We start from the raw sequence: 57,119 nt of genomic DNA, 5'->3' as shown, positions 1-57,119 counted from the left end.
AAAAAGCCGACGGCGCCGGTGGACTGCTCGGACAGCACCATGCGGATCAGGATCACCGCCAGGGCCAGGCGAATCATCACCCCGCCGCCCAGCCAGCGGGTCATCAGCAACGGGTTGGCGCGGTTATGTTCGATGGCCAGGCCGGCCATGATCAGCACTAGCGAACAGGCAGAAGCGACGCCAATCCACGGCGCTTCCAGCCACCAGTCGATACGCCCCAGGGACAGTACCGCGCAGAGCAACGCCACCCCCGAGGCGAGCAAGGCGAAGGTCAGGAAGTCGAGCTTTTCAAAGGTCTTGAAGCGGTCGCCCGGTGGCAACTTGAGCAGGAATACACAGCCCAGGCAGGTCAGCGCCATGCCCAGTTCAAACAGGTAGAGGCCGCGCCACTCGGCAATTTGCAGCAAGTCCTCGGAAAACAGCCGTGCCATCGGCAGGGCCAGTTGCGCGGTGCCCAGGCCCAAGACCAGGGCCTTGAGCCGCCACTTTGCGGGGAACGCCTGGACCATGTAGTACAAACCCAGGGAACTGAGGGCCGCGCCCACCATGCCGTGGGCCGCACGCACGGCGATTGCCGAGCTGAGATCATTGACGAACAGATGGCCAAAGGTGACCAGGGCGTAAAGCACCAGGAACACTTCGGTAAACGCGCGCAAGCCGAACTGCTGGCGGAACTTCACCAGCAGCAGGTTCATCGACACGTTGGTCATCACGTAGGCCGCGGGCAGCCAGGCCATTTCGGCGGTGGTCGCGCCCAATGCCCCTTGCAGATACGGCAGGTTGGCGATCACCAGTGCATTGCCCAGGCCGCCGGTGATTGCCACCAGCACGCCAACCAGGGCAAAGGCCCAGCGTTTGAGCGTGGGGTGATGGGGCGTCGACGGCGACCCCGGCAAGCTCGGACGCTCGTGGGGTTGCCAGGTATGCGGGGTGTATTTATCCATTCGTGACCTTGATGACCGACGCACGAGGCCGGTAAAACCATGACTCAGAGCGTAGTAGACCTGAGCGGGGTTCATCTTGTCATCTTTGTGGGAGCTGGCTTGCCTGCTCCCATATTTGATTTGCGATGTGGCACAAACTATATGCCCAGCCCAGCCCCCCTGTGGGAGCGGGCTTGCCCGCGATAGCGGCGGTTCAGGCGATATTTCCAGTGGCTGACACACCGCCATCGCAGGCAAGCCAGCTCCCACATTTGATTTGCGATGTGGCACAAATTATGTGCACAGCCGAGCCCCCCCTGTGGGAGCGGGCTTGCCCGCGATGGCGGCGGTTCAGGCGATATTTCCAGTGGCTGACACACCGCCATCGCAGGCAAGCCAGCTCCCACATTTGATTTGCGATGTGGCACAAACTATATGCCCAACCCAGTCCCCCTGTGGGAGCGGGCTTGCCCGCGATGGCGGCGGTTCAGGCGATATTTCCAGTGGCAGACACACCGCCATCGCAGGCAAGCCAGCTCCCACATTTGATTTGCGATGTGGCACAAATTATGTGCACAGCCGAGCCCCCCTGTGGGAGCGGGCTTGCCCGCGATAGCGGCGGTTCAGGCGCTATTTCCAGTGGCTGACACACCGCCATCGCAGGCAAGCCAGCTCCCACATTTGATTTGCGATGTGGCACAAACTATATGCCCAGCCCAGCCCCCCCTTTGGGAGCGGGCTCACACTGGGGCTTTTAGATCCAGCCCAGCCAGCTCCAATAGGTGGCGGCAAACACCAGCATCAACAGGTAGCCAATCAAGGTCACCAACAAGCCCACCTTGGCAAACTGCCTCGCGGTAAAGGTGCCGGTGCCCAGGCACACCATGTTCTGCGGGGCGTTGATCGGCAGGATAAAGCCATAGCTGACCACAAACCCGAGCAACATGGTCATGCCCAGCCGGCTGAAGTCCCCCGGCAGGGTTTGCAGCACCGCGATCAGGATCGGCAGCAAGGCCGAGGTCAACGCAGTGGCGCTGGCAAAGCCCAGGTGGATCACAATCAGGAATGCCCCAAGGATCGCAAACACCCCCAGCGGACCCAGTTGATCCAGGCCGGTATGCCCCACCACCTGCGCGCCCAGCCATTGCCCGGCCTGGGTGGTCAGCAGCGCCGTACCGAGGCTGATGCCCACGCCAAACACAATCACCGTGCCCCAGGGGATGCGCGACTGCACGTCTTTCCAGGTCATCACCCCAATCCCCGGCAGCAGCAGGAACACCAGGCCGGCGTAGGTGGTGGAGGTGGTATCGAAGCTGTGCAGGCGCCCTTCCGTGGCCCAGGCCAGCAGCAGCAATAGCGAGACCGTCAGCAGGCGCTTCTGCGGCCCGGTCATCGGGCCGATATCGGCCAGAGATTGCGCCACGGCCTCCTTGCCACCGGGGATGCTGTTGGTTTCCGGAGGCAGCAACTTGAGCACCAGCAACAGCAATACCGCCGACATGATCAACGCCCACGGCGCCCCGGCGATCAGCCAGTCGATCCACGACACGCGCTGGCCGAGCATCTTGTCCATAAAGCCCACGGTCAACAGGTTCTGCGCCGCCGCGGTCTGGATCCCGACGTTCCAGATGCTGGTGCCCTGGGCGACGACGATCATGATCCCGGCGGCGATATTGGAGCGTTTGTCCACGCCAAACGCGGCGATCACCCCCATCATGATCGGCACTACGCAAGCACTGCGCGCCGTGGCGCTGGGCACTACCAGGCTGAGCAGGATGGTCACCGCAATCGCCCCCACCAGAATCCCGCGGGTGCTGGTGCCAACCCGGGTCAGGGTGACCAGGGCGATACGCCGGTCGAGGCCTGTGTGGGTCATGGCGGCGGCGATAAACAACGCACCGGCCACCAGGGCCAGGGCCGGGTTGGCAAACCCGGTAAGCGCCATGCTGATGGCGGGGCTGGAACCGATCAGGTGCGTCGGGTCCTGCAGGGACGGCGCGGTGCCCAGCAGAAAGGCCATCAACGAGGTGATCATGATCGCACTGGCTTCGTAGGACACCGCCTCGGTGATCCACACCACCACGGCAAAGGCCAGGATCGCCAGCATCCGATGCCCGGCTACCGGCAAGTCGGCGGGCAACGGCAACAACAGCACGCCGATCATCACCAGCACGGCGATCACCAGGCCCATGGGCAGCTTGAAAGAAACAGCAGGTGTTGCGGGGGCACTCATGGAAATCTCCGTCGGCCGTGACAATCAAGGCCCGCAGCATGAGGCAAAGCGTCGCGGCGGGTTTTGACAGGTATCAAGGCACACGCGATTTAAACCTGTGGGAGCAGGCTTGCCTGCTCCCACATTCAGGCCGTCGTGTCAGGCGCGGCACCCAGTAGCTGGCTCAACACCGCCCGCAGCTTGCCCGGCTTCACCGGTTTATTGAGCAACGGCGCCTCCAGGCGCTGCAACGAACGCCGGCACTGGTCCGTGCGGTCGGCCGTGATGATCACCGCAGGGATCCTGCGGTCGAAATGCTCGCGCAACTGCTTGACCACCTCGCAGCCGACCACACCATGATCGAGGTGGTAATCGGCCAGGATCAGCTCCGGCGCCCTACCCTGCAACGCCACCAACGCGCCCGCCTGATCAGTGGCGGTCACCACTTCGCAGCCCCACTGCCCAAGCAACGCGCGCATGCTCTCCAGGATGCTGGTTTCGTTATCCAGCACCAGCAGGCGCCGCCCCGGCAATGGGTTGCCGGCACCGGCCTGGGGTGGCGCGAGGCTGATGGGCAGCGGTATTTCCTCGGACAGCGGCACCTCGATACTGAACATCGAGCCGCGCCCCGGCCATGAGCGCACCCTCACCTGGCAGCCGAGGATCTTCGCGATACGCTCGACAATCGCCAGGCCCAGGCCTACGCCCTTGCGATCCGCCGCCCGGCCGACGTCCAGTTGGTTGAACTCGAGGAAAATCGACTCCAGGCTGTCGGCGGCAATCCCACGGCCGGTGTCCCACACCTCCAGGCGCAGGCGATCACCGCGCCGCCGCGCCCCCAGCAGGATGCAACCCTGCTCGGTATAGCGGCAGGCATTGCTGAGGAAATTGCGCAGGATGCGTGTCAACAGGCGCAGGTCGGTGCGCAGCGCATAGCGGCCCATGTGCACACGCAGGTTCAACCCGGCCGCCGCCGCCACCGACTGGAACTCCGAAACCAGCGGCGCCAGCAGTTCGTCGAGGCGATACAGGGCAATGTCCGGCTTGACCGCCGCCTGGTCGAGGCGGGAAATATCCAGCAAGTCCGCCAGCAGGTCTTCCGCCCCTTCCAGCGCCTGGTGCGTACGCTCCACCAGGACTTTTTCCACGCTGGGCAGCTCTCGCTCGCGCAAGGTAGAGATCAACAAGCGCGCGGCATTGAGCGGCTGCAACAGGTCGTGGCTGGCGGCGGCGAGGTATTTGTCCTTGCTGCGGTTGGCGGCCTGGGCAGCGTCGCGGGCGTCGCGCAGGTCCTGTTCGATGCGCTCGCGCCGGGCGATCTGCTGTTGCAGGTTGTGGTTGGCGTCGAGCAGTTCATCGGTGCGTGCCGCGACCCTTTGCTCCAGCTCATCGTTGAGGCGGATATAGCGTTTGCGCTCGGCCTCCAGCTCATCCAACCGCGCCGTCAGCTCGGGATAGTGGCTCTTGCGTGCCGAATGGTCGCCCAGCCCCAGCAGCCCGGCCAGGGCCCGCTGTTGATCGTCAGAGAGCTTCGCCATAGACGACCTCGACGTCACGCTGGCTCGACTCGCGCGGGTTGGTCAGGATGCACGGGTCGTGCATGGCGTGTTGCGACAAGAACGGAATATCCGCCACCCGCACCCCGTGCAGGCCCAGGGTTTCATGGAAGCCAATGGCATGCTTGAGCGCAATCAGGTGCTCCACCAACCGCCCGCAGATCTGCCGGTGGTTGAGCCCCCGGCAGTCGATGCCAAAAGTCTCGGCAATCACCTTGAAACGCTCCGGCGCCGAGTTGTAGTTGAACGCCACCACATGCTCGACCAGCACCGCGTTGCACAGGCCATGGGGCAAATCGAGAAAACCGCCCAGGCTGTGGGACATGGCATGCACCGCACCCAGGATCGCATTGGAAAACGCCAGGCCCGCCTGCATGCTACCGAGCATGATTTTCTCGCGCAGGGCGATATCGCTGGGGTTGGCGATCATCTGCACCAGGTTGCCATTGATCAGGCGCATAGCCTCCAGCGCATGGGGGTCGGTCAGCGGGCCGTGGCCGGTAGACACAAAGGCCTCGATGGCATGCACCAGCGCGTCGATCCCGGTACAGGCCGAGAGAAACGGGTCCATGCTGGCGGTGGTTTCCGGATCGATCAGCGACACATCCGGCACCACCGCCTTGCTGACGATGGAAAACTTCATGCGTTCCTGCTGATTGGAAATGATCACGAACTGCGACACGTCGGCGGAGGTGCCGGCGGTGGTCGGGATCAGGATCAGCGGCGGGCTGGGCACGCGGATGGTGTCCACCCCTTCGAACTCAAGGATGCTGCGCCCATGGGCAACCACAATGCCAATGGCCTTGCCGCAATCCATCGGGCTGCCGCCGCCGACGGCGACGATCACATCGCAATGGTGCTCGCGGTAGACCTCGGCGCCCTGCATCACTTCTTCCACACGCGGGTTGGGTGACACGGCGGTGTACAGGCAGTACTCGATACCCAGGGCCTGCAGGCTGGCCTCCACATCTGCGACCCAACCGGCAGCCACTACGCCGGGGTCGCTGACCACCAGGACCTTGCGCGCACCAAAGGTCTTGGCGTAATTGCCGACATTGTGCCGGGAACCGGCGCCGAAGATGATTTCTGGGGAAACGAATTTACGCAGTTGGCTGAGACTCTGGCTCATTGGTAAGCCTGTTTTTATTGTTTTTGGAAGATACGGGCCACACTAACGCATCCGCTGGCGAATGCAATCAGACCAATGGGTGGCCCACATCCCCGTTGAAATTTCAGCGATTGGCGAAATACATCGTCACTTCAAAGCCGATACGCAGGTCGGTGTAGGCGGGTTTGGTCCACATGGGGCGTTCCTCTTGTTATGCCGGGAAAGTCCGGTACAGGCATTAATGCATGGGTGGGCTGGCGGGCGAATGCTACTTTCGAACGAGCCGGCAGCCTGCAATGGTCGCGGGTGTACCCCCATCAAAAATGTGGGAGCGGGCTTACCTGCGACGGCCATCGTGGTTTAACGGGGCGCCCAAGATCAAAAGCCAGATCAAAAGCAGATCAACAGCAGAGCAAGAGCGCGAAGCTGCATTCCCCTGTAGGAGCTGGCTTGCCTGCGATGGCGGTGTATCAGCCAATACATTTATCGACTGATACACCGCTATCGCAGCGATCCGACAAGCCAGCTCCCACACTTGATTGCATTTCAAGCAGGGAGGCTGATGTCTGCCCATCAAAGGGTGGAAGCTGGCAGTTCAATCAGGCGATCAGAAGAACCCCAACGGGTTGATGTCATAGCTCACCAGCAGGTTCTTGGTCTGCTGGTAATGGTCGAGCATCATCTTGTGGTTCTCACGGCCCACGCCGGACTTTTTGTAGCCGCCAAATGCGGCGTGCGCCGGGTACAGGTGGTAGCAGTTGGTCCACACGCGCCCGGCCTTGATCGCCCGGCCCATGCGGTAGGCGCGGTTGATGTCGCGGGTCCACAGCCCGGCACCGAGGCCAAATTCGCTGTCGTTGGCAATCGCCAGGGCTTCGGCTTCGTCCTTGAAGGTGGTCACGCCCACCACCGGGCCGAAGATTTCTTCCTGGAACACGCGCATTTTATTGTGGCCCTTGAGCAGGGTCGGCTGGATGTAATAGCCGCTGGACAGGTCGCCCTCCAGGTGTTCGGCGGCGCCACCGGCCAGCAGTTCGGCGCCCTCTTCCTGGGCAATGGTCAGGTACGAGAGGATCTTGTCGTACTGCTGCTCGGACGCCTGGGCGCCGACCATGGTTTCGGTGTCCAGCGGGTTGCCGCGCTTGATCTTGACGATCTTCTTCATGACCTCGGCCATGAACGGCTCGTAGATCGACTCCTGCACCAGCGCCCGCGACGGGCAGGTGCAGACCTCGCCCTGGTTGAAGAACGCCAGCACCAGGCCCTCGGCGGCTTTCTCGATAAAGGCCGGTTCCGCCTGCATGATGTCTTCAAAGAAGATATTGGGCGACTTGCCGCCCAGCTCGACGGTAGACGGAATAATGTTCTCGGCCGCCGCGTGCATGATGTGCGCGCCCACCGGGGTGGAGCCGGTAAAGGCGATCTTGGCGATGCGCTTGCTGGTGGCCAGGGCTTCGCCGGCTTCGCGGCCAAAACCCTGGACGATGTTCAGCACGCCGGCCGGCAACAGGTCGGCGATCAGCTCGGCAAACACCATGATCGACAGCGGCGTCTGCTCGGCCGGCTTGAGCACGATGCAGTTGCCGGCGGCCAGGGCCGGGGCGAGTTTCCAGGCGGCCATCAACAACGGGAAGTTCCACGGGATGATCTGCCCGACCACGCCCAGGGGTTCGTGGAAGTGATAAGCGGTGGTCAGTTCGTTGATCTCGGCAGCGCCGCCCTCCTGGGCGCGGATACAGCCGGCGAAATAACGGAAGTGGTCGGCGGCCAATGGCACGTCGGCATTCAGGGTCTCGCGCACGGCCTTGCCGTTGTCCCAGGTTTCGGTCACGGCCAACACTTCCAGGTGCTGCTCGATGCGGTCGGCAATTTTCAGCAGCACCAGGGAACGATCCTGGGCCGAGGTCTTGCCCCAGGCATCGGCGGCGGCATGCGCGGCGTCCAGCGCCTTGTCGATATCGGCGGCGCTGGAGCGCGGGAATTGGGCAATCACTTCGCCGGTGACCGGCGAGGTGTTGGTGAAGTATTCACCGTTGACCGGGGCCACAAACTCGCCACCGATAAAGTTGCCGTAGCGTGGCTTGAAGGTGACGATGGCGCCGGGGGTGCCAGGTTGTGCGTAGATCATGATGAGGCCTCTTTCGGGGGGATGTTGTTATTGATCTATCCGTTGCATCTGGGCGCGTTCATAGCGCGGATACAGGTGGCTGACACTGCGGATCAGTTCGTAGCGGCTCAGGCTGATGGCCGCAAAACGTTCGGGGATGGGGCTGCGGATCATCTCGCCCATGGCACTGCCGTTGGCGGCACCGGTAGCCATGAGCTGGTCGAGCCAGCCCAGGTAGTCACGCATTTGTGCAAAGGGCTGCGCGTCGCTGGCCACGGGGCCGTGGCCGGGCACAATGAGCTTGCAGGGCAGGCCTTGCAGGGTGGCGATATCCGCCAGCCATACTGCAAGGCCGGGGGTATTGGGGGTGGTCAGGGCGCGCTGGTAAAACACCAGGTCGCCGGCAAACAGCACGCCGCTGGTCTCGTCGAAAATCGCCAGGTCGGCGCCGGTATGGCCGCTCAGGCTCAGCAGGCGCAAGGAGTGCCCACCAAAGGTCTGCACGCCGGGGCTCAGCGTCTGGCTGGGCAGCAGCACTTCAGTGCCACGCATCCAGTCGCCGACCATGCGGTACATATTTTCCGCCATGCCATCGCCCTGCTCGCGCAGCAGCGTGGTGGTGCCTGCCAGCGCGCCGATGGGCACATCCTTGAACGCCTGGTTGCCCAGTACATGGTCGGGGTGGTGATGGGTCAGCAAGACCTGGATCACCGGTTTGTCGGTGACCGTGGCAATTGCCTGGCGCATCGCCTCGCCGTAGCGCCGGGACGGCCCGGTGTCGATAACCACTACCCCGGCCTGGGTCACGATAAAGGCGGTATTGACGATATTGCCGCCGTTGGCCCTGGCGAAATTGTCGGTGCTGCCTTCCAGCAGCCAGGTGTCGGCAGCGATCTGCCGGGGGTTGAGGGCGTAGTCGAGGTCGGCCAGCGCGGGCAGGCTCAGGCCGAACAACAGCAGCCATAGCCACTTCATGGGATGGCTCCGGAAAATTCGCTGCCGCTGGTGTCGCGCAACAGTAGGCGCACCGGCCCCGCTCCTTGCAGGTCAAACGCCAGGTCGGGGTTCTCGCTGACCGCCGCGAACAGCTCCAGGCGCGCCAACACCCGGTCCTGGGCGTCGCGCAGCTCGGCGTGGTTGATGTAGAACTCAGGGATGCCGCTGACCATGCCATTGTCCATCGGGTGCGCCACTTGCAGGCGCAGCCGGCTGAAATCCGCGCGGGGGTAGCGACCGCCCAACACTTCTCCCAGGTGCTCTTCCCAACCCGGCTGGCTGCGCACCACGCTGGGCGCGGTGCAGCCACCGCCGGCGGCGTCGATCAGGGTCGAGCCCACATGCCACAGGCCATCTTTGGTCAACACGGCCGCGCGCAACGGCGTGGCCTGTTCGATGCGGATACGAATCGCCAGCCAGGGCAGCACGCCCTCGCCCGGCTGGAAGTCGACGATTTTCGGCAGTGGATTGAGTTCGGCCCAGGCGATGATCTTCACTACCTCGCCCTTGAAGGCGCGGGCATCGATTTCCAGCGGCACCTGCCGCGCATCTTCGGCAAAGGGCGGCGCCAGCAGTTGGACCCGCTCATCAAAGACAAACGGCGCATTGCCGAGCAACTGCTGGTGAAAATAGCTCCACATCACCGATGGCACCGGGTCTTTGCCGGGGTCCATCCCGTAGGCGGCCACTGGCAACCAACAAGCCAACAGCCAACGTGCGCGCCAGCCCATGGCTTACTCCTCGACGTGCACGCTATCAAGATAAGTGCGTACCGCCCATAAGGCTTCCTGGCTCAGGTAGTCGGCCATTTTAGGCATGTACACCCGGCCATCGCGCACGGCACCGTGGCGCACCCGTTCGACGAACCACTCGTCCCCGGCATCGCCCTCATCGAGCATGCGCAGGTCCGGCGCGATCCCGCCGGACTTGGCTTCCAGGCCATGGCACGCGGCGCAGTTCTGGTTATAGGCCGAGGCGCCGACTTCCACGGCCTTGTCATGTTCCGGCGACTGGCGATACGGGTTCACCGCCGCCCAGCCGTCCGCATCCAGCGTCACGCCGGCATCCTTGACCGGCGTCAGTCCCTTGGTTTCCACGGCAGTGGGTGTGACGTTGCCATGAGCCCAGGCGGAGCCTGCGCCGATCACCCCGGCCAACAGGCCGGCAACCAGCAAGGCGTTGCGTTTTGTTGTCATTATTGTCCCCTCAGGATTGCACGCAAAACCTCTCTACAGAGGCTATGGCAACCATCATAGGAACGCCTCGCCAGGGCCCGTATGCTGCTTTGGTGGCCGGGTTCTACTCCCTTCGTAGTAAGGCTTGCGGGCCCCTGCTAAATCAGATGCGGTTCGGGAAATTGTCCCGGCTACACCGGGATATTTTCCGTATCCCTGTGCCCCGTCCAGCCAGCAACCTGTGCAGGCCAAAACCTCCACTGGGAACTGCAACCATGACAATAAGATCGCTACCCGCCCTCTCGCCGCTGAGCCTTGCCGTGCAGGCTTTCCTGCTGGTCGGCAGCCTGTCCTTGAGTGCGGCGAGCTTCGCCGCTGCCGAACCTGCCAAGCAGACGCGCAACGTCACCTGGGAAGACATTGCCAACGACCACCTGACCACCAAGGACGTGCTGCAATACGGCATGGGCACCAACGCCCAGCGCTGGAGCCCCCTAGCCCAGGTCAACGACAAGAACGTTTTCAAGCTCACACCGGCCTGGTCCTACTCGTTCGGTGACGAGAAGCAACGCGGCCAGGAATCCCAGGCCATCGTCAACGACGGCGTGGTGTATGTCACCGGCTCCTACTCCCGGGTATTCGCCCTCGACGCCAAGACCGGCAAGCGCCTGTGGACCTACAACCACCGCCTGCCCGACAACATTCGCCCGTGCTGTGACGTGGTCAACCGCGGGGCGGCGATCTTTGGCGACAAGATCTACTTCGGCACCCTCGATGCGCGCCTGATCGCCCTCGACAAGAACACCGGCAAAGTGGTGTGGAACAAGAAATTCGGCGACCACGCCGCCGGCTACACCATGACCGGCGCCCCGGTGCTGATCAAAGACAAGGTCACCGGCAAGGTCCTGCTGATCCACGGCAGCTCCGGTGATGAATTCGGCGTGGTCGGCCAGCTGTTTGCCCGCGACCCGGACACCGGCGAAGAAGTGTGGATGCGCCCGTTTGTCGAAGGCCACATGGGCCGCCTCAATGGCAAGGACAGCACCACCACCGGCGATGTGAAAGCACCGTCCTGGCCGGACGATCCAACCACCGAAACCGGCAAGGTCGAGGCCTGGAGCCACGGCGGCGGCGCCCCTTGGCAGAGCGCCAGTTTCGATGCCGAAACCAACACCATCATCGTCGGTGCCGGCAACCCAGGGCCGTGGAACACCTGGGCGCGCACCTCCAAGGACGGCAACCCCCACGACTTCGACAGCCTCTACACCTCCGGCCAAGTGGGTGTCGATCCAAGCACCGGCGAAGTGAAGTGGTTCTACCAGCACACGCCAAACGATGCCTGGGACTTCTCCGGCAACAACGAGCTGGTGCTGTTCGACTACAAGGACAAGGACGGCAAAGTGGTCAAGGCCACCGGCCACGCCGACCGCAACGGCTTCTTCTACGTGGTCGACCGCAACAACGGCAAGCTGCAGAACGCCTTCCCGTTTGTCGACAACATCACCTGGGCCAGCCATATCGACCTGAAGACAGGCCGCCCCGTGGAAAACGAAGGCCAGCGTCCGGCCAAGCCGCTGCCGGGTGAAACCAAGGGCAAATCGGTGGAAGTCTCGCCGCCGTTCCTCGGTGGCAAGAACTGGAACCCCATGGCCTACAGCCAGGACACCGGCCTGTTCTACATTCCGGGCAACCAGTGGAAAGAGGAATACTGGACCGAAGAGGTCAACTACAAGAAGGGCTCGGCGTACCTGGGCATGGGGTTCCGCATCAAGCGCATGTATGACGACCACGTCGGCACCCTGCGCGCGATGAACCCGACCACCGGCAAGGTGGTATGGGAACACAAGGAAGCCCTGCCATTGTGGGCCGGCGTGCTGGCGACCAAGGGCAACCTGGTGTTCACCGGCACTGGCGATGGCTTCTTCAAGGCCTTCGACGCGAAAACCGGCAAGGAGCTGTGGAAGTTCCAGACCGGCAGCGGCATCGTCTCCCCGCCGATCACCTGGGAACAGGACGGCGAGCAGTACATCGGCGTGACGGTTGGCTACGGCGGCGCGGTGCCGTTGTGGGGCGGCGACATGGCCGAGCTGACCAAGCCGGTGGCGCAAGGCGGGTCATTCTGGGTGTTCAAGATCCCGAGCTGGGATAACAAGACCGCGCAAAAATAACCCCCGTTGATGATCGTTCCCACGCTCTGCGTGGGAATGCTTCCCAGGGCGCTCCGCGCCCCAACGGCCACCACGAGATCCCCGCCATGAACTACCTGCCCCTCTTACTTCTGCTGTCCCTCCCCCTGGCCTACGCCGACGATGGCGACGACCAACCCCTGGTCATCAACGGCTGCACCATCGCCCCCCACAGCCAATGCCCCGGCGCCAACCTCAAGGGCGCCAACTTGCGTAACGAGGATTTGAGCAAAATGAACCTGGCCGGTGCCGACCTGCGCGAGGCCGACCTGCGCCACGCCAACCTCGACCTGGCCAACCTGGAAAAAGCCCAACTGCAAGGCGCCAACCTGACCCGCGCCAGCCTGCAACAAGCCAACCTGCGCCTGGCGGATTTCAGCGGTGCCACCTTGATGGCCGTGCAAGGCTGGGGCATGTTCGCCCAGGGTGCACAGTTCGAAAACGCCAACCTCAGCGCCGCCTACCTGCAATTTGCGCGGCTGTCGGGGGCCAAGCTGCACAAGGCCAACCTGCGTGCCGCGGACCTGGAAATGACCTGGCTGAGCAAAGCCGACCTGCAAGGTGCGGACCTCAGCGATGCCAACCTGCAAGAAGCCAAGTTCGGTGAAAGCAATCTGGAACAGGCCACCCTCACCGGCACCCGCCAGCACTATGCAAACTTCCAGGATGCGAATATGGAGGGCTGCAAGGACTGCCCCACCACTTGGGACCGTTAACCTCTGTAGGCGCCGGCTTGTCGGCGCCTACAGAGGTGCGATTTATCCCGCCGCCCGCACCACGCCCATATCAATCCCCACATGCACTAACTCCGCATGGGAGCTGACCTGCAATTTGCTCTTGAGCAAGGTCAGGTGATTGGACACGGTCTTGCTGCTGATGCTCAGTTGATCAGCAATGGCCCGGGTGGGCGTGCCCTTGGCGAGCATCAGGAAGATCTCCAACTCGCGGGCGGTCATGCCCTGCAGGCGATGATCGACCGGGTGATAGGCCAGCTCGGTGGCCAGGGCCTGTTCGATATAGGTGTGGCCGTCGAGAATGCGCTGCACCGCCTCGTTCATCACCGCAGGCGTCGCGCCCTTGGTGATGTAACCCGCAGCGCCGACCTCCAGGGCCTGGCGTACCAGGGGCAGTTCCTGATGCTGGCTGAAAAACAGCACGCGCAATTGCGGCAGGCGCTGGCGCAGGCGGCGGGTGGTCTCCAGGCCACTGATGCCCGGCAGGCCAAAACCGGTGATCACCAGGTTCGGCACCGCCTCCTGCACCCGCGCCAGCGCCTCTTCGCCACTGCCCGCCTCGCGCAGCTCCACGCCCGGTAGCAGCGCCCGCAACAGGCTGCTGTAGCCCAGGCGCACCACGGCGTGTTTGTCGACCAACAGGATATTCATGAGGCATGCGCCGGCATCACCAAAACTGGCGCCGGTCGCGGGCCGTGGAGCTTGTCCACGCCGATCAGGCTGACAATCAGCAAAAACGGCAAGAGCAGCGCCTTGAGGATTCGCATGATCGTACAACTCCCGGGGATGATCGTTGCCTTGCATGCTAGAGCCCCCGGGCACGCGGTGAATTACTACTTTGGTACTGGTTTTGCTGTCTATCGTCGCATTCCCAAGGCAGCGCGACTGGCATGTAATGGGCGCATAACTATAAGGATCGTACCTGCCATGCTGCCCGCCCGACTGACCCTGGTTGCCGTGCTGTCGCTGACCCCGCTGCTGGCGGCTGCCCAGCCGCCCACTGCGCTGTTTTCCAGCGATGGCTACCGCATCAACCTCTATCGCAGCCCCACGCCTGCGCACCTGCCGGGCGCGACCATCGTCGACACCCCTGCCCTGCAAGCGCTGCTGGCGCAACAACCGCGCCCGGTGCTGATCGACGTCTACCGCCGACAATGGCTGCACGGCCAGTTCATCGAAGACCAGCCCCACGCCAACCTGCCCGGCAGCCATTGGCTGGCCAATACCGGCGATGGGGAGCTGACGCCAGAATGGCAAAGCTACTTTGCCCGCCACCTGTATACCTACAGCGGCGGTAACCTTGCACACCCGTTGGTGTTCTACTGCCGCTCAGATTGCTGGTTGAGTTGGAACGCGGTAAAACGGGCCAATGCCTTGGGCTATAGCGCTGTGTATTGGTATCGCGATGGCCTGGACGCGTGGGAGGCAGCCAAGCTGCCAGTCGCCGCAGCACACCCTGAGCCCTTTGAGCTTGCCCCCTGAAAAACCACAATAAAAAGGTGAACGGCCATGTATAAAATTCTGATTGCCGACGATCACCCGCTGTTTCGCGAAGCGATCCATAACGTCATCAGCGACGGTTTTGCCGGTAGCGAAGTGATGGAAACCGCCGACCTGGACAGCGCCCTGGCCCTGACCCAGGAGCATGACGACCTCGACCTGATCCTGCTGGACCTGAACATGCCCGGCATGCACGGCCTCAACGGCCTGATCAACCTGCGCAACGAAGCACCGACGATTCCAGTGGTGATCGTCTCGGCCGAGCAGGACAAGCAGATCGTGCTGCAGGCCATTACCTACGGGGCGGTCGGCTTTATCACCAAGTCCTCGCCACGGGCGCAGATGACCGAGGCGATCCAGCAGATCCTCAATGGCAACGTGTACCTGCCGCCGGACATCATCCGCACCCAGAAAAACCCCGGCCAGCGGCGCATGCACGACAACCCGGCCTTCGCCCCGGAACTGCTCCAGGCCCTCACGCGCAAACAGCTGCTGGTGCTGGAACGCATGACCAAGGGTGAGTCGAACAAGCAGATTGCCTACACCCTGGAAATTGCCGAGACCACGGTGAAGGCCCATGTGTCGGCGATCCTGCGCAAGTTGAATGTGCACAATCGGGTGCAGGCGATCTTGAGCGCCGGGGACATCGACTTCGGTTCCTATCTGCGACGCTGATTATCCTGACGACTGAGATCAAAATGTGGGAGCGGGCTTGCTCGCGAATGCGTTGGATCAGTAATGAATGTATTGACTGACCCACCGCATTCGCGAGCAAGCCCGCTCCCACAGGGGATCTGCGCTTAACTGACTGACATTAGGGCAAGCCCGCTCCCACATTTTTGATCGAGATTGTGTCAGGGGCGACCCAAGAGGTGGCTCATGGCAGTCTTGAGTTTCATCGGCCGCACCGGCTTGTGCATCAAGGTGTGCCCCAGCTCGCGGATCTGCAGTTTCAGCTCGTTGCTGTAGTTGGCGGTGATCATCATCGCCGGAATCGCACTGGCCCGCCGCGCATTGATCCTGGCCACCGCGTCCACGCCGTTCTGTTCGTCATCCAGGTGATAGTCGGCAATCAGCAGATCCGCCTGGGCATGGTAGTTGTCCACCTGGCGTGCCAGGTCCTGCTCGGACAAGGCCGTCACCACCTGGCAGCCCCAACCCTCCAGCAAAGTGCGCATGCCGGCGCAGATCGCCGCGTCGTTATCCAGCACCCACACCCGCGCGCCCTGCAAGCGCTCGAGCATCGGCTCGCTCATCACCGGCATAGGCAAGACCCTGGGTGCGGTGCTGCTCAACGGCACCTCCACACTGAACATCGAACCCCGGCCCGGCCATGAGCGCACGCTGATCCGGTGCCCGAGAATCCTGGCGATTTTCTCCACAATCGCCAGGCCCAGGCCCAGCCCGCGATCCTGGTCGGGACGTTGCACATCGCCGCGCTTGAACTCCTGGAAAATCTCCTCCAGACGCTCCTCCGCGATGCCCATACCAGTGTCCCAGACCTGGATCGACAAACGCTGATGCTCGCGCCGGCAACCCAGCACCACGCGCCCGCCGTAGGTGTAGCGAATGGCATTGCTCAACAGGTTGCGCAAGATCCGCGCAAGCAACTGGATATCGCTGCGCACCAGGGCCGAGCAGCCAATAAAGTGCAGCTGCAAGCCTTCGCTGCGCGCCACTTGGGTGTATTCGGCGGCGAGGTTGTCCAGCAGTTCGCTCAAGGCAAATGGCGCGATATCGGCCTTGATCACCCCGGCATCGAGCTTGGAAATATCCACCAGGGTGCCCAGCAGGTTTTCCACATCTTCCAGGGAATTGCTGACGTTGCGCACCAACGTTTCGTTGGCCACCGGGTCACGGCGTTCCAGCAAGGCCCCGGTAAACAGGCGGGCGGCATTCAGCGGTTGCAGCAGATCATGGCTGACCGCCGCCAGAAACTTGGTTTTCGACAGGTTGGCCTGCTCGGCTTCCAGCTTGGCTTCGCGCAGGCGCGACTCCACGCGGCGGCGCTCGTCGATTTCCTGCAACAGCTGGTCGTTGAGCGAGGTCAGCTCGGCCGTGCGCTCGCGCACTCGCAGCTCCAGGTTCTGATACGCCTGGTGCAGGGCCTCGGCGGTGCGCCGGCGTTCGGTGATGTCGCGGATCAGCACAAAGATCCCCACCACCTCGCCACTGGCCAGGCGATTGGGCACATAGGAGCGCAGCATGTAGCGCTCCTGGTGGTTGATGTTGGTTTCGGCGAACTCAAAGGTCACGCTCTCCCCCGCCAACGCCTGCGCCACGTAGGCTTCCAGGCGCTGGTAATGCTGTTCGCTGTGGGCCTGGCGCAGGCTTTTGCCGAGCATCGCGCCCTGCGCCCAGCAATACCATTGCTCGTAGACCTTGTTGGTGAACTCGTAGACCAGGTCGGCATTGAGGTAGGCAATCAACGCCGGCACATGGTCGGTGATCAGGCGGATCCAGCGTTCGCTTTCCTGGGATTTCTGCGCGACGGCCTGTTCACGGCGCAGGGTTTCCGCCAGTTTGACGTCGGTGATATCGGTAAACAGAATCACCCGCCCGCCGTCCTGGGTCGGCCTTTCGCTAACTTGCAGCCAACGGCCGTTATCCAGGCGGTAAAACAGGGTTTCATCGGCATGCCCATGGGCTTCTTCGGTGAACAGGCCGTTGACCGTCATCAACCGCTTGACCTCGCGCAGGCCCATGCCCGCGACAATCTGCACCGGGCTATTGCTCCAAAATCCCTGGAAGCGGCTGTTGAACAACACGATGTGCTGGTGTTGGTCGAACAGCACAAAGGCATCGGAAATGCTCTCGATGGCATCGATCAAATGCTGGTGCGCGGTTTCCGCCCGCAGCCGCGCCTCGCGCAGCAGATGGTTGCTGGCCTTGAGTTCGGCCATCGCCTGGTTGAGCGCATCGGTACGTTCGCGCACCTGCTCGGCCAGCACCACCGAATGCTGGAACGCCGCATAGGGGTCGTTGCCACGGGTCGCGCCGGACTCGACGCGCTCGATCAGCGCGGCGTTGATCCGCGCCAGCTTGCGATTGTCCTGCTGCAGGGCGCGGATCTGCGCGTGCAGTTCAGCGCTGTCCAGGGGTTCGACCACGGGCAATGGCGACCCCGGTAAAGGTCTGGTTGATGTGCATGCCATTGAACTGTTCTCCGTAGGTGTTGAACCCCATCACCCGTTGCTCGCGCAAAAAGGCGCCGATCGGCTCCAGGGCGCCGTGCTCTTCGAGCTCCAGGCGCCGCAGGAAACAGTCGCAGCCAATGGTCAGCAGCAAGTCGCCAAGGCGCGCTTGCAGGCCGTCGAACAGGGTCTGCAGGTTGGGCAGGATCGGCCCCGGGGTCATGGCGGTGAGGACGATGCCGTTTTCCACCGCGCAGTAGAAACTCAAGCTCAAGTCGTCGTGGACCTGCTGGATCGCCCGCACGTAGTACTGATCATTGACGCGCACCGCCAACGGGTGGGCGGCGAAGATCCGGTGATCAAGTTGCGCCACGGCCACGCCGATATGCCGCGCGTATTCCTCGGCGGCAGGTTCGGCGTTCAATTCAAAGACCCGTCGCGAGGCGCTGTCCGCCCCTGTCACCACCAGCTTCTGTGCCAAGGGCAGGATGTGGTGGGTGGTGAACACCTCGAAATCCAGCCAGGTATTGACCAGTACCACCACCGCCGCGCCGCTGTGAAAGGCGCCGTCGAAATACACGTGGGTGTGGGTCAGGTGGTTGTCATCGCCGGCCGAACCGCCGAAATGGGGGATATCACCAAGCGCCGCGCTCAGGGCGGCGAGGACCATTTCTTCACGGCTGGACAGGCCATCGAGCAGGGTCAAGGCAAAGCTGTTGCCCTTGATCGGCGCCAGGGTGTTGCTGCGACAGCCGCCCACCAGGCGTTCGACCATTTGTTGCGCGTCGATCAGGCTGAAGTGCTCGACCTGGTCGATCAGCTCGGTGGCGATGGAAAAGTGCGCGTGGTCAAACCCCACCGCCGTCACGCAATTGCGCCCGTACCCCTGGGGTGTGATCTCGCCGGCACTGGTGCAACCCACCACACGAACACCACCGAAACTGTGTTGCAGGGCCTGGCCGAGGGCCTGCAGGTCGTAGGTGGCAGAGCAGAAGAACAGCACGAAACCCAGGTACGGGTGCAACAACTGGCGCGCCAGCTCATCGGCCACCTGCCGCGCCTCGCTGGCCTGGGACATGGCTGTGACTACGCCTTCGCTGTGCACCTGCTGCATGGTCATCTCCCCGTTGAAGCTCAAGTGTACGAACGCGCGGGGTGGCGACCTATGCTACTTGGGTACTGGGTCGGGGCTTCGATGGGATGAGAGCCACCGAGCAACAGATGAATCTCTGTGGGAACAGGCTTTGTGTGGGAGCTGGCTTGCCTGCGATTGCATCACCGCGGTGTAACTGATCCACCGAGTCGCAAGCATCGCAGGCAAGCCAGCTCCCACATAAGCCAGCTCCCACACGTTTGACCGTGTTCCAGGTCATTACCAGGTCAGCACCGCCCCCACCGCAAAGGTATCGGTATCTTCATTCTGCGCACTGGTGTCGTGGCCGGTGATTTCGAACTGGTTGTACTCGGCCACCAGCTTCAGGTTGTCGTTGATGTCATGGAACAGGGCAATGCCACGGGTTTGGTAGTCGGCACCGCTGCCGACCACGCCGTTGCCGTCGTCCTTGGTCTTGCCGTAGGACAGCGCCAGGCGGTTCTTACCCAGTTTGTAGGAGCCCTGCAACAGGTAGCCGTTGCTGTCGACATTGCGCAAGGTGGCTTCCCCGGCGTTGTTGGTAAAGAAGGGGTTGATGCCCTTGGCCTGGAAGCCGGAACCGGTGAGCGACAAGCCGCCCATCTTCGCCTGCACGCCATAGCCCAGGCCCTTGGAGGTCACCGACTCGACGCTGGAGTCGGTGTTGTCCGAGGTCTGGTAGCTGCCGTTGAGCCAGCTGTAGATCTTCGCCCCGCCCACGTCGAACTGGTAGGTGATCTCGCTCTCGGTGCGCGGGTTCTTCTGGTAGGCCTTGCCCAGCGCGCTGCTGTCGTTGGTGTCAACCGGGTCCATGATGCCCACGGCCACCCGCAGGCCTTCCATTACCGGGGTGCGGTAGGTGATCTGCGAGGTGGGGAACGGGTACGGGTAGCCGCTACCGATGTTGCCGAACGAGACCCCGCCGCCGTCCACCAGGCCCAGGCTGTCGCTGACTTGGCCGTAACCTGCGAGCAGTTCGTCGAGCAGGATGTTGGAGCGGGCGAACAGACCGAAGTCCTTGCCGATCAGCACTTCGCCCCACTCGGGGTTGGCCACGGTGCCGTAGAACTGGCGCACGTCGATGGCGGTGTCGGTGCCATTGGTTTCACTGTCGTTGATGGTCACCCAGAACGAAGCACGGGCGCCGAGCTTGAGGTCATCGACCTGCTTGCCCATGTTGAAGCCCAGGTAGTTGGGCAAAAAGCCCATCTTCACCCGCGACTGGCGCCGGTCGTACTGCTCGCCGGCACGGTCCACGTCGCTGTTGACGTAGAAGGCGTTGATATAGCCGTCGGTGGAGAAGGTGGTCTCGTCCTTGTCGTACAGCACGATTTCGGCCTGGGCCAGCGAGCTCAAGCCGAGGCTGGCGATAAAGGCTGGCAACAAACGACGGGGGAAGTTCTTATTGTTATGCATGGCGCGCTCCGCGACGGGGGTCTGGGTGTCGGAGGCGATTATCGAAAGTCGGGCAGCGCGGTTAAACGCTGCCTTGGAGGGGGATGCGCGGTGCTTTGGAGGGCGCCGAGGGCCCGCCACTTAAGGCTTACACCGGTAGGAGCGAGCTTGCTCGCGAAGGTCGTTAACGATGACGTTGGGTATCTGACACCCCGAGGTGTTCTTGCTGGCGTAATCGCAGGCAAGCCAGCTCCCACAGGGGAATGCAGCTGCGCGCTCTGGCGGTGCTGTTGCTGTTGCTGTTGCTGTTGCTGTTGCTCTGTTTTTGATCTGGTTTTTGATCTTAGGCGCCCCGTCAAACCACGATGGCCGCAGGCAGGTATTGCGCAGTGGGCACCCCGGCAGGATGCCGGGGTAGCTGCTGTAAGAGCGGCACCTTAAGTGGCCGTGATCGCAGCAACGGATATGTACACACACCAAGAAGATAGTTGTGTAGATACCTATGCCCCGCGTGATCGTTTACGACCTTCGCGAGCAAGCTCGCTCCTACAGGTTGGGTGGTGTGCAGGTTAGAGGGCGTTGAACAGCATCCCGCCGGCTACCACCACACACAGGCTGGCAAAGCCGATCTGCAAGGCCCTCGCCGGGACCCGCGACCCCAGGCGCCGGCCAGCGAGCATGCCGACGATGCTGGCAGCAATAAACACCCAGCCCATGGTGTCGATCACTACCCCAGCATGGAACGCGCCGACCACGCCGATCAGCGAGATCAGGCTGATCACCATCAACGACGTAGCAACGATCCCGCGCATCTGCACATCGGTCAGTTGCTTGAACGCCGGCACAATCAGAAAGCCGCCGCCCACGCCGAGCAGGCCCGATACCGCCCCCGTCACCGCACCCAATGCCGCCAGGGTCGCGGTGCATTTGGCGGTCCAGGAAAAGCGCCCGGTCTGTTGATCAAGCATGCAGTTCTTTTGCCCCCAGGAGGCTGCGCCATGGTCGCTGGGGCCGGCCTCGACTTTCTCGCGCCGCAGCATGCGCCATGCCACCAGCACCATCAGCGCGCTGAACAGGCCCATCAGGATCTTGTCCGGCAACTGATGGGCAAAAAACACCCCCAAAGGCGAAAACAGCGCGCCGAGCAACGCGATCAACAGCGCCGCGCGGTAACGCACCAGGCCATGGCGCAAGCCATCAAGCGCTCCAACTGCCGCTGCCGCGCCGACCGCAAACAACGACACCGGCGCCGCTTCGGTCATGGTCAAGCCCAGCCCCAGGACCAACGCCGGCACACCGAGAATCCCGCCCCCGGCCCCGGTCAACCCCATGACCAGGCCCATCAACACACCCAAAAAACTTGCCAGCAGCATAGGGTTCTCTCACTCCACCTTGGCCAGACGGGTCAGCCATTCGCGGCCCTTGAGCATGCCGTTCCAGTAGAACCACGGCAGCAGCGTCGCCTTCAAGAACCACGCCGAACGCCGCGCCACGGTAGGGTCGAGGGCAAAGGTCGGCAGCAATCGGCCGCCATAACCGAACTCGGCCAGCACCACCTTGCCCTTCTCCACCGTCAGTGGGCAGGAGCCATAACCGTCGTACTTGAGCGGCAACGGCGCCTGTTTGCGCAGGGCCAGCAGGTTCTCGGCCACCACCACGATTTGCTTGCGCACCGCGGCGGCCGTCTTGGCATTGCTGGTGGAGCACACGTCGCCCAGGGCGAAGATGTGCGGGTAACGCACCTGTTGCAGGCTGTGGGGGTCGACCTCGCACCAGCCAGCGGCGTCGGCCAGTGGGCTGTGGCGGATAAAATCCGGGGCCACTTGTGGCGGCACGACGTGCAGCATGTCGAAGGATTTCTCCTCGATGCTGATGTTGCCTGCGCCGTCCTTGACCTCGAACCAGGCCTTGCGCGCCGGGCCATCAACCTTGATCAGGTTGGAGTTGAAGGCCAACTGCGCGCCGTATTTCTCGACATAGTTCATCAACGGCGGCACAAAGGTCGCCACACCAAACAGCGCGGCACCGGCCAGGTTGAATTCGACGTCGATGTTGTTCAGATCACCCTGCTTGAGCCAATGATCGCAAGACAGGTACATGGCCTTTTGCGGCGCGCCGGCGCATTTGATCGGCATGGCCGGCTGGGTAAAGATCGCCTTGCCACCCTTGAGCTGCTGCACCAGTTGCCAGGTGTAGGGCGCGTGCTGGTAGCTGTAGTTGGAGGTGACGCCGTTCTGGCCCAGGGTCTGCTCCAGGCCTTCGATTTTCTCCCAGGCCAGGCGCAGGCCGGGGCAGACGATGAGGTTGTTCCACGTCACGCGCTGGCCGCTGTCGAGCACCAGGGCCTGTTCGTCGGGCAGCAACTGGCTGACCGCCGCCTGCACCCAGGTCACGCCATCGGGCAATACCCGGGCCATGGGGCGCATGGTCTTGCGGATGTCATGGGCGCCGCCGCCCACCAGGGTCCAGGCGGGCTGGTAGTAATGTTCGGCGCTGGGTTCGATCAGGATGATATTGAGTTGCGGGTCGCGCTTGAGCAGGCTGGCCAGCAGGCCGATGCCTGCCGAGCCGCCGCCGATGACCACGATGTCGCCACTGATGGTCGGTCCCCAGTGTTGGTCGTTCATAGTCCTGGCCTTTCTTATTTCAACAATGCACACAAGGGTCGTTGCCGTTTGGCGTCACGCCCCGTTCAGAATCGATCCTTTGCTTCGGGTCGTTTGTTTCACTAAGCTCGCAAGCCTATGTGGAAATCACCTCGAATGTAAGCTGCTATCAGCTACCCAGGACACCGTCATGCCCGCGTTGATTCAATCCTTTCTGGACGAGGCATCGTCAACCTACACCTACGTCGTCTATGAAACGCCCGGCAGCCCCTGTGCCATCGTCGATTCAGTGCTCAACTACGACCCGGCCTCGGGGCGTACCGACACGACCCAGGCCGACAAAGTGATTGCCTTCGTCCGTGAACGAGGCCTAAAGGTGCAATGGCTGCTGGAAACCCACGCCCACGCCGATCACCTGTCCGCCGCGCCCTACCTGCGCCGGCAATTGGGCGGCAAGATTGCAATTGGCCAGTCCATCAGCAAAGTCCAGGATGTGTTCAAGAACCTGTTCAACCTGGAGCCGGAGTTCCGGGCCGACGGGTCGCAGTTCGACCATCTGTTTGCTCCCGACGAGATCTTCCACATCGGCAACCTCAAGGCCCAGGCCCTGCACGTGCCTGGGCACACTCCGGCGGACATGGCCTACCTGATCGACGACCAGATGATCCTGGTGGGCGACACCCTGTTCATGCCTGACGTCGGCACCGCCCGCTGCGACTTCCCCGGCGGCGATGCACGCCAGTTATATGCCTCGATGCGCACGTTGCTGGCCTTTCCCGGCGAGACGCGCCTGTATGTGTGCCACGACTATCCGCCTGAAGGCCGCGCGGCCAAATGCCTGACCACCGTGGCCGAACAGCGCGCGGGCAATATTCATGTGCATGACGGGGTGGACGAGGCGGCGTTTGTGCAGATGCGCACCCAGCGCGACGCCGGGCTTGGAATGCCGACCCTGTTGCTGCCGGCGATCCAGGTGAATGTGCGGGCGGGCAATATGCCGCCGGCGGAAGACAATGGCGTGACCTACCTGAAGATCCCCCTCAACCAGCTTTGATGCAGGAGCTGGCTTGCCGGCGATGGTGGCCTGCCTGATCCACCGTCATCGCCGGCAAGCCGGCTCCTACAACGGTTTGCGTCAGGAGCCCAGGTTGATGCCATTGGCCGGCAGAGGCAGCGCCGTCTTGTAGCGCACCTGCTTGAGCGCAAAGCTGGAGCGGATGTTCGCCACCCCCGGCACCTTGGTCAGGAAATCCATCATAAAGCGCTCCAGCGACTGGATGGTCGGCACCAGCACCCGGATCAGGTAGTCCGGGTCGCCGGCCATCAGGTAGCACTCCATCACCTCCGGCCGGTCGGAAATCGCGCCCTCGAACTGCTGCAGGGCTTCCTCGTTCTGTTTCTCGAGGCTGACGTGGATAAACACGTTGACGTGCAGCCCCAGCAAATCGGCATCCAGCAGCGTGACCTGGTCACGGATCAAGCCCAATTCCTCCATCGCCTTGACCCGGTTGAAACACGGCGTGGGCGACAGGTTGACCGAGCGTGCGAGGTCGGCGTTGGTGATGCGGGCATTCTCCTGGAGGCTGTTGAGAATCCCGATATCGATACGGTCCAGCTTGCGCATGAGACAAAACCACCTGTTTATTATGTTTATGCAGATTTTTTATCCTCAAATGATCTCAGGCGCAACCAAACAGAGATAAATATTCTCCGCGGCCCGGCCTATGATTGTTGTAGGACAAGATTTCTCCTACCCGGGGAATGACTGTCAGCTAAGCGCGCCCACTACAAGAAATTCACAAGATCGAGCGTAGAAAGCCATGACCCAGCATTACGAACCGCTGCGCCTGCACGTTCCCGAACCCTCGGGCCGTCCTGGTTGCAAGACCGACTTTACCTACCTGCGCCTGACCGACGCCGGTACGGTGCGCAAACCCGCCGTAGACGTGGAACCCGCCGACACCGCCGACCTGGCCAAGGGCCTGATCCGCGTGCTCGACGACCAGGGCCAGGCCCTGGGCCCATGGGCTGAAGGTGTGCCGGTAGAGATTTTGCGCCGTGGCATGCGTGCCATGCTCAAGACGCGGATCTTCGACAACCGCATGGTGGTCGCCCAGCGTCAGAAAAAGATGTCGTTCTACATGCAAAGCCTTGGCGAAGAAGCCATCGGCAGCGCCCAGGCCCTGGCCTTGAACATCGACGACATGTGCTTCCCCACCTACCGCCAGCAAAGCATCCTGATGGCCCGCGAAGTGCCGCTGGTCGACCTGATCTGCCAACTGCTGTCCAACGAGCGCGACCCGCTCAAGGGCCGCCAGTTGCCGATCATGTATTCGGTCAAGGACTATGGCTTCTTCACCATTTCCGGCAACCTCGCCACCCAATTCGTACAGGGCGTGGGCTGGGGCATGGCCTCGGCGATCAAGGGCGATACCAAGATCGCCTCGGCGTGGATTGGCGATGGCGCCACCGCTGAATCAGACTTCCACACCGCCCTGACCTTCGCCCACGTATACCGCGCGCCGGTGATCCTCAACGTGGTCAACAACCAGTGGGCGATCTCCACCTTCCAGGCCATCGCCGGTGGTGAAGCCACCACCTTCGCCGGACGCGGCGTGGGCTGCGGCATCGCCTCCCTGCGGGTCGACGGCAACGACTTCATCGCGGTGTACGCCGCCTCTGCCTGGGCTGCCGAACGCGCTCGCCGCAACCTCGGCCCGACCCTGATCGAATGGGTCACCTACCGCGCCGGCCCGCACTCCACCTCCGATGACCCGTCCAAATACCGGCCTGCCGATGACTGGAGCCACTTCCCCCTGGGCGACCCGATTGCCCGCCTCAAGCAGCACCTGATCAAGATTGGCCAGTGGTCCGAAGAGGAACACGCCACGGTCAGTGCACAGCTGGAGGCCGAAGTGCTCAGCGCGCAGAAAGAAGCCGAACAGTACGGCACCCTGGCCGGTGGCCAGATTCCAAGCGCCGCGAGCATGTTCGAAGACGTTTATAAAGAGATGCCGGAGCACTTGAAGCGCCAGCGTCAAGAGTTGGGGATCTGACATGAACGATCACAACAATAAAATCGAGCTGGAAACCGCCATGACCACGACCACCATGACCATGATCCAGGCCCTGCGCTCGGCCATGGATGTGATGCTTGAGCGCGACGACAATGTGGTGGTGTTCGGCCAGGACGTCGGTTACTTCGGCGGCGTGTTCCGTTGCACCGAAGGCTTGCAGACCAAGTACGGCACCTCGCGGGTGTTTGACGCACCGATCTCCGAAAGCGGCATCGTCGGCGTGGCCGTGGGCATGGGCGCCTATGGCCTGCGCCCGGTGGCCGAGATTCAGTTCGCCGACTACGTGTACCCGGCCACCGACCAGATCATCTCGGAAGCGGCGCGCCTGCGTTACCGCTCGGCTGGCCAGTTCACCGCGCCGTTGACCATGCGCATGCCTTGCGGCGGCGGCATCTACGGTGGGCAGACTCACAGCCAGAGTATCGAAGCGGTGTTCACCCAGGTCTGCGGTCTGCGCACGGTGATGCCGTCCAACCCCTATGACGCCAAGGGCCTGCTGATCGCCTCCATCGAAAACGATGACCCGGTGATCTTCCTCGAGCCCAAGCGCCTGTACAACGGCCCGTTCGACGGCCACCACGACCGCCCGGTGACCCCGTGGTCCAAGCACCCGCAAGCCCAGGTGCCGGACGGTTACTACACCGTACCGCTGGATGTAGCCGCCATCGTGCGCCCAGGCTCGGCCGTCACGGTGCTGACCTACGGCACCACTGTTTATGTGTCACAGGTGGCCGCCGAAGAAACCGGGATCGATGCCGAAGTCATCGACCTGCGCAGCCTGTGGCCGCTGGACCTGGAAACCATCGTCAAGTCGGTGAAAAAGACCGGCCGTTGCGTGGTGGTGCATGAAGCCACCCGTACCTGCGGTTTTGGTGCCGAGCTGGTGTCTTTGGTGCAAGAGCACTGCTTCCATTACCTGGAAGCGCCTATCGAGCGTGTGACCGGTTGGGACACCCCCTACCCCCACGCACAAGAGTGGGCGTATTTCCCTGGCCCGACCCGTGTGGGCGCGGCTTTGCAACGGGTCATGGAGGTCTGAATGGGCACGCACGTTATCAAGATGCCGGACATTGGCGAAGGCATCGCAGAAGTGGAATTGTCGGTCTGGCACGTCAAGGTCGGCGACATGGTCGTGGAAGACCAGGTGCTGGCGGATGTGATGACCGACAAGGCGATGGTGGATATTCCCTCGCCGGTCCACGGCAAGGTGATCTCACTGGGCGGTGAGCCGGGTGAAGTCATGGCGGTGGGCAGTATCCTGATCAGAATTGAAGTCGAAGGCGCGGGCAATACCCGGGAGTCGGCATTGTCGGCCGTGGTTGAAGAAGCCGCGCCGGCCCCGAAAGCCGAAATCAAGGCGCCGGTGGCTGAAAGCAAACCGGCCGCCAAGCCGGTGGTAGCGGCCCAGGCTCCGGTGGCCCGGGAAGCCAATGAGCGCCCGCTGGCCTCCCCCGCCGTGCGCAAGCACGCGCTGGACGCCGGGATCCAGCTGCGTCTGGTGCAGGGCTCGGGCCCGGCCGGGCGCATTCTGCATGAAGACCTCGATGCCTATCTGCAACAGGGCAACACCCGCGCCTCGGTCGGCGCCAACCCGTATGCCGAGCGCAATGACGAAGAGCAGATCCCGGTGATCGGCATGCGCCGCAAGATCGCCCAGCGCATGCAGGATGCCACGCGCCGCGCTGCGCATTTCAGCTACGTCGAAGAGATCGACGTGACGGCCCTGGACGACTTGCGCGTACACCTCAATGAAAAACACGGCGCCAGCCGCGGCAAGCTGACGTTGCTGCCGTTCCTGGTGCGCGCGATGGTCGTGGCGTTGCGCGATTTCCCGCAGATCAACGCGCGCTATGACGACGAAGCCCAAGTCATCACCCGCCTTGGCGCGGTACATGTGGGCGTTGCCACCCAGAGCGATGTCGGCCTGATGGTGCCGGTAGTGCGTCACGCCGAGGCCCGCAGCCTGTGGGGCACCGCCGAAGAAATCACTCGCCTGGCCACTGCCGCGCGCAATGGCAAGGCCAGTCGTGACGAACTGTCGGGCTCGACCATCACCCTGACCAGCCTTGGCGCGTTGGGCGGGATTGTCAGCACCCCGGTGCTGAACCTGCCGGAAGTGGCGATTGTGGGTGTCAACCGCATCGTCGAGCGGCCAATGGTGATCAAGGGGCAGATCGTGATCCGCAAGATGATGAACCTCTCCAGCTCCTTCGATCACCGGGTGGTCGATGGCATGGACGCGGCGCAATTCATCCAGGCCATCCGTGGCCTGCTCGAACAACCCGCCAGCCTGTTCCTGGAGTAAGGGCATGACTCAGACATTACAGACCACCCTGCTGATTATCGGCGGCGGCCCCGGCGGTTATGTGGCGGCGATTCGCGCCGGCCAACTGGGCATCCCGACCATCCTGGTAGAAGGCCAGGCGTTGGGCGGCACCTGCCTGAATATCGGCTGCATTCCGTCCAAGGCGCTGATCCACGTCGCCGAACAGTTCCAGCAAACCGTGCACCTGAGCCAGGGTTCGGCCCTGGGTATCGACGTGGATGTGCCAACCCTGGACATCCGCAAGAGCGTCGAGTGGAAAGACGGGATCGTCGACCGCCTGACCACCGGGGTTGCCGCACTGCTGAAAAAGCACAAAGTGCAGGTGATCCACGGCTGGGCCAAGATCGTCGACGGCAAGACCGTGGACGTGGGCGACCAACGTATCCAGTGCGAGCACCTGCTGCTGGCCACTGGCTCGAAAAGCGTCAATCTGCCGATGCTACCGATTGGCGGGCCGATCATCTCGTCCACCGAAGCCTTGGCGCCGAGCCGTGTGCCAAAACGCTTGATCGTGGTCGGTGGCGGTTACATCGGCCTGGAACTGGGGATTGCCTATCGCAAGCTCGGTGCCGAGGTCAGCGTGGTCGAAGCCCAGGACCGCATCCTGCCAGCCTACGACGCCGAGCTGACGCAACCGGTGGCCGAATCCCTCAAGCAATTGGGGGTCAAGTTGTACCTCAAGCACAGCGTGACTGGCTTTGAAGGCGGCAGCCTGCAAGTACGCGATCCGGAGGGCGGCACCCTGGCCCTGGAGACCGATCAGGTACTGGTCGCCGTTGGTCGCAAACCCAACACCCAGGGCTGGAACCTGGAAGCCTTGAACCTGGCGATGAACGGCGCGGCGATCAAGATCGACAACCGCTGCCAGACCAGCATGCGCAATGTGTGGGCCATCGGCGACCTGAGCGGCGAGCCGATGCTGGCACACCGGGCCATGGCCCAGGGCGAGATGGTGGCCGAGCTGATCAGCGGTAAGTCCCGCGAATTCAACCCGGCGGCGATCCCGGCGGTGTGCTTTACCGACCCGGAACTGGTGGTGGTCGGCAAGACCCCGGACGAAGCCAAGGCCGCAGGCCTGGACTGTATCGTCTCGAGCTTTCCGTTTGCGGCCAATGGCCGGGCCATGACCCTGGAGTCCAAGACCGGCTTCGTGCGGGTGGTGGCACGTCGCGACAATCACCTGATTGTCGGCTGGCAGGCGGTGGGGGTCGGCGTGTCCGAGCTGTCCACGGCCTTTGGTCTGAGCCTGGAAATGGGTGCACGCCTGGAGGATGTGGCGGGCACCATTCATGCCCACCCGACCCTGGGTGAAGCGGTGCAGGAAGCGGCGCTGCGGGCGTTGGGGCATGCCCTGCACCTGTAAAACCGTGGTGATGCTATCGCCGGCAAGCCGGCTCCTACAATCGAGCGCGTTACGCCGACCAAATGTAGGAGCCGGCTTGCCGGCGATAGCGGTGGATCAGCCAAAACAGATGCTCAATGGTCCCCCCACCCGCTCCCACACAGGCCAAGAATGAAGTATTGTTGCGCCCATCCAGAAATAAACCGAAAGCCTGCCTTCGACCAGGCGGTTGAAAAAAGATAGAGGGTGTCATGGGTAACGAAAGCATCAATTGGGACAAATTGGGTTTTGACTACATCAAGACCGACAAGCGTTTCCTCCAGACCTGGAAAGACGGCGCCTGGCAAGAAGGCACCCTGACCGAAGACAACGTGCTGCACATCAGCGAGGGCTCCACCGCCCTGCACTATGGCCAGCAGTGTTTTGAAGGCCTGAAGGCCTATCGCTGCAAGGACGGTTCGATCAACCTGTTCCGCCCGGACCAGAACGCCGCCCGCATGCAACGCAGCTGCGCCCGCCTGCTGATGCCGCAAGTGCCGACCGAAGCCTTCATCGAGGCGTGCAAGGAAGTGGTCCACGCCAACGAGCGTTTCATCCCGCCGTACGGCACCGGCGGCGCGCTGTACCTGCGCCCGTTCGTGATCGGCACCGGTGACAACATCGGCGTGCGCACCGCGCCCGAGTTCATCTTCTCGATCTTCTGCATCCCGGTCGGCGCCTACTTCAAGGGCGGCCTGACCCCGCACAACTTCCTGATCTCCGGCTATGACCGCGCCGCGCCGAACGGCACCGGTGCCGCCAAGGTCGGTGGCAACTACGCGGCCAGCCTGATGCCCGGCTCCCTGGCGAAAAAAGCCAACTTTGCCGACTGCATCTACCTGGACCCGGCCACCCACTCGAAAATCGAAGAAGTCGGTTCGGCCAACTTCTTCGGGATCACCCACGACAACAAGTTCGTCACCCCGAACTCGCCATCGGTGCTGCCGGGCATCACCCGCCTGTCGCTGATCGAACTGGCCAAGACCCGCCTGGGCCTGGAAGTGGTCGAAGGCGACGTGCTGATCGACAAACTGGCAGACTTCAAGGAAGCCGGCGCCTGCGGTACCGCAGCGGTGATCACGCCGATCGGCGGGATCGAGTACAAAGACAAGCTGCACGTGTTCTACAGCGAAAAAGACGTCGGCCCGGTGACCCAGAAGCTCTACAAAGAGCTGACTGGCGTGCAGTCCGGCGACGTTGAAGCGCCGGCCGGCTGGATCGTCAAGGTCTAAGCCGACTCTGATTGTAGGCGCTGGCTTGTGTGGGAGCTGGCTTGCCTGCGATAGCGGACTATCAGTCAACGCATTGGTGACTGACATATCGCTATCGCAGGCAAGCCAGCTCCCACATTTGTTTCGCGGTGGTTTCAGGATTTTGGCAGGTTCTGCGCAATCTTCTTGCCCATGCTGATCCTCGGCTCCACGCCATACCCCAGCGCCTCGTAGAACCCCACCACTGTCTCGTTGCCCAGATTGATCTGCAGGTTGATCTTCAGGCAGCCCAGGGCGATCAACGCCTGTTCCCCATGGCGCACCAGCGACGCGCCCAGGCCTTGCCGGCGATAGTCCGGATGCACGGCCACCGAATACAACCAACCACGATGCCCGTCGTAGCCTGCCATCAAGGTGCCGATCACGGTCTTGCCGTGGGTGGCGACAAAAAACAGCCCGTCCTCCACCGCAAGCTTTCTATCAATCGCCAGTTCCGGCCGGTTATGCGGGGTGTCGTAGCCAAACGCCAACTGCCAAAGCGCCGCTACCTGGGCACGATGCAGGCGGTCGCGGTAAATCCCGATGGGGTGGCGGGACGACAATACCTTCTCCATCACCAGGGTGCGCTCGTTGCCGTGGTACACATCGCGCACGGTCTGGAACCCCAGCTTGGTATAAAACGGCTCGGCGGTGAGGGACGACGGTACGCTCAATACCGTGACCCCAGCCTCACGGGCCCGCTGTTCGATAACGACCATCAGTTGGCGGCCGATGCCCTGCCCTTGCAGCGCCGGGTTGACGAACACCGAACGCACCACATTGGCGTCCAAGGCGGCGGTAGCGACGATTGCCTGATCCTGGAGTGCAACCAGCACGGTACGCCGCGTGAGCAATTGCAGCACCGCCTCTGGCGTGAAGTTGCTCGCCACCCGCGCAATCACGTCCGCCGGGTAGTCGCCGGCGTTGCTGCTGTGCAGGGCCGCCAGGATGACTTGGCTGATGCCTTCGGCATCGGTGGGTTGGGCGAGGCGGACGGCGGTAGACATGACTCCTCCTGACGGGCAGCGTTATGACAGCCACCACAATACCCATGTGTGGGCTTGTGTGGGAGCCGGGCTTGCCCGCGATGCAGGCACCTCGGTGTGTCCGCCACACCGCGGTGATGCTATCGCAGGCAAGCCAGCTCCCACACAAGCCAGCTCCTACAGGTTTGAGCGCCCCTGACAGCCGATTCGGCTGCCACACCGCTCTTTTCAGCTTTCCCGGCTGGGCCGCTCCCCTGTTTCAGCCGGGATTCTGCGGCCAGAGCGCACAAAATAGCCGCAATGCCCAACCCCATGGACCCGTGCCCCCATGCAAACCACCAATACCGTCCTGATGATCCGCCCGGCGCACTTTGCCTTTAACCCGGACACCGCGATCAACAACCGCTTCCAGCGCGCGCCCGTCGACCCGGTGGCCGCACAGCACAAAGCGCTGCAAGAGTTCGACGGTTACGTCGCCACCCTGCGCGAGCATGGCGTGGAAGTGTTGGTGGTGCAGGACACGCCCGCACCCCATACCCCGGATTCGATCTTCCCCAACAACTGGTGGAGCAGCCACGCCGACGGCAGCCTGGTGCTGTACCCGATGGAAGGCCAGAACCGTCGCCTGGAACGCAACAAAGGTGTGCTGCAAGTACTGGAGCAGCGCTTCGCGATCAAGCACACCATCGATTTCAGCCACCTGGAACAACAGAACATGTTCCTCGAAGGCACCGGCAGCATGGTCCTCGACCGCCAGCACCGCATCAGCTACGCCTGTCACTCTGGGCGCACCCATCGCGATGCGCTGCGCCAGTTCGCCGAGCGCCTGGACTATCAGGTCTGCGCCTTCCACGCCGTCGACCGCCATCACGCACCGATCTACCACAGCAACGTGATGATGAGCGTCGGCCGCGACCTGTCGGTGGTGTGCCTGGACGCGCTGCCCGAAGCCCACGAACGCCAAGGCCTGGAACGCTCCCTGCGCGACACCGGCAAAGACATCCTGGCCCTGGACTTCGACCAGTTGGAAGCCTTCGCCGGCAACATGCTGGAACTCCACGACCGCGACGGCCAGCCGCTGCTGGTGATGTCCGCCAGCGCCTGGCGCTCGCTCAAGCCGGCGCAGCGCCAGCATGTGGAGCGCCACACCCACCCAGTCGTGGTGAATATCGACAACATCGAACGCATCGGTGGCGGCAGTGCCCGCTGCATGTTGGCCGAAGTGCATCTTCCGGCCCGCGCCTCATTCCAATAAGGAGTTTTTCCATGACCCGTTACATCGACGTCAACGACCTCAGCTACCTGGTATCGCAAAAAGGCCTGCAAACCTGCATCACGGAGATGGCCGAGTACATCCGCGCCGACTACCTGCGCTGGAATGACTTCGAAAAATGCGCGCGCCTGGCCAACCACTCGCCCGAGGGCGTGATCGAGCTGATGCCGGTCTCGGATGCTTCGCTGTATGCCTTCAAATACGTCAACGGCCACCCGAAGAATACCCAGAGCGGCATGCTCACGGTCATGGCGTTCGGCGCCCTGGGAGATGTGGACACCGGCAAGCCGGTGCTGCTCAGCGAGATGACCCTGACTACCGCGATCCGCACTGCCGCCACTTCGGCCCTGGTCGCGCGCTACCTGGCACGGGACAACAGCCGCAGCATGGCGTTGATCGGCAATGGCTCGCAAAGTGAATTCCAGGCCCTGGCGTTCCATGCCTTGCTGGGCATCAATGAGATCCGCCTGTTCGATATCGATTCCAAGGCCATGCACAAGCTGGCGAACAACCTCAAGGCTTTCCCGGCGATCAAAGTGACCCTGGCCGCAAGCGTTGCCGAGGCGGTGAAAGGCGCCGATATCGTCACCACCGTCACTGCCGACAAGGCCTACGCCACCATCCTTACCGACGACATGATCGAGCCCGGCATGCACCTCAATGCCGTCGGCGGCGACTGCCCCGGCAAGACCGAGCTGGACCGGCGCATTGTCGAGCGCGCGCGGGTGATCGTCGAGTACGAACCGCAAAGCCGTATCGAAGGCGAAATCCAGCATATGCCCGAGGACTCGCCGGTCACCGAGCTGTGGCAAGTGATCAACGGCCAGAAGCCGGGCCGGGAAAACGCGCGCCAGGTCACCCTGTTCGACTCGGTGGGTTTTGCCCTCGAAGACTACTCGGCCCTGCGTTATGTGCTGGATGTGGCCAAGGCCCTGGACGTGGGCAGCGAGCTGGAACTGGTGCCGGACCTGGCCGACCCCAAGGACCTGTTCGCACGCCTGGCCCAGCAACCGGTCGCACAGCACAAAAAGCGCGCCTGAAACCGCTCTGGCCTGCCGCTTTGCGCGAGCGGCGGGCCGTAAATCCTGATTTGAAAAGCCGATATACAGGGTGTTGCAGCCGATTCTGCTGCAACCGGTGTTTTAACAGCGTATTCCGCGTGCCAACGCCTAGGTAAACGACACAAAAAACGCACCATCATGAAGCATTCTGAGCGCGACCAAAGAGTCAGCAAATGAATGCATGCCGCACCCTTTCTACTGCCCTGACATCAATTACAAAATATAGGGAAAACACCATGACTCCGCTCCGATCACTCGTCGCCGCGCTGCTCCTGCCTTTGTGCGCCACCGCCGTCCAGGCCCAGGAATGGAAAGAAATCCGTTTCGGCGTGTTCCCCGAGTACCCACCCTTTGAATCCGTGGCCGCCGACGGCAGCCTGCAAGGTTTCGACATTGAGTTGGGCAACGCCATCTGCGCCAAGCTTGAAGTCAAATGCACCTGGGTCCACAACGAATTCGACGGCATGATCCCGGCACTGCGTGCGCGCAAGTTCGACGCCATTATGTCCTCGATGGCCGTGACCCCGGCCCGGCAAAAACAGATCGACTTCAGTGACCGCCTGTTCCTCAGCCCCACCTCAGTGATCACCCGCAAGGGTGCAGGCTTCGGCGACACCCCAGAATCCCTCAAGGGCAAACAGGTGGGTGTGCTCCAGGGCTCGCTGCAAGAAGCCTACGCCCGTGCTCACCTGGCCAAGCTCGGTGCCCAGGTCAAGGCGTATCAGTCCCAGGACCAGAACTACGCCGACCTGCAAAACGGCCGCCTCGACGCGACGCTGACCGACAAGCTCGAAGCCCAGCTCAACTTCTTGTCCAAGCCTGAAGGCGCCGACTACCAGTCCGGCCCGGCCTTCAAGGACCCGACCTTGCCGCTGGACATCGCCATGGGCCTGCGCAAGAACGACCAGGAGTTGCTGGCGCTGATCAACAAGGGCATCGCGGCCATCCAGGCTGATGGCACTTACTCGCTGATCCAGAAGAAATACTTCGGTGACGAAGATATCTATCACGAATAACGTCAGCAGATAGCCTCTCCCCCTGTAGGAGCGAGCTTGCTCGCGAAAAAATCAAGATCTCCACCGGGTACCCGTTTTACCCGGTCATCGTTGACGATTTTCGCGAACAAGCTTGCTCCTACAAAGGGAAACCGTGCCCATCGAGATCTCCCTTCATGAATGAACTCCTCAACCTGCAAGGCTTCGGCCCGCTGTTGGCCCAGGGTGCCTGGATGACCATCAAGCTGGCGTTCCTCGCGCTGGTCCTGAGCCTGACCCTGGGCTTGATCGCCGCAGGTGCCAAGCTGTCCAGCCACAAGCTGTTGCGCATCCCGGCCACGCTCTACACCACCTTGATCCGCAGCGTGCCGGACCTGGTGCTGATCCTGCTGATCTTCTACAGCCTGCAGCTGTGGCTCAACGACCTGACCGAGATGCTCGGTTGGAATTACTTCGAAATCGATCCCTTCACCGCAGGCGTGATCACCCTGGGCTTTATCTACGGTGCGTATTTCACCGAGAATTTTCGCGGTGCCATGCTCAGTGTGCCGGTGGGCCAACTGGAGGCGGCAACCGCCTACGGCTTGAGCCGCTGGCAGCGCTTTCGGCTGGTAATGTTCCCGCAGTTGATGCGGTTTGCGTTACCGGGGCTGGGCAATAACTGGCTGGTGCTGCTCAAGTCCACGGCGCTGGTGTCGATCATCGGCCTGGCAGACCTGGTCAAGGCCGCGCAGAACGCCGGCAAGACCACCAATGACCCGCTGTACTTCCTGATCCTCGCGGGCCTGGTGTACCTGGTGATCACCACCCTTTCCAACCGCATCTTCAAGCGCCTGGAACGGCGCTACAACGTTGGCATCAAAGGGGTGGCGCGATGATTGAACTGATCCAGCAATACGGCCTGGCGTATCTGTGGACCGATGGCTCGGGGTTTTCCGGGGTGGCCATGACCTTGTGGCTGTTTATTGTGTCGGTGATCCTAGGGTTTTTCCTGTCGATCCCGTTGGCAATTGCCCGCGTCAGCGAGCACTTCTGGCTACGCTGGCCGGTGGAGGTCTACACCTACCTGTTTCGCGGCACGCCGCTATATATCCAGTTGCTGATTTGCTACACCGGCCTGTACAGCCTGGAGGTGGTGCAGGACAACGCCCTGCTCAACCAGTTTTTCCGCAATGCGTTGAACTGCACCCTGCTGGCATTTGTGCTCAACACCTGCGCCTACACCGTGGAGATCTTCGCCGGGGCCATTCGCAATATTCCCCACGGCGAGATTGAAGCAGCACGGGCCTACGGCTTGCACGGCTGGCGGATGAACCTGTTCGTGGTAATTCCCGCCGCGCTGCGCCGCGCGTTGCCGGCCTACAGCAACGAAATGATCCTGATGCTGCACGCCACGTCCCTGGCGTTTACCGCAACCATCGCCGACATCCTCAAGGTAGCCCGCGACGCCAACGCCGAAACGTTCCTCACGTTCCAGGCCTTCGGCATTGCCGCGCTGCTGTACATGCTGCTGTCCTTTGCATTGGTGGGCCTGTTCCGACTGGCCGAACGACGCTGGATGCGCTTTCTTGTCCCGACCCGAGGCTAACCCATGAATCAGTCCGCACAGGCCCTGGCCGCTCATCCCACCCACGTTGCCGCGCCCCGCCCGAGCGTGGTGGCGGCCGGCGCCAACGTCAAACTCAAGGTCGAAGACCTGCATAAAAGCTATGGCGACCATGAAGTGCTCAAGGGTGTTTCGCTCAACGCCAGCAAGGGCGATGTGATCAGCCTGATCGGCGCCAGCGGCTCTGGCAAAAGCACCATGCTGCGCTGCATCAACTTCCTCGAACAACCCGACGCCGGGGTGATCACCCTGGACGGCATCAGCATTGAAATGCGCCCGGGCCGCGCAGGCGTGCAGGCGCCGCACCAGGCGCAACTGCAGAACCTGCGCACGCGCCTGGCCATGGTGTTCCAGCACTTCAACCTGTGGAGCCACATGACCGTGCTGGAAAACATCTGCATGGCGCCGCGCCGGGTGTTGGGCGTGAGTGGCGCCGAGGCAGAAAAACGCGCGCGGATGTACCTGGATAAAGTGGGCCTGCCGGGCCGGGTCGCCGACCAATACCCGGCATTTCTCTCCGGTGGCCAGCAACAGCGCGTGGCCATCGCCCGGGCCCTGGCCATGGAGCCGGAGATTATCCTGTTCGACGAACCGACCTCGGCACTCGACCCAGAGCTTGTAGGGGAAGTCCTAAAAGTCATACAGACGTTGGCAGAGGAAGGTCGTACCATGCTCATGGTCACCCACGAAATGGGCTTTGCCCGGCAAGTGTCCAGCCAGGTGCTGTTCCTGCATCAGGGCCGCGTCGAAGAACAAGGCAGCGCCGAGATCCTCGACCATCCCAACAGCGAACGCTTGCAGCAATTTCTCTCCAACCGCTTGAAGTGAACACAGAATCGACCATGGATACCAAGGCCAACGGACCCCATTCCTCCCCTGCGCTGGATCGCATCGATGAAGCCATCATCGATGTACTGCGCCATCAGGGGCGCATCACCTACGAGAAGCTGTCTTCGCTGGTGCACCTGACGCCCAGGCCCTGCCTGGAACGGGTGCGCAAGCTGGAACGGCGCGGGGTGATCCGCGGCTATGGCGCGATCATCGATGTGCAGATGGTCTCGCCGGGGTTGTCGTTGCTGGTGCTGGTGGCCCTGTCCAACCAAAGTGGGCGCTCGGCGCAAAAAGCCTTCGAAGCTTGCGTCAAGGCCTGCCCGCAGGTGTTCGAATGCCAACTGATCAGCGGCCCCTTCGACTACAGCCTGCGCATGCGCTGCCGGGACATGGAGCACTACCGCGTGCTGACGGAAACCTGGTTGAACAACGACGAGCTGCACATCGACAAACTGGTGGCCCATCCAGAGCTGGCGGTGGTGAAAAACACCGCGACTGAGCTGGCCTGAACCCCATCGCCTCACACGATGCAGATCAGATGTGGGGGGTGGGCTGGTGTGGGGGCTGGCCTGTGTGGGAGCTGGCTTGCCTGCGATGCAGACGCCTCGGTCTATCAGCTATACCGAGGTGATGCTATCGCAGGCAAGCCAGCTCCCACACAAGCCAGCCCGCCATATGCTTCCCATATGTTTCCCACACGTTTTAACCCTGCCCGCTTGAAATCCGCTTGCCAGGGCGCTCACCAATCAGCTTCGCCTGCCCATCCCGCTGCTTGCCCGTCCGCGCCTCGCTGATCAACCCCGGTATCAACTTGCCCTCCGGCAAATTTTTCCAGAACCGGCTCGGCAGGTGCCCTTCCATGACCTTGGGATTCAACCGCGCCGGGTTGAAGATATGGCTGTAATAGGTCAGCCACATGGCACTGTGCGGGTCTTCGACATTCTGCGCCAACTGCTGCCATTGCTCCGGGCACTGGCGTTGATGGATCAACTGCTCACCGTCGTAATACACCCCATCCAGGGGCGTCGCGATCATCCAGCGATGGCGGCCCATGCGCCCGACAAAGTGCTGGCTGGCACTGTGCAGAATGTCGTGGGCCGGCTCGTGCCACGCCACATACTCCGGCAGTTGCGGTCCCGCGGCTTGCGGCAGGGCAATAAAACGTACAAACGCATGCAGGTGATGGGCCTCACGCCGTACCTGCTTGATCCGCCGCTGCAGCTCGCTGCCCAGTTGATCCCCCGCCATCATCGCCGTGCGGTCACCATGGCTGACGCGCCACAGCACTTCATACAACAGGCTCCAGCGCTGTTCGCCGTGGTAACAGGCGGCGCTTTCCAGCAGCTCCAGCAGGGCCTTGGGAATGCGCGCCTGGAACGGGCCATTGTGCGGGGGGTAGTGCTCATCGGTGGCGAACAGGTCCGCCACTTCCGCTTCGCCCCAACACACATGGCTGGGGTCGATCTGATGACTGAGCAGCCAGCGCGCCTGCTCGCGCCAGGTGCTGAACAGGTTGTCGCATTCCAGGCTGATCATCCCCACAACCCCATCTGTTGCGGTTGCGGGCGGTCGCGCAGTTGCTCGCGCAGCAGCACGCTGGTGCTTTCTGCTTGCTGGGGGTGGTAGTCGCTGGTGATGAAAAACGGCTTGGCCTTGCTCAACACACAGCGCATGCGTGCCAGGTCTTCAAAACGGATCTTGCGTTGCCGGCGCAGCTCCACCAGGCGCTCGGTGGTGCGCAGGCCAATCCCTGGGATACGCGCGATCAACGTCGCCTCGGCGCGGTTCAGGTCCAGCGGGAACACCTCGCGATGTTCCAGGGCCCAGGCCAGCTTGGGATCGATGTCCAGCGCCAGATCCCCCGGCCCCGCGAACAACTCATTGGCGCGAAACCCGTAACTGCGCAGCAGGAAATCCGCCTGGTACAACCGGTGCTCGCGCATCAATGGCGGCGCCGCCAGAGGCACGCTTTTCGGGCTATTGGGAATCGGGCTGAAGGCCGAGTAATACACCCGGCGCAGCTTGAAGTTGCCATACAACGCCTCGGCCCCGTGGAGGATGGTGCTGTCGTCCGTGTCATCGGCGCCGACAATCATTTGGGTGCTTTGCCCGGCCGGGGCGAAACGCGGTGCCCGTGGCTCGTTGAGCACGGTTTGCTCACCGGTGAAAATCGTCTGCATCGCCTGCTTGATCGAACCGATCTGCTTCTCCGGCGCGAGAATCTGCAGGCTTTTATCAGTGGGCAACTCGATGTTCACGCTCAAGCGATCGGCATACCGCCCGGCCTCGGCAATTAACGCAGGATCGGCTTCGGGGATGGTCTTGAGGTGGATATATCCGCGAAAGTCATGCTCCTCACGCAGCAATTTGGCGACCCGCACCAATTGCTCCATGGTGTAGTCCGCCGAACGGATGATCCCCGAGCTGAGAAACAGCCCGCTGACGCAATTGCGCCGGTAGAAGTCCAGGGTCAGGCTCACCACCTCCTCCGGGCTGAACCGCGCACGGGGCACGTCGCTGGAGCGGCGGTTGACACAGTATTGGCAGTCGTAGAGGCAGAAATTGGTCAGCAGCACCTTGAGCAACGACACACAGCGCCCGTCGGGCGTGTAGCTGTGGCAGATGCCCATGCCATCGCTCGACCCTAGCCCGGCCTTGCCCTCGGAGGTGCGCTTGGGCGCCCCGCTGCTGGCGCAGGACGCGTCGTACTTGGCGGCATCGGCGAGGATGCTGAGTTTTTCGATCAACTGCATGGCGGGCCACCCGATACTGTATTTTTGTACAGTATCAGCAGCAGCACCCGCCATTCAAGGGGAGACAGGCGAACGGTAGAACAAATCACCGTAGGAGCAAGCAAGCCGGCTCCTACGATTGCATGGTGTCAGGCCGTCAATCGTCGCGCGTCAGCACTTCCAGCAACTCAATCTCGAAATGCAGATTGCTATGGGGCTTTATATGCGCGCCCATCGTCCGCTCGCCATAAGCCAGATGCGCCGGCACAAACAGCTTGCGCACGCCACCGACCTTCATCCCCATCAGGCCCTGGTCCCAGCCTTTAATAACGCGACCGCTACCGATCACACACTGAAACGGTTTGCCCCGCTCCCAGGACGAATCAAACACCGTGCCGTCTTCCAGGGTGCCGGTGTATTGGGTGGTGATCAGCGCACCCTTGACCACGGTTTTGCCGTCGCCTTGGCGGATGTCGGTGATTTGCAGTTCTTCGGTGCTCATTCATTACTCTCATTGTTTCTGTATGGGATCGCCCAGACAGGTCTTTTCTCAGAACATGGAAGGATTGGCAAGCAGAATCCCAGTCTTCACTATTAGTTTCTCATAGAGCTACAAGAGACGCTCTTACAAGTAGTCGCGAATATACTTTTTAAAAAACACCACAACACTCATATTAAATCTTCAAGAAAAAACGGACGATAAATCCCTAAAAACCTAACTAGCACTTATGGAGTCTCCACATGACTATCGGATCAGACTTTAACTACCCTGCGGATATCGCAGCGCGGCGCATGCGCTCAAAGAGATCTCCAAACAATAAATGGCGTGGACGTTTCCCCAACCCCCCTGACTTATGTTTCGACTATAGGGCGCTGGTAGAACTTCACGGGGGAATAGCAAACGCCACTGATCACAATCATAAAATCTGCATAATTGGTGCTGGAGTAACAGGACTGACGACCGCACGGGAATTGTATCGCTGCGGCTTTACCCATATTACGTTGCTGGAGAAGTCAAAACGGATAGGTGGCAGACATCTTACCGTTTTGGGAAACCAAAACTCCAGCAATATAGGTCGCCCACCATTTGAGATGGGAGCTATGCGCATGCCTTTCTTTAACAGGTCAGACGAAACTCCTAACGAAGGTCGATCCCTTATGGCTTACTACGCCAACAAATTTGACCTGCTCTCCACCAACTTCCCTAACCCCGGAAGCCCATGGGTTAAATCAACTGGCATTTATTTGCGCGAAGGAAGGGTTGACAACGCGACTCAGCCGACCATGCTAATTTGGAAGAATGAAAATGGTACGACCTCACCCCCTGGAGAAGAGATAGGAAAAGTTTATGCCAAGTGGAAAGTATTCGTCGAACGCTTCACACAAAAAATTGAGCAGCTTTATGGTGATGACCAATGGGAAAATTTTTGGAACTCTATAGTTAATAGATATGAGAGCATTTCATTTCGAGATTTGGTGAAAATGCCAACAATTGCAGATTGGAGCATGAATAACCCAGGAGACTTTGGAGGGATGGGAATGACCGCGCAAGAATCTGCCGTTTTCTATGCAATCGGCATCGGCGATGGTAGCTGGGGGGCATTTTACGACATTTGCTCACTTTACCCCTTACGTACCGCAGTCTTCGGCTTTAGCAGCCATCTACAGTTGATACACGGCCGCGTAAGGCCAGACAATAGTGTTCTAGATTCGCCTTACCTGCACAGCGCGGCTGTTTTCGACTCAAAAGGACTGCGATTTAACAAGCCAAACTATATAGGGCTCGCAGCACTTGCAGAGTGCCTCCTATTTATGAAAGACGCCGAAAATGATAGATCATTGTATGAGCACCTAAGAGAATCCGAAAATGGCTTGCTTACCGACTCAACGGTCACAAAACTGACCAAACTACACAACAAAAAAATACGAGTAAGCTATGACTGGAAGTCAAGCTCAGGATCCGATACAGAAAAACACACGAAGGACTTCGACTCCGTAATAATTACACTTCCATCATGGATCATAGAAACCCAGATAAGACTTGAAAACTTTGACCAAAATATGCTTCCGTTCGAAACAGTAAACGCCTACAAAACCGCTCACTGGGAAACCAGCTGCAAAATATACGCACCATTAAAGAAATCCCTACTTTCAAAAAATAGCAAAATCCCTCAAGTGATAATTTCCGATAGCTTTATTCATGACACATACATGTACCGTTACAACGAAAACACCACCTATGACTGCATCCTCCTTAGCTACACCTGGGAAGACGACGCTACAAAGCTATCACTTTTCGACGACAAAGAACTGGTTAGGCGCTGCATTGACGAGCTGGATAGAATACTTATGAACTCCGAAAACATAAAAGAAAAAATTTCACCTTACATAGGTCATGAACAGGCAGTCGTCCAGCGATGGATGGCTGATAAAAACTCATTCGGCTGCGCCAAACTGTATCGCCCTGGCACCTACTACGATGCGGTAAGCCTAATGAAATACAACAGAGACTTCTCACACAAATCCGGCCTTTATCTTTGCGGTGAGTCATTTTCAGTTGATGCAGGCTGGACAGAGCCCTGTTTCAGGGGAGCCGTAGATGCAGTCATCAACATCTGCAATAAAACCAAGGCAAATTTCAATGGAGGTTTCACTATGCAAGATTATCCAGAATATTCAACCGCTCATTAAGCCCTTAACACCTTAACAAAGTTCACCTTCAGAAAAAAACCACACTTCAACAGGATCTATCTGACTTTCATTTAAACATGTAGTTGACTCTTATAAACACTCAACCACCCCGGTTGTATAAAAATAAGAGGTCACCCCCAATGAACGAATCAACAAGCCCCGTCCGTGTCGCTGTGGTGCAGTTCGATCCCCAGGTCGGTCTGGACAACCGCGAAGACAATCTTCAGCGCAGCCTGGCCTTGGCCGCGGAGGCGGTCGGTGGTGGGGCTAATCTGATCGTGCTGCCGGAGTTGTCGAACTGTGGTTACTTCTTCCGCAGCCGCCAGGACGCATTCGAGCATGCCGAGGCCATTCCCGGCGGGAGCAGTGTGCAGGCCTGGATGGCGTTTGCCGCCACCCATCAGGTGTATCTGGTGGCGGGCCTGAATGAGATCGATGGCCGGCAGTTGTTCAATACCGCAGTACTGCTGGGCCCGGATGGGTTGATCGGTAAGTATCGCAAGGCCCATTTGTGGAACCTGGAAAAGTTGTGGTTCACCCCCGGCAACCTGGGTTTTCCGGTATTTGAAACGCCTATCGGGCGCATTGGCCTGTTGATCTGCTGGGATATCTGGTTCCCGGAAGTGCCACGGATCCTTAGCCAGCAAGGCGCCGATATCATTTGCAGCCTCAACAACTGGGTGTGGACGCCGCCGCCGCTGTTCGACGAGGCCGGCAAATGCATGGCGTCGTACCTGACCATGACCGCCGCCCATGTCAATAACGTGTTTATCGCCGCTGCCAGCCGTATCGGTGAGGAGCGCGATGCGCGCTACCTGGGGTGTTCGCTGATCGCCGGGACCAATGGCTGGCCTATCGGCAAGGTGGCGTCGGCCAACCGCCAGGAAATCCTGTTCGCCGATATCGACCTGACCAGCGCCCGCAGTGCGCCGATCTGGAACAGCCTCAACGACCTGCACCGTGACCGGCGCCATGATCTGTACGATCAGATGCTCGGCTATTCCCATCACCCTGCCCTGCCACGCTGAAGGGAGGGTGGGTCATGGAAAATCTATTCATCAAGCCCGGGACCGCGCGATCTCAAGTCGATAAGGCGATCATCGCATTGGTGTTCATCAGTGCCGTGCTGATCCTCTGGACGACCCTCACACATCAGGGTTCCTGGCCCGGCTACGGCGATATGGTGGCAGGCTTACCCGAGCCAATCGCCTGGCTGCGCTGGGTATTGGGGGATATCAGCGAGGTAGCCTTCTACAAGCATGAACTGGCTTCCCTTGGGTTGCTGACGGGTGCGTACCTGGCCTGGTGGGCCAGCCGCACCGGCAGGCGCTGGCAGGGTTTTGCGATTTGCTACGGCAGTGGGCTGTGGCCGTGGCTGGTGACCAGTTCCCTGCTGGGCCTGCTGTTGAGCAATCTGTTGTGGGGGTGGACGCTCACTGCGGACACCTGGCAGCCCACCTTCGCCGCGTTTGTTTCCCTGCCGGCGGCGATGGTGCTGATGTTTGGTGGCGGCTGGAAGGTCACCCTCAACGGCGCGTTGCTGGGTGCGCTGTTGGTCACGCCGATGTGCTTGCTGATCGTCAATTTTGTCTGTGTACCGCTGGAGTTACCGGTGGTGATTGGCAACGTACTGGGCATGGCAGCGGGCAGTGTGATGGCCTTTGTCGTTTGTCGTCGCGTTCCGATTCTGGTGCGTTCGGACTTTATCGCCACGGACAAACCGTTGCCGCTCAAGCCGCCAACCTATGGCCTGGGCTGGAGTTTGCGCAGGGTCTTGGCGGACTTTTCCGAAGCGACGTTCTTCGGCAATGAGTGGGCCAGCCTTGGCCTGCTGGCGGGGGTCCTGCTGGCGTATGCCTTGAACCCATTGAGCGCTGCCTATGGTTCGGGACTGGTGCTGCAACTGATCGGTGCCCAGGCGCTGACATCGGCATTGGGCGTGCTGATCTGGCGCAGTCAGTGGATCAAGCGCGGTTGGTATCCCACCTATGTGCCGCTGGTGTCGGTCGTACCGGCGGCGGTGTTGACCCATGGCGGAAGTTGGATGGTGGTCGGTTCGAGCGCGTTGCTCGGCGCGCTGATTGCACCACCGCTGGCCTGTGCCATTGCGGGCCGGCTGCCGGCATACATTCATCCGTATATCGGCAATGTGATCTCGATGGCGCTGAGCACCTTATTGATTGTGCCCATCGTTGGCAGGCTGATCGCGTAAACACGCGGGTCAGGCTCATGAGCCTGACCCGCTGGCCTCACAACCAGCGCCAGAACCGCCCCCAGAACCCCCGCTCCAGATCCGCCTTGCACCCCGCATACTGGCGCGCATACAGATCGGAGCGGGCCTTGACCTTGCCGGCTACCGGCAACAGCCACGCCTTGCTGGCGTAGGTGCGGTTACGGTAGCCGCCCCAGCCTTCGTGGTAGTTGAGGTATTGGCCATAGGCGTCGTATTTGTATACGCCGTTGATGCTGGCGGTCTTGTCCATGTACCAGCCGACAAAGTCGATGGCATCGTCGAAGTCCTGGCGGCTGGCCCAGTTGCGGCCGGTGCTTTTCTGGTAGTCGCCCCACACTTCATCCTTGGCCTGGGCGTAGCCGGCTGCGGTGCTGACGCGGCCCCAGGGAATGATCCATAGCAGGTACTTGCGCGGGGTCTTGGCGTTCTGCCGGAAGCCCGATTCCTGATACATGATGGCGAACGGCACCTGGATCGGCACACCCCAGCGCTTCTGGGTGACTTTGGCCGCGTCGTACCAGTCGTCCTTTTCGCGGAAGATGCCGCAGATGTCGTCAGGGGTGCGTGGCGGTGAAGTGCCGCACGCCGCCAACAGGGTGGTGAATAGCAGGAGGGCTGTGGTTTTTAGCGGGGTCAAAAGCGTACCTTTGCATGAGCGCGTAAAAAAGCCGACATTTTACGCGCTCACGCAAGGTGTTGTGGTCACGACATCAATGGACCTTGATCAAGCCACGGGCACTTTACGGGTCGAAATGGCCAGGCGACCGATGCCAAAGCTCAATGCGGCGCCCAGTACCAACATCAACAAAGTGCTCCACGCCGCGCGGGACAGTTGCTTGGCCGCCACTTCGCCAGCTTCACGAGCCTTTTGTTCGGCTTGGGCTTTCAGTTCTTCGACTTTCTGCACGGCCTGCTGATACGCCTGGGCATAGTTTTCGACGATCTGGCTAGCCTCGGCCTGGCTCTTGCCGGTGCGGGCAGCGACGATGTTGACCAGCGCCTCTTTGTCCGCGGCATTCAACGCAGGCTCACCCGAAGCTTTGACGCGTTCGAACCATTGCTTGAGCTCAGTCGCAGCCTGGGCCGGGTTGGTGGCGGCATCAGTAGCCGCTTGCTGGCCGTCTGCCGCTGCCTGGTCGGCTTTTTGTTCGACATTGGCCGGATCCAGTTCAGCCTTGCCGCTTTGCTTGAGCAAGGTGTCGAGTTCGCCCTGCAAGCTGTCCCAATCCAGGCTGATGCCCTTCTCGTTCAACTGCTGCTTGACGCTGTCGCTGATGCCGGGGGCTACCGCAGCAATTCCGCTGCCGGCCGCCGACAGGCCTTTGCCGACCACATTGCCCGCTGCGCCGACCACGCTGGTGGCCAATGCCGCCAGCAGCCAGGTGGTGAGCAAGGTGGTGATGGTCCAGCTCAGGACGCCGTGCAGGCCGCCGCGATCCGGGGCGGTGCGGCCGGCGACGAAGGCGCCCACGCCAATCGCCAATAGTGTGGAGACAAACAGCCAGATCCCGGCACCGGTGCCAAAACCGCTCAGCGGGTTACCCGCCGCCATGGGGTCGACTGCACTGGCGCCGATGGCGGTACCCAGCACGCTCAGCACCAGGTAGGTCACCAGGGCAATTGCACTACCGGCCAGTACCGAGCCCCAGGACACTCGAAAAGGCGAGCGGTTGGTTTCATACAAAGTGGTCATGATCGTTCCTTGGACAAGTGAGTAGGCCGTCAGTGTGTCGAGGCCGGAGGTTGCGGTCTCGGCACAATTGCACTAGGGCAACTGGTGCATTCGCACCCCGCCAAGCTGAATCGGTCTGCACTATGCTCAAGGCCAGTTGTCGTACTCCACACACACCACCTGTAGGAGCCGGCTTGCCGGCGAAGACGGCCGTAAGGCGTGCGATGAGGCTTGGGGCCTCATCGCCGGCAAGCCGGCTCCTACGCGGATTTTTTTGGAGAAACCATGAGCCAGGCCGTCCTCGCCCAAGAAACCAATCGCCGCCAATTGCAGCAGATCATTTCCGGCCTGTCCGATGGGGTGATTCTCGCCGAGATCGACCAGAGCATTCTGTGGGCCAACGAAGCCGCGCTGGCCATGCATGGCCTGGATGACATCGCCGGGCTGGGGGCCAACACCGCCGAATACGCCGAGCGCTTTGCCCTGCGCTACCGCAACAATCACCCGCTGCCCCTGGAGGCCTATCCCCTGAGCCGGGTGGCCAACGGCGAAGAGTTCAGCGATGTGGTGGTCGAAGTCACGCCCATCGCCGACACCGACCGTACCTGGGTCCATCGTCTGCGCAGCCTGGCGCTCACCGACAGCGCCGGCAAGCCGGAATTGCTGGTGCTGATCTTGAGCGATGCCACCGAATGGGCCAGCGCCGAGCAGCGCTTTGAAAAGACCTTCAACGCCAACCCGGCGCCGGCAGTGATCTGCCGCCTGAGTGACTTGCGCTATATCAAGGTCAACCAGGGCTTCCTCGAAATGACCGGCTACAACCGCGACCAGGTCATCGGCCGTTCGGTGTACGAACTGGACGTGCTGGAACAGGCCGAGCGCAAGGAGCTGGCAATCCAGCGCCTGGGCGAAGGTGCGACCATCCCGCAGATGCAAGCCGAGCTGAAGCTCCCCGAAGGCGGCAGCAAGCTGGTGATTGTCGCCGGCCAGCCGCTGGATATGAACGATGAGGAATGCATGCTGTTTTCCTTCACTGACCTTGAGCCCCGGCGAAAGGCCGAAACCGCCCTGCGCCAGAGCGAGGAGCGGTTTGCCAAGTCGTTCCGCCTGACGCCGGTGCCAACCCTGGTGTGCGACGCGGGCAATCAGCAGGTGGTGGACGTCAACGATGCGTTCATGACCATCACCGGCTACACCAGCGAAGAGTTGATCGGCAAATCCATCAGCGATATCAACTTTATCGACAGCAGCGAGGCCTGCACGCAGTTGTTCGCCACCCTGGAAAAGGCCGGCAGCCTCGAAGGCCAGGACCTGAAGATCCGCAAAAAAGGCAATGAGGTGATTGACTGCGTGGTGTCGGCCGACACCGTAACCATCCAGGACACCGCCTGTTACCTGCTGGTGATGATGAACATCACCGAGCGCAAACGCTCGGAGCTGGAGTTGGTGTCGGCCATCGAGGAAGTGATGAAGGACGCCTCCTGGTTCAGCCAGACCCTGATCGAAAAACTGGCCAACGCCAAGAGCGTCAACAGCCCCAACCAGCCGAACATCGCCTTCACCGACCTGACCGCCCGTGAGCGGGATGTACTGGGGTTGATCTGCGAAGGCCTGGCCGACAAGGAAATCGCCTCGCGCCTGAAGCTGGCGCCCAATACCGTGCGCAATCATGTGGCAACGGTGTACTCCAAGCTCAACGTACACAGCCGCAGCGCCGCGATTGTATGGGCGCGGGAACGAGGGCTGTTTGCCGGCGAGCGACGGGTAAAAAAACCATGACGCAAGTGCAAATGCACTAGCCCTACCAGTGCAAATTCGCCTTATTGCGAGGGGATGGGCTGCTTAACCTTGAAGGGTAGCCACAGGGTTTGACGCTCTGTGCCATGGCGATTGTTGCCCTTGAAGGAGACATCATGAAAAGTGAACAAATCAAAGGCCGCGTGGAAAAGGCCGTCGGAAAGGCCCAGGACTTTCTTGGCGACATGACCGATGACGAACAACTCCAGGCCCAGGGCGTAGCGCGCCAGGCGGCCGGCCAACTGCAACAGACCTATGGCGATGTGCTGGACAATGTCGGTGACTTTGCCCAACGCAAGCCGCTGGCCACCGTGGCAATCGTCGCGGGCGTGGGTCTGGTCCTGGGCCTGTTGCTGCGTCGTCGTTAATGGGGGCCGGCATGTTTACCTTGTCCCAACTGCGTAATTGCATCGAAGAAGCCTTGTTGCCACTGACTTGCGAGTTCACCCTGTGCCGCGATTCGTCACTGACGTTGAAGGTGTTTGATGCCGAGAGTGGGCGCGTGGACCTGGTGGTCACCGGGATCAGCGTGAACAAGCTCAAGACCCCGCAGGACGTCGCGACGATGGTCGAAGAATTGCGCTACGAATTGCACAGCAACACCGTGGGCGGTGCCATCTCCATCTGACCCCACCCCCTTGTAGGCACTATCCCCTGTGGGAGCGGGCTTGCCCGCGATGGCGGCGGCTCAGTCAAAGATGCATTTACTGACAGGCCGCAATCGCGGGCAAGCCCGCTCCCACAGGGACGCAGACGTTTACCCAGGTGGTGGGATGTCAGGGCGCGGCTTCAACGACGCCCCGATAAAGTAGAACAGCCCTCCGGCCACGATAAACCCCGCCAGCATGTAGAACATGTAGTGCGCCGGCAGGCTGGCCAGCACCAACCCGCACAACACCGGCCCCAGCGCGGCGCCGAGGTTGGAGAGGTTTTGCGCGCCGTAGTACATGCCCCGCAGGTGGTCCGGGGCGATGCGGTCGATAAACATGTACTCGGCGGGGAATACGATGATTTCCCCCACGGTAAAGATCGCCATCGACACCACCCACCACCACACGCTGGTGGACAGCGCAAAGCCGATCACCCCCACCATGAACATCGCCAGCCCCAGGAGCAGCCAGCGGCTCAGGTGACGGTGGCTGATCTGCCGGCCAATCACGTATTGCAGGGCGATCACCAGCAGTGCGTTGGTGGTCAGGATGGCGCTGATCACGGTGTAGGTGTATTCGGCGTCCGAGGTGGTCACCAGGTACTGCGACAGGTAGGCCGTGAACTGCCCGAACACCACGGCGCTGAGCAGGCCACCGAGGGTGAAGCACACCAGGCGATGATCGCGCAGCAACACCCGGCCCACCGCGATGAAGGGCACCGGCTTTTGCGCGGCGTCGACCGTGGCCAGGCTGCGGTCGCCCCAACGCCAGTACAGCAGGAAGAAACCCAGCCCCAGCAGCACCGACAAGACAAATGGCAGGCTCATATCGACCTTGGCCACCATCGCCCCTAAAAACGGCCCTACCGCGTAGCCGATATTGGTCAGGGTGTACTTGATGGAAAACACTTCGCTGCGCGCGTCGACGGGCAACAGGCTGGCAAAACCGGCCTTGACCGCGACGTCGATCACCGCATACGCCAGGTTGATCAGGATCAGGCAGCTATAGAACAGCCACAACTCGCGTGCCAGCAGCGTGCCGACAAACCCGAGGACGAACAACAGGCTCAGGCCCAGCAACAGCCGGTAGCTGTTGACCCGGTCCACAAGGAACCCGCCATACACACTCAGCAGGGATCCGACGATCAGCGAACTGCCGATCACCAGGCCCACCTGGCTGATGCCCAGGGCAAAGTGGCTGGACAGGTAGATCACCATGTAGGGAAAGGTGATCGCCTTGGCCAGGGTCAGCACCAGCGTGGCCGACAGCAGCAGGTTCACACTGCGGGGGTAGTTTTTTATTGTGTTCAGCATCCTGCTCTCGTTTCCTGAAAAGGAGTCGTTGCACACGCCATGACGGGCGCGAAGCGCAGCTACCTTAACTCAGGATGAGCGGCAAAAAAGACTGTTTTTATGCATTCGTGCATGCAATTTTTAAATGCGCAGCACAAAGGGGGAAGAAGGGCGCGGGCCCCTTCCCCCAACCCGGTTACTTGGCAGGGGTGATATCGAGAATGGTGCCATTGGTGATTTTCACCAGCACATAACGGTCATTGACCCGCGCCCACTGGCTGTCGTCATGGGGGGCTTTGAGCCCGCGCTTTTTCCAGTCTGCAAGGGCCGATTCCTTGCGCACCAGGATATCCGGCGCACGGTCTCCCACTTTCAAGTCTCGGGTATTGATGTTTGAAGGCTCCACGGTTTTCTGCGGATTGTCCTCGGCCTGCACGGTAAGGCTGGTGGCGGACAGGCTGGCGGCAACCAGCAGGCTGGCAATCAGGGACGTTGCTTTCATGGGCATTCCTTCAATAAATGATGTGTACCCAGGTTCCGACAGCAGGGCTGGGCAATCATTCACCGGCAACCCAGGCACCGATTGCCTGCCGGAAAATCCCGCGGTGGATGGCAAGCCGGCTCCTACACTGGACCGCCTATTGCGCTGGTGAAATTAATCCTGTAATTTTTCATGAAATTTTTAGATAAGAATTTCACGAAATCCCCATGGACAAACAAGAAGAACTGGACGCCCTGGCGATCCTGATTCACGACCTGCGCAAGTACAAAAAGCTCACCCTGGCCCAACTGGCACAGAAGATCGAGCGTTCCGTGGGGTTCCTGTCCCAGGTCGAGCGGGGGTTATCGCGCCCCACCGTAGCGGACCTGACTGCCATCAGCCATGCCCTCGATGTGCCCACTACTTATTTCTACAGCCTGTCCAAGCCCAAGGCGGTGGACTGGGTCACGCGCCCCAACGAGCGGCGCACGGTGTATTACGCCAATGGCATCACCGATATCCTCGTCTCGCCGAGCATGCAAGGGGCGTTTTCGATCCTCGACAGCCTGCTCGAACCCGGCGCCAACAGTGGCGAACAGACCATGAGCGACCGCGCCGAACAGGCCGGTTACGTACTTGAAGGCCACCTGACGCTGTGGGTCGAGGGCGAAGCCGATGCGGTCACCCTCGGCCCCGGCGACAGCTTTCACCTGGCCAGTTTCGCCCACTGCCGCTATGGCAACCTGACCGACCTGCCGGCCCGCGTGCTGTGGGTCTATAACTGAGGCACACCAAGGAGCGTCACCCGTGAAAAGCCATTCCTCCACGTTACTGGCCGAAGTGCGGACCTTTCGCCAGAACCATCCGGATGTACGTTACGTCGACCTGATTTGCCTGGACATCCCAGGGCGGTTCTACGGCAAGCGCTACCCGGTTGAAATGTTGGAAAAAGTCGCCGCCGGCAGCCCCCTGAAGCTGCCACAGAACGCGGTACTGCTGGGCGCCCAGGGCGGTTTGTTCAAGATCGGCGACTATTGCTTCCACGACGGCGATCCCGACGCCAACCGCCGCCTGGTGCCCGGCACGCTCAAGCCCTTGAGCTGGGAAGCGCAGCCCCTGGGGCAGATGCTGATCACCTCTGACGGCACCGAGGCGCCCATCGAATTCGAGCCCCGGGAAGTACTGGCCAAAGTCCTGGAACGCCTGCACGGCAAGGGCATTCACCCGGTGGTGGCGTTCGAGCTGGAGTTCTACCTGTTCGACCGGAAACTGGCCGACGGCCTGCCGCAATTTGCCCGCGACCCGTTGAGCGACGACCCCGATGACCAACCGACCCTGCACATCGAGCGGCTGTCGCGTTTCGCCCCGGTGCTCGATGACATGGTGCAGACCGCCCAGGCCCAAGGGATCGACATTACGGTGATCACTGCCGAGTTGGGCCCTGGCCAGTTCGAAATCAATTTCGGTCACCTCGACGACGGCCTGCGCGCCGCCGACTGGGCCGCCCTGTTCTGCCGCAGCACCCGTGGCGTGGCGCTCAAGCATGGCTATCGCGCCAGTTTCATGGCCAAGCCCTACCTGCAACATCCGGGCAGTGGCATGCATGTGCATGTCAGCCTGTACGATGCTGCCGGCAACAACCTGCTGGCGGCGCACCAGCAGCAACCGTTGCGCCACGCGGTGGCGGGTTGCCTGGAACTGCTGCCCCATTGCATGCCGATTTTCTCACCCAACCACAACGCCTTCCGCCGCTTGGGCGGTACGGTCAATGCCGCCACCAAAGCCTGCTGGGGTTATGAAGACCGCGATGCCTGCGTGCGCATTCCCGAGTCCGACCCGCGCAACCTGCGAATCGAACATCGGCTGGCCAGTGCCGACGCCAATCCATACCTGGTGCTGGCGGCAATCCTGGTCGGGCTTGAACATGGCCTGGAGGCGGCGCGCGAACCTATCGCACCGCTGAACGAGGACCGCGACAGCGGCCACGACTTCCCCCTGGAAATGCTCGAGGCCGTGCGCGCCATGCAACAGCAACCTGCGCTGCGCGAGGGCTTGGGCGCGGAGTTTGTCGACGTCTACTGCGAAAACAAACGCCAGGATCACCTGGCTTTCCAGCAGGAAATCAATGCGCGCGAATATCGCTGGTATCTGTAAATACCGAGCACCCTGCCCCACCTTGTGGGAACAGCTTGCCTGCTCCCACATTTTGAGCTTCGCGGCCTTGAGCAAGGTGTTACCTTGAAAAAGCCCGACGAACGCCCTCTCCAGCGGACTCCCCATGACCGAGCAAAGCACCCCTGCCCTCAAGGAAATCTTCAACCTCGAACGCCTGCAGCACATCGCCGATGAGATGAGCGCGGTGTACCCGTCATTCGATGCCAAGGGGTTTCTCAAGCACGCCACACGCGACCTGGACGGGTTGTCGGTGATGCAGCGCATGGCCCGCGTCAGTGAAAGCCTGCACGCGGTGATCCCCCTGGACTATGCGCACACCCTCAAGCATCTGTATGCCCTGGCCCCGCGCCTGAACAGCGGTTTTGTCAGCCTGTTCCTCGGGCACTATGTGGCCAGCTATGGCCTGGATAACTTCCAGCGCTCGATGGCAGCACTCAAGTACTTCACCACCTTTGGCTCTGCCGAATTTGCCGTGCGGGCTTTTCTGCTCAAGGACTTCGAGCGCACTCTGGCGGTGATGCAGCAGTGGTCGCTGGATGACAATGAACACGTACGCCGCCTCGCCAGCGAGGGCTCGCGGCCGAGGTTGCCGTGGTCGTTTCGCCTGGCCCAGGTGCAGGCCGACCCGCGCCTGTGCGCATCGATCCTGGAGAACCTCAAGGCCGACAGCAGCCTGTATGTGCGCAAATCCGTGGCCAACCACCTCAACGACATCACTAAAGATCATCCCGACTGGGTGCTGCAGGTGATCGAGAGCTGGTCCCTGGACAACCCCCACACCGCCTGGATCGCCCGCCACGCCCTGCGCAGCCTGATCAAGCAAGGCAACACCCGCGCGCTGACGATCATCGGCGCAGGCGCGCGGGCCGAGGTGAAGATCCACCAGTTCAAGGTCGAGCCGGCGGTGATTCGCCTGGGTGAGCGGATCAATCTGTCGTTCACCCTCGAATCCCTGGCCAGTGCCCCACAAAAACTGGTGGTGGACTACGCCATCGACTACGTAAAAAGCGCCGGCCATAGCGCCGCCAAAGTGTTCAAGCTCAAGGCGTTTACCCTCGGCGCGGGTGAACGGCATACCGTGCTGCGTGGCCAACACATCCGCGACATGACTACGCGCAAGCACTACCCCGGCCAGCACACCGTGCATGTACTGGTGAACGGCGAACGCTTGGGCAGCACCGGCTTTGAGCTGATCGACTGACCCTTCCTACTCATCCGAAGGCTCTATCTCGGGCCTTTCGGCGATATTTATTGTCCTACAATGCTAGCCTTTGGTGTTGCGATCCATTATCATCTGCTGCCTTCTCGGTACCCGCCAGGGTATCTGTGTCAACGTTCCACCTGAGGCGCCCATGCACCGTTTCTCGTTTTACCGCCCTTTGATATGCGCCAGTCTGGGGCTTGTTTCGCACACCGCCCATGCCGCGTTGCAACCCATGGCCGAAGCTGCACTTGCCAACGAATCCGAGCTGCACTGCCACTTCAACCGTGACGCCAGCACCGATTGCACCACCACCTATCACTACACCATTCTCCAGCCCAGTGGCCGGGAGATATTGTCGCGAATCGACTTCAACTACGCCGAAGGCGATGGTTTTGAAGTGCTGCACGCCGAGTCCACCCAGCCCGGCGGCAAGCCCCAGGCGCTGGACGAGGCGCAGATCGATACGCGCACCGCGCCCAACCCCGACCAGGGGTTTTCCCGCCTCAAGCAAACGTCCCTGGCCTTCCCCAACCTGCGGGTCGGCACACAGATCCGCTACACCGTGCGCGAACATCACCCGGCCAAGCCGCTGATGACCGAATTCCACTACGCCCTGCAGTTTGGCCCCAGCAACGCCCGCCGCGATCGGCTCAAGGCGCGCTTCACCGCCGAACGGCCCATCGAGTGGCGCGCCGAGTCGATGGATGGCTTCACCATCACCCCTTCGGTCAATCGCAAGACCCTGGACATCGAGCAAAAAGCGCCGAGCTATCTCAACTACATCAACGAATCGGGCCACGCCTATATGCGGGTGATCCCCCGGATCGAAGTGGGCAGCAGCCTCGATGTACAAAAGCACTTTGGCGGCTTTGCCCAGCGCTACAACCAGATCCTCGCGGCCAACCTGCCGGCCGCAAGTGCCGCTGCCGTGGCGGCGGTGAAGGGCCTGGCCCCGGCCCGACAAGTGGCCGGGCTGATGCAGCACATCAACGATCACTACCGTTACCTGGGTGACTGGCGCGCCACGGATCGCGGCTATGTGCCGTTTAACCTGGCAGAGATCGAACAGCACGGTTACGGCGACTGCAAGGACCTGGCGATTCTCCTGACCGCCATGCTCAAGGCCAGCGGGATCAAGGCCGAGACCGCCTGGGTCAGCCGTGGGGATGTGGTGGATTCACTGCTGGTGCCGGGCACTGGCGCGCCCAACCATGCGATCGTGCGCGCCGAAGTGGCCGGCCAGGTGTGGTGGCTGGACCCGACCAACCCGGTGTTCGCCCCGGGCCAGACCATGCCCGACATCCAGGATCGCTGGGTGCTGGTCAACGATGCACAGGGCCAGGTACGCGAGGAACACATCCCCCTGGCGCGCCCTGACACCAGCATCCGCCTGGACAAGCAGGTGCATTACGACAAGCAGGGCAACGGCACGACCCGCGCCAGCGTCACCTTCAGCCGCCTGACGCTGATGCAATTGAGCATGGCTGACCGCGAACAGGGCGCCACCGCCACCGACCAGAATATCTGCGACAACTTTGGCCGCGAGATCAGCGATTGCCAGGTCACCCGCCAACCCACCGGGTTTGTGCAGCCCGACAGCTACACGGTCAAGGCCAGCATGACCGACCTGCGCGCCCTGGAAAAACTCGACGAAGGCTACGTCTACACCGACCAGTCGCTCAAGGAGAAGTGGGACGGCCTGCTCAACTACCGCCGCAACGGGCAACGGGGCGACCTGTACCTGGGCAATCCGGACACCGTCGACTACACCTTTACCTTGACCGGCGGGAAGATGGACAAGCCGGTTCAGGGCTGCAAGATCAGCTCGCCCTGGTATGACCTGGAACTCGATGGCGAACCGCTCAAGGATGGCTTGCGCTACCACTACCGACTGACCCAGAAAGTGCGCTGGTTGAGCCATGATGAAATCGTCAGTGCGCCGTTTGAAAAGATGATCAACGATGCCCGTGCGTGTGGTGAACAGGTGCACCAGACGGTGAAACTCTAAGCCTGTGTGGGAGCTGTCTCGCCCTGCGAGGCTGCGATGACGGCGGTACTGCCAGCATTGATGTTGACTGACCTGCCGCCATCGCCGCCTCGCAGGGGCTCGACAGCTCCCACATTTGATCTCTGTAGATCCCCCTTGCCCTTCGCTACTCGCCCAACAGCAGCCCCTGCTCCTTGGCGCACAACTCCACCACGTAATCCCACAACACCCGCAACCGTACCGACTTGTGCAATTCGCGCCGGGAGCTGATCCAGTAGCTGCGCTGGATGCCCTCCTCCGGCAACAGCGGCACCAGATCCGGGTCGCCGGCGGCCATAAAGCATGGCAACACCGCAATCCCCAGCCCTGAGCGCGCCGCCTGGTGCTGGGCGATCACGCTGGTGCTGTGGAATACCACCCTGGGGTTGCGGCAAAAGCTGCTGAGGAATTTCAATTCCTGGCTGAACAACAGGTCGTCGACATAATCGATCCAGGCATGGGCGGCCAGGTCTTCGCGTTTCTCGATGGCTGGCGTGCGCGCCAGGTAGCTGCGGCTGGCGTAGAGGGCCAGGCGGTAGTCGGTGAGTTTGCGCGTGACCAGTTGATCGACGCTGGGCCGCTCCAGGTGGATGCTGATCTCGGCCTCGCGGTTGAG

At 61.4% G+C, this 57,119-nt stretch carries 52 protein-coding genes (2 of these 52 cut by a window edge); 27 read left to right on the top strand and 25 right to left on the bottom strand.

Going from position 1 to position 57,119, the window contains the following annotated elements:
- From ACSSVH_RS09760 to pedF, 9 genes are all read right to left on the bottom strand, one after another.
- Positions 1-944, bottom strand: the 5' portion of a protein-coding gene (locus ACSSVH_RS09760) for an MFS transporter (RefSeq protein WP_169954414.1). It extends 718 nt beyond the left edge of the window; only the first 944 of its 1,662 coding nucleotides appear in the window; the start codon lies at positions 942-944; its stop codon lies beyond the left edge, outside the window.
- 733 nt (positions 945-1,677) lie between these two features.
- The gene (locus tag ACSSVH_RS09755; protein ID WP_169954415.1) at positions 1,678-3,156 is read right to left on the bottom strand and encodes a DASS family sodium-coupled anion symporter; all 1,479 of its coding nucleotides are present in this window, start codon (positions 3,154-3,156) and stop codon (positions 1,678-1,680) included.
- Between the two features lie 125 nt (positions 3,157-3,281).
- The gene (locus ACSSVH_RS09750; protein ID WP_169954416.1) at positions 3,282-4,673 is read right to left on the bottom strand and encodes an ATP-binding response regulator; all 1,392 of its coding nucleotides are present in this window, start codon (positions 4,671-4,673) and stop codon (positions 3,282-3,284) included.
- Positions 4,657-5,820, bottom strand: a complete 1,164-nt coding sequence (gene ercA, locus ACSSVH_RS09745; RefSeq protein WP_169954417.1) for an alcohol dehydrogenase-like regulatory protein ErcA — start codon at positions 5,818-5,820, stop codon at positions 4,657-4,659. Before ercA ends, ACSSVH_RS09750 begins: the two co-directional genes overlap by 17 nt.
- Before the next feature lie 103 nt (positions 5,821-5,923).
- Entirely contained in the window at positions 5,924-5,995 is a 72-nt protein-coding gene (gene pqqA / locus ACSSVH_RS09740; protein ID WP_003243383.1) for a pyrroloquinoline quinone precursor peptide PqqA, read from the bottom strand.
- Between the two features lie 411 nt (positions 5,996-6,406).
- Complete coding sequence (exaC, locus tag ACSSVH_RS09735; protein ID WP_169954418.1) at positions 6,407-7,927, bottom strand: acetaldehyde dehydrogenase ExaC; 1,521 nt, start codon at positions 7,925-7,927, stop codon at positions 6,407-6,409.
- A 27-nt stretch (positions 7,928-7,954) separates the two neighbouring features.
- Positions 7,955-8,881 (bottom strand): quinoprotein relay system zinc metallohydrolase 1, encoded by a 927-nt coding sequence (locus ACSSVH_RS09730; RefSeq protein WP_169954419.1) that lies wholly within the window; start codon positions 8,879-8,881, stop codon positions 7,955-7,957.
- On the bottom strand, positions 8,878-9,633 hold the full coding sequence (locus ACSSVH_RS09725; RefSeq protein WP_169954420.1) for a quinoprotein dehydrogenase-associated SoxYZ-like carrier: 756 nt from the start codon (positions 9,631-9,633) through the stop codon (positions 8,878-8,880). Before ACSSVH_RS09725 ends, ACSSVH_RS09730 begins: the two co-directional genes overlap by 4 nt.
- Positions 9,634-9,636: 3 nt before the next feature.
- Positions 9,637-10,098, bottom strand: coding sequence for a cytochrome c-550 PedF (gene pedF / locus ACSSVH_RS09720; RefSeq protein WP_169954421.1), 462 nt, complete (start codon positions 10,096-10,098; stop codon positions 9,637-9,639).
- Between the two features lie 254 nt (positions 10,099-10,352).
- Between pedF and exaA the strand changes: the two genes are divergently transcribed.
- Together exaA and ACSSVH_RS09710 are read left to right on the top strand one after the other, a co-directional pair.
- Entirely contained in the window at positions 10,353-12,245 is a 1,893-nt protein-coding gene (exaA, locus tag ACSSVH_RS09715) for a quinoprotein ethanol dehydrogenase (protein ID WP_169954422.1), read from the top strand.
- Between the two features lie 86 nt (positions 12,246-12,331).
- On the top strand, positions 12,332-12,979 hold the full coding sequence (locus ACSSVH_RS09710) for a pentapeptide repeat-containing protein (RefSeq protein ID WP_169954423.1): 648 nt from the start codon (positions 12,332-12,334) through the stop codon (positions 12,977-12,979).
- A gap of 42 nt (positions 12,980-13,021) precedes the next feature.
- Here ACSSVH_RS09710 and ACSSVH_RS09705 read toward each other — a convergent pair whose 3' ends face one another.
- Positions 13,022-13,648: a response regulator gene (locus ACSSVH_RS09705; RefSeq protein ID WP_169954424.1), complete on the bottom strand. Its 627-nt coding sequence runs from the start codon at positions 13,646-13,648 to the stop codon at positions 13,022-13,024.
- A 276-nt stretch (positions 13,649-13,924) separates the two neighbouring features.
- On the opposite strand from ACSSVH_RS09705, the gene ACSSVH_RS09700 reads away from it, so the two are divergent.
- Both ACSSVH_RS09700 and ACSSVH_RS09695 read left to right on the top strand, forming a co-directional pair.
- On the top strand, positions 13,925-14,479 hold the full coding sequence (locus ACSSVH_RS09700) for a PQQ-dependent catabolism-associated CXXCW motif protein (RefSeq protein WP_169954425.1): 555 nt from the start codon (positions 13,925-13,927) through the stop codon (positions 14,477-14,479).
- A 27-nt stretch (positions 14,480-14,506) separates the two neighbouring features.
- Positions 14,507-15,172, top strand: coding sequence for a response regulator transcription factor (locus ACSSVH_RS09695; RefSeq protein ID WP_029296512.1), 666 nt, complete (start codon positions 14,507-14,509; stop codon positions 15,170-15,172).
- Positions 15,173-15,351: 179 nt separating this feature from the next.
- On the opposite strand, the gene ACSSVH_RS09690 is transcribed toward ACSSVH_RS09695, so the two are convergent.
- From ACSSVH_RS09690 to ACSSVH_RS09670, 5 genes are all read right to left on the bottom strand, one after another.
- Positions 15,352-17,613, bottom strand: a complete 2,262-nt coding sequence (locus ACSSVH_RS09690; protein ID WP_169954426.1) for a hybrid sensor histidine kinase/response regulator — start codon at positions 17,611-17,613, stop codon at positions 15,352-15,354.
- Positions 17,582-18,745 (bottom strand): nitric oxide-sensing protein NosP, encoded by a 1,164-nt coding sequence (gene nosP / locus ACSSVH_RS09685; protein ID WP_170043150.1) that lies wholly within the window; start codon positions 18,743-18,745, stop codon positions 17,582-17,584. Before nosP ends, ACSSVH_RS09690 begins: the two co-directional genes overlap by 32 nt.
- A gap of 258 nt (positions 18,746-19,003) precedes the next feature.
- Positions 19,004-20,179 (bottom strand): porin, encoded by a 1,176-nt coding sequence (locus tag ACSSVH_RS09680; protein WP_169956121.1) that lies wholly within the window; start codon positions 20,177-20,179, stop codon positions 19,004-19,006.
- 548 nt (positions 20,180-20,727) lie between these two features.
- On the bottom strand, positions 20,728-21,531 hold the full coding sequence (locus ACSSVH_RS09675; protein ID WP_169956124.1) for a sulfite exporter TauE/SafE family protein: 804 nt from the start codon (positions 21,529-21,531) through the stop codon (positions 20,728-20,730).
- A gap of 9 nt (positions 21,532-21,540) precedes the next feature.
- Positions 21,541-22,785: an NAD(P)/FAD-dependent oxidoreductase gene (locus tag ACSSVH_RS09670; RefSeq protein WP_492634419.1), complete on the bottom strand. Its 1,245-nt coding sequence runs from the start codon at positions 22,783-22,785 to the stop codon at positions 21,541-21,543.
- Positions 22,786-22,954: 169 nt separating this feature from the next.
- Between ACSSVH_RS09670 and ACSSVH_RS09665 the strand changes: the two genes are divergently transcribed.
- The gene (locus ACSSVH_RS09665; protein ID WP_492634418.1) at positions 22,955-23,818 is read left to right on the top strand and encodes an MBL fold metallo-hydrolase; all 864 of its coding nucleotides are present in this window, start codon (positions 22,955-22,957) and stop codon (positions 23,816-23,818) included.
- Between the two features lie 81 nt (positions 23,819-23,899).
- Here ACSSVH_RS09665 and bkdR read toward each other — a convergent pair whose 3' ends face one another.
- Entirely contained in the window at positions 23,900-24,388 is a 489-nt protein-coding gene (bkdR, locus tag ACSSVH_RS09660) for a Bkd operon transcriptional regulator BkdR (RefSeq protein ID WP_169956129.1), read from the bottom strand.
- Between the two features lie 196 nt (positions 24,389-24,584).
- On the opposite strand from bkdR, the gene ACSSVH_RS09655 reads away from it, so the two are divergent.
- The 5 genes from ACSSVH_RS09655 to ACSSVH_RS09635 all read left to right on the top strand — a co-directional run bounded on the left by ACSSVH_RS09655 (position 24,585) and on the right by ACSSVH_RS09635 (position 30,780).
- Positions 24,585-25,820 carry a 3-methyl-2-oxobutanoate dehydrogenase (2-methylpropanoyl-transferring) subunit alpha gene (locus ACSSVH_RS09655; protein ID WP_169956131.1) on the top strand — a complete coding sequence of 412 codons (1,236 nt, stop codon included), beginning with the start codon at positions 24,585-24,587 and terminating at the stop codon, positions 25,818-25,820.
- 1 nt (position 25,821) lies between these two features.
- Positions 25,822-26,880, top strand: a complete 1,059-nt coding sequence (locus ACSSVH_RS09650; protein ID WP_029296529.1) for an alpha-ketoacid dehydrogenase subunit beta — start codon at positions 25,822-25,824, stop codon at positions 26,878-26,880.
- Positions 26,881-28,146 carry a dihydrolipoamide acetyltransferase family protein gene (locus ACSSVH_RS09645; RefSeq protein ID WP_492634417.1) on the top strand — a complete coding sequence of 422 codons (1,266 nt, stop codon included), beginning with the start codon at positions 26,881-26,883 and terminating at the stop codon, positions 28,144-28,146.
- A 4-nt stretch (positions 28,147-28,150) separates the two neighbouring features.
- Positions 28,151-29,530 (top strand): dihydrolipoyl dehydrogenase, encoded by a 1,380-nt coding sequence (lpdA, locus tag ACSSVH_RS09640; protein WP_492634416.1) that lies wholly within the window; start codon positions 28,151-28,153, stop codon positions 29,528-29,530.
- 230 nt (positions 29,531-29,760) lie between these two features.
- A complete protein-coding gene (locus tag ACSSVH_RS09635; protein ID WP_492634415.1) occupies positions 29,761-30,780 on the top strand; it encodes a branched-chain amino acid aminotransferase in 1,020 nt (339 codons plus the stop codon).
- Positions 30,781-30,914: 134 nt separating this feature from the next.
- Here the strand turns inward: ACSSVH_RS09635 and ACSSVH_RS09630 are convergent, their stop codons facing one another.
- A complete protein-coding gene (locus ACSSVH_RS09630; protein WP_170057922.1) occupies positions 30,915-31,805 on the bottom strand; it encodes a GNAT family acetyltransferase in 891 nt (296 codons plus the stop codon).
- 307 nt (positions 31,806-32,112) lie between these two features.
- On the opposite strand from ACSSVH_RS09630, the gene ctlX reads away from it, so the two are divergent.
- From ctlX to ACSSVH_RS09595, 7 genes are all read left to right on the top strand, one after another.
- On the top strand, positions 32,113-33,039 hold the full coding sequence (ctlX, locus tag ACSSVH_RS09625) for a citrulline utilization hydrolase CtlX (protein WP_170057921.1): 927 nt from the start codon (positions 32,113-32,115) through the stop codon (positions 33,037-33,039).
- An 11-nt stretch (positions 33,040-33,050) separates the two neighbouring features.
- Positions 33,051-34,097 (top strand): ornithine cyclodeaminase, encoded by a 1,047-nt coding sequence (gene ocd, locus ACSSVH_RS09620; protein ID WP_076962598.1) that lies wholly within the window; start codon positions 33,051-33,053, stop codon positions 34,095-34,097.
- A gap of 257 nt (positions 34,098-34,354) precedes the next feature.
- Positions 34,355-35,134, top strand: coding sequence for an ABC transporter substrate-binding protein (locus ACSSVH_RS09615; protein ID WP_169956145.1), 780 nt, complete (start codon positions 34,355-34,357; stop codon positions 35,132-35,134).
- Positions 35,135-35,289: 155 nt separating this feature from the next.
- Positions 35,290-35,991, top strand: coding sequence for an ABC transporter permease (locus ACSSVH_RS09610; RefSeq protein WP_169956147.1), 702 nt, complete (start codon positions 35,290-35,292; stop codon positions 35,989-35,991).
- Positions 35,988-36,701, top strand: coding sequence for an ABC transporter permease (locus tag ACSSVH_RS09605; protein ID WP_057439424.1), 714 nt, complete (start codon positions 35,988-35,990; stop codon positions 36,699-36,701). The genes ACSSVH_RS09610 and ACSSVH_RS09605 overlap by 4 nt, the downstream gene beginning before the upstream one ends.
- Positions 36,702-36,704: 3 nt before the next feature.
- Positions 36,705-37,547: an ABC transporter ATP-binding protein gene (locus ACSSVH_RS09600; RefSeq protein WP_262380948.1), complete on the top strand. Its 843-nt coding sequence runs from the start codon at positions 36,705-36,707 to the stop codon at positions 37,545-37,547.
- Positions 37,548-37,561: 14 nt separating this feature from the next.
- Positions 37,562-38,059 (top strand): Lrp/AsnC family transcriptional regulator, encoded by a 498-nt coding sequence (locus tag ACSSVH_RS09595; RefSeq protein WP_029296543.1) that lies wholly within the window; start codon positions 37,562-37,564, stop codon positions 38,057-38,059.
- A gap of 193 nt (positions 38,060-38,252) precedes the next feature.
- On the opposite strand, the gene ACSSVH_RS09590 is transcribed toward ACSSVH_RS09595, so the two are convergent.
- The 3 genes from ACSSVH_RS09590 to ACSSVH_RS09580 form a co-directional block, all read right to left on the bottom strand.
- A complete protein-coding gene (locus tag ACSSVH_RS09590; RefSeq protein ID WP_169956149.1) occupies positions 38,253-39,086 on the bottom strand; it encodes a TIGR03915 family putative DNA repair protein in 834 nt (277 codons plus the stop codon).
- Positions 39,083-40,303 carry a putative DNA modification/repair radical SAM protein gene (locus ACSSVH_RS09585; RefSeq protein ID WP_169956151.1) on the bottom strand — a complete coding sequence of 407 codons (1,221 nt, stop codon included), beginning with the start codon at positions 40,301-40,303 and terminating at the stop codon, positions 39,083-39,085. The genes ACSSVH_RS09590 and ACSSVH_RS09585 overlap by 4 nt, the downstream gene beginning before the upstream one ends.
- Positions 40,304-40,439: 136 nt before the next feature.
- On the bottom strand, positions 40,440-40,784 hold the full coding sequence (locus ACSSVH_RS09580) for an FKBP-type peptidyl-prolyl cis-trans isomerase (protein WP_169956153.1): 345 nt from the start codon (positions 40,782-40,784) through the stop codon (positions 40,440-40,442).
- Between the two features lie 239 nt (positions 40,785-41,023).
- Between ACSSVH_RS09580 and ACSSVH_RS09575 the strand changes: the two genes are divergently transcribed.
- The 3 genes from ACSSVH_RS09575 to ACSSVH_RS09565 all read left to right on the top strand — a co-directional run bounded on the left by ACSSVH_RS09575 (position 41,024) and on the right by ACSSVH_RS09565 (position 45,185).
- The gene (locus ACSSVH_RS09575; protein ID WP_492634414.1) at positions 41,024-42,973 is read left to right on the top strand and encodes a flavin monoamine oxidase family protein; all 1,950 of its coding nucleotides are present in this window, start codon (positions 41,024-41,026) and stop codon (positions 42,971-42,973) included.
- Between the two features lie 140 nt (positions 42,974-43,113).
- Entirely contained in the window at positions 43,114-44,001 is an 888-nt protein-coding gene (locus tag ACSSVH_RS09570) for a nitrilase family protein (RefSeq protein ID WP_170043162.1), read from the top strand.
- Positions 44,002-44,015: 14 nt separating this feature from the next.
- Complete coding sequence (locus ACSSVH_RS09565) at positions 44,016-45,185, top strand: hypothetical protein (RefSeq protein WP_492634413.1); 1,170 nt, start codon at positions 44,016-44,018, stop codon at positions 45,183-45,185.
- 37 nt (positions 45,186-45,222) lie between these two features.
- Here ACSSVH_RS09565 and ACSSVH_RS09560 read toward each other — a convergent pair whose 3' ends face one another.
- The gene (locus ACSSVH_RS09560; protein WP_169956157.1) at positions 45,223-45,843 is read right to left on the bottom strand and encodes a transglycosylase SLT domain-containing protein; all 621 of its coding nucleotides are present in this window, start codon (positions 45,841-45,843) and stop codon (positions 45,223-45,225) included.
- An 87-nt stretch (positions 45,844-45,930) separates the two neighbouring features.
- Complete coding sequence (locus ACSSVH_RS09555; RefSeq protein ID WP_492634412.1) at positions 45,931-46,899, bottom strand: hypothetical protein; 969 nt, start codon at positions 46,897-46,899, stop codon at positions 45,931-45,933.
- A gap of 264 nt (positions 46,900-47,163) precedes the next feature.
- Between ACSSVH_RS09555 and ACSSVH_RS09550 the strand changes: the two genes are divergently transcribed.
- From ACSSVH_RS09550 to ACSSVH_RS09540, 3 genes are all read left to right on the top strand, one after another.
- Entirely contained in the window at positions 47,164-48,657 is a 1,494-nt protein-coding gene (locus ACSSVH_RS09550) for a PAS domain S-box protein (protein WP_432755439.1), read from the top strand.
- A 134-nt stretch (positions 48,658-48,791) separates the two neighbouring features.
- Entirely contained in the window at positions 48,792-49,043 is a 252-nt protein-coding gene (locus ACSSVH_RS09545; protein ID WP_029296551.1) for a CsbD family protein, read from the top strand.
- A gap of 11 nt (positions 49,044-49,054) precedes the next feature.
- The gene (locus ACSSVH_RS09540; protein ID WP_029296553.1) at positions 49,055-49,303 is read left to right on the top strand and encodes a DUF1652 domain-containing protein; all 249 of its coding nucleotides are present in this window, start codon (positions 49,055-49,057) and stop codon (positions 49,301-49,303) included.
- A gap of 129 nt (positions 49,304-49,432) precedes the next feature.
- Here ACSSVH_RS09540 and ACSSVH_RS09535 read toward each other — a convergent pair whose 3' ends face one another.
- Positions 49,433-50,638 carry an MFS transporter gene (locus ACSSVH_RS09535; RefSeq protein WP_492634411.1) on the bottom strand — a complete coding sequence of 402 codons (1,206 nt, stop codon included), beginning with the start codon at positions 50,636-50,638 and terminating at the stop codon, positions 49,433-49,435.
- A 175-nt stretch (positions 50,639-50,813) separates the two neighbouring features.
- Positions 50,814-51,119 carry an RcnB family protein gene (locus ACSSVH_RS09530; protein WP_070995670.1) on the bottom strand — a complete coding sequence of 102 codons (306 nt, stop codon included), beginning with the start codon at positions 51,117-51,119 and terminating at the stop codon, positions 50,814-50,816.
- 206 nt (positions 51,120-51,325) lie between these two features.
- Between ACSSVH_RS09530 and ACSSVH_RS09525 the strand changes: the two genes are divergently transcribed.
- The 4 genes from ACSSVH_RS09525 (at position 51,326) to ACSSVH_RS09510 (ending at position 56,485) form a co-directional block, all read left to right on the top strand.
- A complete protein-coding gene (locus ACSSVH_RS09525; protein WP_038441866.1) occupies positions 51,326-51,883 on the top strand; it encodes a helix-turn-helix domain-containing protein in 558 nt (185 codons plus the stop codon).
- Between the two features lie 22 nt (positions 51,884-51,905).
- Positions 51,906-53,252, top strand: a complete 1,347-nt coding sequence (locus tag ACSSVH_RS09520) for a glutamine synthetase family protein (protein WP_492634410.1) — start codon at positions 51,906-51,908, stop codon at positions 53,250-53,252.
- Between the two features lie 124 nt (positions 53,253-53,376).
- The gene (locus ACSSVH_RS09515) at positions 53,377-54,474 is read left to right on the top strand and encodes a DNA alkylation repair protein (protein WP_492634409.1); all 1,098 of its coding nucleotides are present in this window, start codon (positions 53,377-53,379) and stop codon (positions 54,472-54,474) included.
- A gap of 151 nt (positions 54,475-54,625) precedes the next feature.
- Entirely contained in the window at positions 54,626-56,485 is a 1,860-nt protein-coding gene (locus ACSSVH_RS09510) for a DUF3857 domain-containing transglutaminase family protein (protein WP_170057916.1), read from the top strand.
- Positions 56,486-56,630: 145 nt separating this feature from the next.
- On the opposite strand, the gene ACSSVH_RS09505 is transcribed toward ACSSVH_RS09510, so the two are convergent.
- Positions 56,631-57,119, bottom strand: the 3' portion of a protein-coding gene (locus ACSSVH_RS09505) for a LysR family transcriptional regulator (protein ID WP_169956169.1). Its footprint extends 399 nt past the window's final position; 489 of the gene's 888 nt are visible here — the last part of the coding sequence; its start codon lies off the right edge, out of view; it ends in the stop codon at positions 56,631-56,633.

The sequence above is a fragment of the Pseudomonas sp. HC1(2025) genome (genome assembly GCF_058742075.1).
This window is presented reverse-complemented; position numbering and strand designations above follow the sequence as displayed.

Coding starts and splice junctions, on each gene's coding strand:
- ACSSVH_RS09755 (WP_169954415.1), bottom strand. CDS start 3,156: ATGAGTGCCCCCGCAACACCTGCTGTTTCTTTCAAGCTGCCCATGGGC.
- ACSSVH_RS09750 (WP_169954416.1), bottom strand. CDS start 4,673: ATGGCGAAGCTCTCTGACGATCAACAGCGGGCCCTGGCCGGGCTGCTG.
- ercA (WP_169954417.1), bottom strand. CDS start 5,820: ATGAGCCAGAGTCTCAGCCAACTGCGTAAATTCGTTTCCCCAGAAATC.
- exaC (WP_169954418.1), bottom strand. CDS start 7,927: ATGATCTACGCACAACCTGGCACCCCCGGCGCCATCGTCACCTTCAAG.
- ACSSVH_RS09730 (WP_169954419.1), bottom strand. CDS start 8,881: ATGAAGTGGCTATGGCTGCTGTTGTTCGGCCTGAGCCTGCCCGCGCTG.
- ACSSVH_RS09725 (WP_169954420.1), bottom strand. CDS start 9,633: ATGGGCTGGCGCGCACGTTGGCTGTTGGCTTGTTGGTTGCCAGTGGCC.
- pedF (WP_169954421.1), bottom strand. CDS start 10,098: ATGACAACAAAACGCAACGCCTTGCTGGTTGCCGGCCTGTTGGCCGGG.
- exaA (WP_169954422.1), top strand. CDS start 10,353: ATGACAATAAGATCGCTACCCGCCCTCTCGCCGCTGAGCCTTGCCGTG.
- ACSSVH_RS09710 (WP_169954423.1), top strand. CDS start 12,332: ATGAACTACCTGCCCCTCTTACTTCTGCTGTCCCTCCCCCTGGCCTAC.
- ACSSVH_RS09705 (WP_169954424.1), bottom strand. CDS start 13,648: ATGAATATCCTGTTGGTCGACAAACACGCCGTGGTGCGCCTGGGCTAC.
- ACSSVH_RS09700 (WP_169954425.1), top strand. CDS start 13,925: ATGCTGCCCGCCCGACTGACCCTGGTTGCCGTGCTGTCGCTGACCCCG.
- ACSSVH_RS09695 (WP_029296512.1), top strand. CDS start 14,507: ATGTATAAAATTCTGATTGCCGACGATCACCCGCTGTTTCGCGAAGCG.
- nosP (WP_170043150.1), bottom strand. CDS start 18,745: ATGCAGCAGGTGCACAGCGAAGGCGTAGTCACAGCCATGTCCCAGGCC.
- ACSSVH_RS09680 (WP_169956121.1), bottom strand. CDS start 20,179: ATGCATAACAATAAGAACTTCCCCCGTCGTTTGTTGCCAGCCTTTATC.
- ACSSVH_RS09675 (WP_169956124.1), bottom strand. CDS start 21,531: ATGCTGCTGGCAAGTTTTTTGGGTGTGTTGATGGGCCTGGTCATGGGG.
- ACSSVH_RS09670 (WP_492634419.1), bottom strand. CDS start 22,785: ATGAACGACCAACACTGGGGACCGACCATCAGTGGCGACATCGTGGTC.
- ACSSVH_RS09665 (WP_492634418.1), top strand. CDS start 22,955: ATGCCCGCGTTGATTCAATCCTTTCTGGACGAGGCATCGTCAACCTAC.
- bkdR (WP_169956129.1), bottom strand. CDS start 24,388: ATGCGCAAGCTGGACCGTATCGATATCGGGATTCTCAACAGCCTCCAG.
- ACSSVH_RS09655 (WP_169956131.1), top strand. CDS start 24,585: ATGACCCAGCATTACGAACCGCTGCGCCTGCACGTTCCCGAACCCTCG.
- ACSSVH_RS09650 (WP_029296529.1), top strand. CDS start 25,822: ATGAACGATCACAACAATAAAATCGAGCTGGAAACCGCCATGACCACG.
- ACSSVH_RS09645 (WP_492634417.1), top strand. CDS start 26,881: ATGGGCACGCACGTTATCAAGATGCCGGACATTGGCGAAGGCATCGCA.
- lpdA (WP_492634416.1), top strand. CDS start 28,151: ATGACTCAGACATTACAGACCACCCTGCTGATTATCGGCGGCGGCCCC.
- ACSSVH_RS09635 (WP_492634415.1), top strand. CDS start 29,761: ATGGGTAACGAAAGCATCAATTGGGACAAATTGGGTTTTGACTACATC.
- ACSSVH_RS09630 (WP_170057922.1), bottom strand. CDS start 31,805: ATGTCTACCGCCGTCCGCCTCGCCCAACCCACCGATGCCGAAGGCATC.
- ctlX (WP_170057921.1), top strand. CDS start 32,113: ATGCAAACCACCAATACCGTCCTGATGATCCGCCCGGCGCACTTTGCC.
- ocd (WP_076962598.1), top strand. CDS start 33,051: ATGACCCGTTACATCGACGTCAACGACCTCAGCTACCTGGTATCGCAA.
- ACSSVH_RS09615 (WP_169956145.1), top strand. CDS start 34,355: ATGACTCCGCTCCGATCACTCGTCGCCGCGCTGCTCCTGCCTTTGTGC.
- ACSSVH_RS09610 (WP_169956147.1), top strand. CDS start 35,290: ATGAATGAACTCCTCAACCTGCAAGGCTTCGGCCCGCTGTTGGCCCAG.
- ACSSVH_RS09605 (WP_057439424.1), top strand. CDS start 35,988: ATGATTGAACTGATCCAGCAATACGGCCTGGCGTATCTGTGGACCGAT.
- ACSSVH_RS09600 (WP_262380948.1), top strand. CDS start 36,705: ATGAATCAGTCCGCACAGGCCCTGGCCGCTCATCCCACCCACGTTGCC.
- ACSSVH_RS09595 (WP_029296543.1), top strand. CDS start 37,562: ATGGATACCAAGGCCAACGGACCCCATTCCTCCCCTGCGCTGGATCGC.
- ACSSVH_RS09590 (WP_169956149.1), bottom strand. CDS start 39,086: ATGATCAGCCTGGAATGCGACAACCTGTTCAGCACCTGGCGCGAGCAG.
- ACSSVH_RS09585 (WP_169956151.1), bottom strand. CDS start 40,303: ATGCAGTTGATCGAAAAACTCAGCATCCTCGCCGATGCCGCCAAGTAC.
- ACSSVH_RS09580 (WP_169956153.1), bottom strand. CDS start 40,784: ATGAGCACCGAAGAACTGCAAATCACCGACATCCGCCAAGGCGACGGC.
- ACSSVH_RS09575 (WP_492634414.1), top strand. CDS start 41,024: ATGACTATCGGATCAGACTTTAACTACCCTGCGGATATCGCAGCGCGG.
- ACSSVH_RS09570 (WP_170043162.1), top strand. CDS start 43,114: ATGAACGAATCAACAAGCCCCGTCCGTGTCGCTGTGGTGCAGTTCGAT.
- ACSSVH_RS09565 (WP_492634413.1), top strand. CDS start 44,016: ATGGAAAATCTATTCATCAAGCCCGGGACCGCGCGATCTCAAGTCGAT.
- ACSSVH_RS09555 (WP_492634412.1), bottom strand. CDS start 46,899: ATGACCACTTTGTATGAAACCAACCGCTCGCCTTTTCGAGTGTCCTGG.
- ACSSVH_RS09550 (WP_432755439.1), top strand. CDS start 47,164: ATGAGCCAGGCCGTCCTCGCCCAAGAAACCAATCGCCGCCAATTGCAG.
- ACSSVH_RS09545 (WP_029296551.1), top strand. CDS start 48,792: ATGAAAAGTGAACAAATCAAAGGCCGCGTGGAAAAGGCCGTCGGAAAG.
- ACSSVH_RS09540 (WP_029296553.1), top strand. CDS start 49,055: ATGTTTACCTTGTCCCAACTGCGTAATTGCATCGAAGAAGCCTTGTTG.
- ACSSVH_RS09535 (WP_492634411.1), bottom strand. CDS start 50,638: ATGCTGAACACAATAAAAAACTACCCCCGCAGTGTGAACCTGCTGCTG.
- ACSSVH_RS09530 (WP_070995670.1), bottom strand. CDS start 51,119: ATGAAAGCAACGTCCCTGATTGCCAGCCTGCTGGTTGCCGCCAGCCTG.
- ACSSVH_RS09525 (WP_038441866.1), top strand. CDS start 51,326: ATGGACAAACAAGAAGAACTGGACGCCCTGGCGATCCTGATTCACGAC.
- ACSSVH_RS09515 (WP_492634409.1), top strand. CDS start 53,377: ATGACCGAGCAAAGCACCCCTGCCCTCAAGGAAATCTTCAACCTCGAA.
- ACSSVH_RS09510 (WP_170057916.1), top strand. CDS start 54,626: ATGCACCGTTTCTCGTTTTACCGCCCTTTGATATGCGCCAGTCTGGGG.